Genomic DNA, 57,671 nt, shown 5'->3' with positions numbered 1-57,671 from the left:
AAGGTGCCCTGATAAGCGGTGCCTTCGAGTGGTACCGCAACAGCCGGTTTCCAGGCAGCATCGTTGTAGGCGGATGTCGTCCAGTTTTTTACCGGTGCTTCTTTGGTGGCGTCATATACTTCGCCCTGAAAAAAGGAGCCATAGCGAACGGGGCCATCGGTGAACACTTTCCACTCGCCGGGTGTCGACGCGATAACCTGTTCTGTTCCATCGGCATACGTGATCACCAGCTTACTCAGCAACGACTGGCGATCACCGAAATAATTCCAGCTTTCGCCGCTGTAGGTGATGTTGCCGCTCCACCACCCTTCGCTTAGCCAGGCGCCGATCGCATTGGTTTGCCCCGGTTTCACCGCGCCCGTCAGGTCGTACGTCTGGTACATATGGTGTTTGTTGTACTGGGTCAATCCTGGATTGAAGTAGTCATTGCTAACCCGATTACCGTTCAGATACAGTTCATAAATGCCCCGCGCCGTGACGTACAACCGGGCGCTGGCGATGGGCTTGGCCTGCGTCATGAATGTCCGCCGAAGCATGGGGGCCGCGTTTTTGCTCGGATTGGCAATGACCAGCCCTCCGCCTTTCACCACATACTGCCCATTGCTGACGGTTAGCTTTTCTGATCGGAAGATCCCGCTGTAAGGCTGGCTAGTCAGCTCCTCAGCGAATAAGGCGTTGGACGGAAAACGAAAGTTTCGAATGTTTACTGCCGAAAAGTAAGCCAGTTGGTTCGCAGGTACGTTGAATCCGATATCGGCCACCATCGGAAAACTGATGAAGTTATTGCCACTTCCCACGGGGTTCAGGTTGATACCCCGCGCCGCAAATGGGCCAGGCGCCGGGGCTGTTTTATCGATAAGCTTATTCGGCTCGTCCCCTCCGTCGATGAATAAGTCGAACAGGCCAAAATTGCACTCGGCCAGCACCGTATGTTTCTCGTACTTGTTGGCGGCGTTGATCAGCGTTTTCGGGATATCCAGGCGTTTAAACGGCACGTCTGCCCGGTCGGTTTTGGCGTAGCCGACCCGGTAAATGTTCAGCGTTGCCAGCCCATCCGGCGCATCGGTGACCGACGATATATCCAGCTCGAAAGCGATATAACTTTCGTCCTGTTTATTCGCCACACCCGTCAGGTTGAGGTTTCGGTTCATGAGCCGCCGGTCATTGGCACCTATCACAAACGCCGCCCTGGTCGACTGGCTGGCCTTGTCGAGTTGCAGGCCAAACTGAAACTTGAACACAGACAGGTAATGGGAATAGAACACCAGGTCATCGTTGCCACCGCCAATCCAGGTAGCCCCCGACCAGCCGGCCAGGGTTGGATTCATCAGGCCGGTTTCAAACCACGACATAGTGGTCACTGACTGACCGGTATGGTCCCAAACCGTTAATTTCCAGGTATAGCGGGTCGTTGGCTGAAGCGCTTTCCCTGCGTAGTCGATGCCATGCGATAAACCCGAAGCTACTTTCTTCGAATCCCAGACCACCAGGTTACGCGCGTCTGTTACAACCAACTGATAGGCCGTCTGGGCGTAGCCGCGTTTGGCATCCAGCGCCTTCATCTGCCACGCAAAATGAGGTGTAGGCTGGTCAATTCCCAACGGTGTTTTCTGATAGTCGACGGTGAGGTTGTCAACAGCGAACTTGGCAAAAGCCGTACTGAAAAGCGTGATCAGGAAAAGAAAGGTTACGGCCAGGTGTTTCATGTTCATAGGTTTAGGGCCATGGGACTGCGGATGTAGTACTGATGCCGGTGTTGCGCGGGCGTCAGCATTACATCCGCAGTTCCGTGGCCGATCTCGTCTTAGCTTAGTGCGTTCCGGCAAAAGGCAACGCATTTTTTTACTTCGGCCACGGCATTCGAGCCAGCTGGTATCTGGTATTCCAACTCAACGGTGGCCGGGAACGTGTATTTCTGGTCACGCATCAGTTTCAGCACCGGCAATAATGGCGTGTCGCCCTGCCCCCAAACCAGATTCCCTTTACCATGCTCGGCTGTTTGGCGGTCTTTGATGTGCATGCTGGCAATTCGGTCATGCTTCTGTTTGATCAGGGCCAGCGGATCGGGATTACCAGCAGCGACGTAATGCCCCAGATCGAAGTTCATGGCGTTGGCTGGCGATTGCGCCAGTGCCGTATCCCAGAAGGTTGGCGTCTGCTGTTCATGCCCGTGATACCCAACCCGAATCCCATGCTTCTGGGCCATGGTCCCCAGTTTCAGCGTGTGCGCCTCATTGCCGGGGTGCTCGAGCGTAACCTGATTCGCGCCCAGCAGTTTGGCGGCTTTCAGACCGTATTCGATCTCGGCGTCTGCGCTTTGCATACCGAAGGCATCCGGCTTAAATCCGTAGATTTTCACGCCCGCCTGGTTGTACATCTTCCGAAGCTGTTCGAACCTGGCCATCGGTGCCGAGAGCCGCCATTGGGTCATTTCGGTCCGGTAGGCTTTCGTCTGCGCATCGGCTTCAGCCAGCAGCTTGGTTTCCTCGTCGGTGAGCGGCTGCTTGTCGCGTCGCTTGCGCATCAGCGGGAAAATAGCCTGCATATTGACTACGTTTTTCGGCGCACCAGCAAAGGTTTCGGCCGGGCCGCCCATCAGTTCGATGGCACTGATGCCGCTGTCTAACACATACTGCAAGGTTGCCTCGGCGCTTTGATCGGGCATATCCCTGAATGAATAGGTGATGACCCCAATCTGTACACCGTCGATCAGGGAGTTGGGCTTGTCGCCCAGGCTACGGATAAGCGCCGGAGCGCCAAAAAGTTTGTGACTGCTTAACACCGCGCCCGAAACAAGCGCTGCCGTAGTTCCCAGAAACTGCCGGCGGGTTGACTGGTTTTTCATGATTGACTGATTTAGGAATGTGACGTATGAGCTGGAAGGCAAGCTAGGCTGACGGCTCAATGTATATCGCTGGTAGAACAAGTCCATAATCTATTTTCAGCGGCGCTCTACTCTATTCCTTGCCGCCGTTTATAGCTCGCTCAATCGTATAATTGCTCAGGTACGTTTCCTTCCTATTCAGGCAAGCCCGTTGATTGGCCTTCGTTAATTTGCCGGGAGATAGAGAGAATGGCTCCTATCGGGTCTTTTACAGGTAAATCGTGCTTAACAATTTATGAAACGTAGAGAAGCCATTCAACGAGCGGCCCTGATGATGGGGGGCGTGCTATCGGCGCCCACTCTGGCAGGTGCTATGGGGCGGATACTAAATGCCGGACCGAGCGTACCGGTCTCGCCTGAACAGGAAGCCTTGCTGGCCGAAGTTGCCGATGTGATCATTCCCACTACCACCACGCCGGGCGCGAAAGCCGCTGGTGTCGAAAAATTCATTGTCCGCGTTATGCGTGACTGCTACCCACAGGCCGATCAGGAGCAATTCTACGCGGGGCTGGCCAAACTGGATGGGGAGAGCAAAACCAGGTTTAGCAAAGGGTTCGCCGCCCTGGAGGCAACCCAGAAAATAGAGATGGTCAGGCAAACGATGACGACCGACAAGCCTTTTTTCCTGCGCATGAAAGAGCTGACCACCACCGGTTATTTCACGTCGGAAATCGGCGCGACCAAAGCGCTCGAATACCTACCCATTCCCGGTCAGTTCAACGGTTGCCTGCCGATGAAACCCGGTCAGAAAACGTGGGCAATCTAAAAAACAGTTCACAGTCTTCTGTTTACAGTCTTCTGTTGCGTTGCGAAGGCACGTGTTGTTGAATTAGCAGCGCAACAGAAGACTGTAAACAGAAGACTGAAAACAAACTCTCTTCAGACATGTATTTATCTATTGATGCGATAAAAGACCAGACCTACGATGCCATTGTGATCGGGTCGGGCATATCGGGCGGCTGGGCGTCTAAGGAATTGACCGAGAAAGGGTTACGTGTGTTGATGCTCGAAAAAGGGCACCAGCTCGAACACGTCACCGACTACGAATACGCCATGAAAGATCCCTGGCAGACCCAATACAATGGTCGTCTGACGATGGATCAGAAGGAGTCGCACCCGAAACTGGCGCGCGATTATCCGTACAACGAGATGACCCAGAATTACTGGATGAAAGATACCGACTCGCTCTACAAAGAAGAAAAGCGGTTCGACTGGTATCGGCCCAATATCGTTGGGGGGAAGTCCATCATGTGGGGTCGGCAGAGCTACCGGCTGAGCGACATCGACTTTGAGGCTAACCTTAAAGACGGCATCGCTGTCGACTGGCCGATCCGGTACAAAGATGTGGCGCCCTGGTATTCGTATGTCGAGAAGTTCGTGGGCATTTCGGGCGAGAAACTGAACCTACCGCAACTTCCCGACAGCGAGTTTTTGCCACCGATGGAGATGTACTGCGTGGAGAAAGAAGTACGGAAACGGATCGAGAAAAACTTTCCCGGCCGCACCATGACCATCGGCCGCGTGGCGAACCTCTCGAAGGCAGGTCAGGCGCAGCTGGGTGTTGGCCGGGCGCAATGCCAGTACCGCAACAAATGCTCACTGGGTTGTCCGTTCGGTGCGTACTTCAGCACGCAATCCTGCACGCTCCCGCCAGCGGCCAAAACCGGCCTGCTCACCCTTCGTCCCGACTCGGTGGTGACCGAAATCATGTACGACGAGAACAAGAAAAAAGCAACGGGGGTGCGGGTAACCGATGCCGTGACGTTGCAGAGCAAAGAGTATTACGCCAGCATCGTGTTTGTTTGCGGTAGTACACTGGGCTCAACGGCGGTGTTGCTGAACTCCAAATCGAACCGGTTCCCGACGGGTATGGGCAATGACTCGGGCGAACTAGGCCATAACCTGATGGATCACCACTTCCGTATCGGTGCATCGGGCGATTGGGAAGGCGATCTCGACAAATATTACATTGGTCGCCGGGCCAACGGTATTTACGTACCCCGCTACCGGAACATCGGCTCCGACAAGCGCGACTACCTGCGTGGTTTCGGCTATCAGGGTGGCGGCAGTCGGCAGGGCTGGCAGCGCAACGTGGCCGAAATGAGCTTCGGCGCCGATTATAAGGAAGAACTGACCAAGCCCGGCCCGTGGACAATGGGACTGGGCGGTTTTGGCGAGACCCTGCCGTACCACGAAAACCACATGTACCTCGACAAGACCGAGAAAGACAAGTGGGGCATGCCGCTCGTGGTGTTCAACGCCGAGCTGAAAGAGAACGAGCGTAAGATGCGGATCGACATGATGAACGACGCCAAGGAAATGCTGGAAGCGTCGGGGGTGAAAAACGTGAAAGCGTATGACCGTGGTTCTTACCTGGGCATGGCGATTCACGAAATGGGCACCGCCCGGATGGGACGCGACCCAAAAACATCGGTCGTAAACGCCAACAACCAGCTCCATGCGGTAAAGAACGTCTTCGTGACCGACGGCGCCTGCATGACCTCGGCGTCCTGCGTGAACCCGTCGCTGACCTACATGGCCCTCACCGCCCGCGCGGCTGATTTTGCCGTGAAAGAGATGAAAAAGAAAAGCATCTAAGTTTCGCCCAGTCTTTCAATGTAAAAAAGGACGTACCTGCGCAGGTACGTCCTTTTTTACATTGACCTGGTGTTGTATGTAGTTACTTGTACAAAACGAGTAAAGCATAATACGAGGCTTCTTTTTTTGGCTTAACTCAAGCGAGAACGATGATGAAGCCAGTACTCCTTTTTTGCCTGCTACTCGCCGAAGCAGTAGCCTACGCCCAGACAGCAGCCACACCCGCACTGAGTGAAGATCCCGTTTTTCGTATCATGCTCCCCCGGCGGATCGTGTATCCTGCCGCAGCAGAACACGCCGGGGTTTACGCCAAAGTGTATGCTGGTTTCCGTATCGACAGCAAAGGGCATGTTCAGGATATTAGCATATTGAACCCCACTAAAATAGGGTATGGCTTTGAGCATGAAGTTATAAAGAAGCTGAAAAAGCTTCCGCCATTAAAACCAGACTACGAAGGCACCTACGCCCTTCCGGTAACATTTGCCTTATCCGATTATGGCAATGGCGCTAAGGTGACGAGCACAACGAATAGCTTATCGAACATGTATCTCGGGAATCGGATTCTATTGACCGAACTAAAGATTGTCGGCAATGTGATGCCAATTGAAAAGGGTCATGAACTTGCTCCTTACACCTTGGGCACCGTTCCGCTAACTGATCGGTAATTCGCTTCTGTTTCATTCGCAGAAAATCAGATCAGGCCAACAACTGCGAATTGTAATCCGAATGCTGTATAATGGGACAAAAAATGCTTTCTGCTCCTGATGAGTTGATAGCTTGCATTCATTAGTCGTTCCCATGCCCCTTACTCCTCTGCTTGTTGGCGTCGATGTTGGCACCACGAATTTAAAAGTACTTGCCATTGACCCCGATACGATGGAGCTCGTGGCCCACGCCGCCCGGCCTGTTGATACCGACGTACCCAAACCAGGCTACGCCGAGCAGAATGCCGAGGCCATCTGGCAGCTACTGCTGACCTGCCTGGGCGAGTTGACGACCGAGGTAGCGGCGGCTGGTCGAACTATTGGCGCGCTCTGCTTCAGCACCGCCATGCACAGCATACTGGCTGTCGATGAGGCAGGTATTCCGCTCACGGCGGCGCTGATCTGGTCAGACAATCGGGCCAGCCAGGAGGCAGCAGGAATGCGAAAAGAAGACGGTGACCTGTACAAAACCATTGGCGTACCCATTCACCCCATGCTGCCGCTGTGCAAACTGGTGTGGTTTGGCCGTCACCAGCCCCGTTTGCTGAAACGGGCCGCCCGCTGGCTGTCGCTGAAAGAGTACCTGTGGTGGAAACTGACCGGCCGCTACGAGATCGATTACGCCATGGCCACCGCAACGGGGCTGTTTGATAGTCGCAAAGCAGCCTGGCACCGCCCAGCGCTGAAACTGGCGGGGATCAATGACCAGCAACTAAGCACGCCGGTCAACACAACGCATCTAGTCCCTTATGCCGCCCTGCCGGGAAACGTTGTGCCGGGTTTACCGCCCGGTACATGGCTGGTCATTGGCGCGTCGGACGGTTGCTTGGCCAATCTGGGCGCGGGTGCCGTAGCGCCGGGCATTACCACGATCACCATCGGCACCAGCGGCGCCGTTCGCCGAACGAGTGTGCGGCCTATTCGCGACGCACAAAGCCGCCTGTTTTCATACCCATTGTATAAACACGAAACAGGGTCGACCACGGCTCATCCTGAGGCACCCGACGCCGATTTATCAGACTGGTATGTGGTGGGCGGGCCAACCAACAACGGGGCTAATGTATTGGAATGGGTGTCGGAGAAACTGGCAAAACAGGACGTACCCAGCGTGTTGGCCAGCGCCGCCACGGTAGCTCCCGGTTCCGATGGGTTGCTGTTTCTGCCATACCTGCAAGGTGAACGCGCCCCACTCTGGAACGCCACCGTACGTGGCAGCTACCGCAACCTCGACTGGCAACACACGCAGTCGCACCTGATCAGGGCTGCGCTCGAAGGCGTTATGTTTAACCTGCGGCAGATCGAATTATTGCTGGCCCGGCATGCGGGCCCCACGCGCGTCATTCATGCCAACGGGGGTTTTGCGCAATCTGACTTTTGGGTGCAGATGATGGCCGATATTTTTGGTGTACCCGTTCGGCTCAATGCCAGCAACGAAAGCGGTGCTATCGGGGCGGTCCTTCTTGCCCGACTGGCACTGTCATTGCGTAACCGCGAACCTGTATCTTTGAGCGACTTGACTCGTCAGATCGCTTTCGGGCAGACGTTTCAGCCGGACTCCGAACGGCATACCGTTTACACACAATCATTCAAGGTATTTCAGGCGTTGCTTGATGCTGTGTAGCACCGAAGCTCCAGCTTCGGTAGTGAAACTGGTCTTCAACTACCGAAGCTGGAGCTTCGGTGCTACCCCTCCCTACCGAGCTATGGACTTTCTAAACACCTTACTCTTGCTCACCGTCGGCCTGGCGGGGGGCGCTGGCCTGGCCACCTGGCTGCGTGGCAAAAACGCCGCGCCTGTCACTGATGTCCGCCACGAATCGACGCTGCTGCTGGAACGAATCGAGAAGGTATTCAAGGTAGTGATGGCAGAAGGCTATTTCTCGGAAATCTACAATTACCAGGATCAAAAGAAGATTCTGTATATGTTCAACGACCCCAAAAAGGCCATGATCATCGCCAAATCGAAGGTGCTGGTGGGGTTCAATTTTCAGAAAGTACGGTTTCGGATTCCCGAAGCGGCGGAGGGTCGCCCCGGCAATAAAACCCTGATCGTTGAGGCGTTCCCCGAACCAGAAATCCTGTCGGTCGACACTGATTATAAATTCTACGATATTCAGGCGGGCATTCTGAACCACTTCGACAGTGAAACGTATACGAGCATTCTGGAAGACGCCAAGCAAGCCATGCAGAGTCGCGCCATGCAGAGCGATTTACCCCGCATTGCCAATAACCAGATACAGTACATGATGTATCAACTGGCCAGGTCGATGGGCTGGACCCTGCAACTTCCTGAAGGCGACCAACGCCGGATCGAAGCGCTCGAGCAAGACAACCCGCTGGCCTTGGACCCACCCACCTTGCCTTGACATACCAGGCGGTGCATATGTAGGGGCGGCCGGAATGCCGGACCACCCTCGTGGCCGCCCCTACTTGTTGCGCCGATAAATGGGCACACACCTGTTATCAGCCAGCATAGCATGATAACAACGTATATCAATATGCCTGAACCTTCATGAAGCGAATCGCCGCCTGGGCGGCCCTGTCGGTCCGAAAGCGGGCGGCCACGAAGGTGGTCCGGCATTCCGGCCGCCCCTACATATGCACCGTCTGGTTGCTTATCCTGCTTGCTGGTTGCCAAACAGAAACCCGGCATTCGGCAGAGCAGGTGCCTGCTTTTTATCACTGGAAAGCCACCTACGCGCCCACCGTTTCTGAGCAGGCAACGATAAACAAGCTAGGCGTACAAACACTCTACGTTCGTTTTTTCGATGTGGACTGGGACGCCTCGGCCCATACCACCGTTCCGAAAGCAACAATCACGTTTCGGCAACGAATGCCATCAGGCAGGCGTATTGTGCCAGTAGTATACATCACCAACAGAACCGTGGCGAATCTGTCTGCCAGCAACGTACCTGAACTGGCCCGAAACCTGGTGAAAAAAGTTAGCCTGTTGGCCGCCAAATCAGGTATTCGGTTCAACGAGATACAGCTCGACTGCGACTGGACACAGTCTACACGCAATGCTTATTTCACTCTTTTAAAAGCCATTTCGCGCGAAACCAGCGTGCCCCTGTCGGCGACCATCAGGTTGCATCAGGTAAAGTTTGCCGCACAGACCGGCGTTCCCCCGGTGGCGCGGGGTATGCTCATGGCTTATAACACCGGCGACTGGAAACGCCCCGATACGCAGAACTCCATTCTTGACCTGAACGACCTGAAGGCCTACACCGATTACCTGCCCGGTTACCCGCTTCCCCTCGACGTGGCCCTGCCCCTTTTCCGCTGGACGGTAGTGTATCGAAAGGGCCGGTTTCTAACCCTGCTCAATAACGTTGGGCAGGCGCAGGTACGTGTCATTCCAGGGCTACAGCAACAAGCCGATTCATCCAGATACGTGGCTGCCCGCGACACAACGGTATTGGGCGTCAGGCTACGACGGGGCGATCTGTTACGCACTGAATTCTGCTCGATAACTAAATTAAAGGCGGCGACAAACTTGCTTCTGGCACAATTGCCCGATCAGAAACGTACATTTACCCTCTACCATCTCGACTCGCTCGTTTTGCACCCATATACCCATGATGATCTCAAAACGCTTCTCTCCCGTCCGTAGAGTGTTGCTGTTACTGGCTATTCTGGTTGGATTTGCCTGTGGGCCCGGTGCCGAAGAAATGGGTGAATTTTTTAGTCTGTTTCAACCAGAAGCGGCTACCTATTCACCAGTCGACGGGCGCTATATGTTTACGCCCCAACTGTATCATGCGGGCTTCTTTGGCGTGGATGAAGCTCCCGATTCCGCCTCGGCCCAACTAAACACCGATGCCTGGGTGCGGTATTTGGGCGCTGGCTTCGCGCCCAAACTGGTCGGCGACGCGCTGGCCGACACGTCGGCCAACAATGCGCTCGTGAATCGGTTGGCGACTGCCAAACCAGCCGCCGCAACGTACCTGCGGTTTGCCTATGCGGCCCAACAAGCCTCGGGCGATGGCTCACCCTGGGGTGAATCGCTACCCGATACCGTTCAGCTCACCCAACTGAGTGCCCAGGCGCAGACATCGGCCTTATCAACCAACGATCCGTTTTTAAAAGAACGTTATGCTTTTCAGGCTGTAAAGCTGGCCGACGAAGCCGGCCTTTTTACGCAGTGTCGTGATTATTACGCGCAGTTGGTGGCCCCGCTCACCAAGCCGTCGTTTATCAGCGGCTGGGCGCAGTGCCGACTGGCGGGGGCGCTCTTGGCGGCAGGTCAGACCGACCGGGCCATTTTTGAGTTTGCCCAGGTCTTTGCCAACTGCCCTACCCGCCGCCTTGCCGCTGAACGCAGCCTGCGCCATCGCGGCCTACGCTTCACCGAAGCGGCCCTGGCCTTTGCCAAAACCGATGCCGAACGGGTAGCAGTTTATGCCGTCTGTGCCATTCAGCCCAAACAGGATGCGCTGCCGTTGCTGGAAAAAATGGTTGATCTCGATCCGAAAAACCCACTCAATGAGCTGGTGCTGGCGCGGGAAATAAACCGTAACGAATATTATTTCGCCGCTAAACAGTTTCCCGGCTATGTGGAAAACGACGAAACCCGCGCCGATTCTGTTGCTTTCGAAGCCCGCCGAACGAACGTACCTGACTACGCTGGTCAGCTGTTGGCCTTCACCGAAAAAGCAGCTAAAAACGCAGCATTGGGCAATTCGGCTTTTTACCTGACTGCCGCCGCCTATCTCCAATACCTCAACGGTGATTATAATTCAGCTAAAACCACTCTCGATAACGCTGCCCAGCAGCCCACTGCCAACCAAACGCTGAAACAGCAGATAGCCCTGCAACAAATGCTCGTGCTGGCCGCTCAGCCCGGCCTGCCCGACGCAACGACGGAAACCGCGCTGATTAGCTACCTGACGCAATTCAAACAGGCCAGTGTACCCGACACGACCCAACCCTATACGACTAATTTCCGCTTCACCAACGCCATTCAGACTGTTGGAAAGCAATTGGCAGCCCGCTATATGGCCACGGAAGACAACAGCCAGTCAACGGGCTGGCTGTCGGGGTGTACCAAAAAGAAGCCCGACGAAGGCGACCAATCAACATTTGTGGGACCGCGCCAGGCGAAAGCCTTTCTGATGCGCCTGATCACCACCGGCAACAGCAGCGCAGGGTATTCGCTCTATGATTTCGACGCGCAGATGGCTCTTGAGGATTCGACTTCGCTGCGTACCGCCCAAAATCTGGCCTACTATATCACTAACCCCATCAATGAATTCGATGAGCGGTTAGTAAAACTCGCAGGCGTTGATGCCGACTATGCCTACCAGCTGGTCGGTCGGCGGGCATTGGCCGAAGAGAATTATCAGGCAGCAGCTAATGCCTTTGGGAAAGTGAGGCCAGCAGTCTGGCAAAGCGAATCGGTGCGCAGCAATTTCGCGATTGACCCGTTCAGCGTCAACATGCCCGGAGAGGGTAAGCCTCGTAATCCATACAGCCCGGCCCAGTTTGCCAGCCGCCTGAGTGCGTTGTTGAAACAAGCCATTGCGCAACGTCATACGGAGCAGGCGGCTCAGGCCTGGTACGCATTGGGCTGCGGTGCCTACAACCTGACCTACTACGGTAATGCCTGGTTTATGCAGCATCGTTTCCGTAGCAGCGGCGAGCCCTATACGTATCGGTACGGGTCAGGCGATATCGCTCAACTCGATCACTTCTGGAACGATCCGTATTACTCGGCAAAAACGGCGCAGGTCTATTTTTCCAACGCTGCTCAAGAAGCAAAAAACCCGGAACTGGCGGCCAAGGCCACCTATATGGCCGCTCGTTGTGAAGCCCATGCGCTATCGGCACGTCGGGCTGTTGAAGCCGCTAAAACAGGTGGGTACGTTGCCGACGATGATGAGGCGTTCAACGCCAGGATGCGTCAGATCACGACGGCTGAATACGATACATTTTTTAAGGCGTTTCAGTCTCGTTACCGCCAAACGCAGTTTGCTCAACAAATGCAGACCCGCTGCGCCCTCTACCGCGACTTCATGGCAGGGGAATAGGCGCTGGGCAAGGTGCTGAGGGCAGGGCGTGTTGCTTTCGCAAGCCCATTTCTCTTGCCCACCTGCCCTACAGCAGGCGAAAGCTCAGGCGATGATGTGGCGTAGTGCCATACGCACGGATAGCAGCGCGGTGGCAGGCGGTTGGATACCCCACATTCTGGGCCCATCCGTAGGCTGGGTACGTCAGGCCAAGCTGTTCCATCAACTCATCACGATAGGTTTTAGCCAGTACAGAGGCCGCAGCAATGCTCAGATACAGTGAATCGCCTTTGATAATACAGGTGTGCGGCACCATTGGATAGGGCGTAAACCGATTGCCATCGACCAGCAGATGCTCGGGCCGAACCGCCAGCGCATCGGTAGCGCGGTGCATCGCCAGAAAGCTGGCTTTCAGGATGTTGAGCTGGTCGATATCCGCAGGCGATACCTCGGCAATAGCCCAGGCAATGGCATCGCGGCGTATGTCGGCCTGTAAGGTGTTTCGCTGGCGCTGACTCAGTTGCTTCGAGTCGGTCAGAACGGCGTGTCTATAATCTGATGGCAGAATTACGGCCGCCGCCACCACAGGCCCCGCCAGGCACCCCCGGCCTACTTCGTCGAGCCCCGCTTCAAGAATAGTAGGCGTATGACATGATTTAAGCATAAACTAGTTTCTGTCTTCTGCCTTCCGTTGCTTCGCTCCCAGACTAAGCCGTTGGGTAACGAGCAGTAGAAGCCAGTCGTCAATCTTCCAGGCTGTTTCCGAAAACGGTATTTTTCAGGAATAGGGCGGCCAGCAAAAACGAGATGCCCCAGTACAGATACGGCCGGTACTGGTCCTGAACGTCTTCATACGTCTGCACTCGCACGGGTGCACGCTCAAGCCGGTCGATGCGCAAAAATACCTCCCGGAGTTGTCCTGCATCAGTGGCGCGGAAAAAACCACCCCGCCCAACGCTGGCGATCGTTTTCAAGATGCCTTCATCAAATTGCGTGGCTATGCCCAGTGTATCAGTGGTCCGGGTACGTTTCCCAACGGCAATGGTATACAGTTTTACGTTAAAATTCTGTGCCAGGCGCGCTACGGTGAGTGGGTCCAGGTTACCGGCCGTGTTGTCGCCGTCGCTCAGCAGAATCAGTACTTTACTTTTGGCGGGCGAGCTACGCAGGCGGTTAATGCCTCTGGCCAACGCGTCGCCAATCGCGGTACCCGTAGTCCGAATCATAGTGGAATTCAACTCGCGGATATACTGGTTCAGCAGGGCATAATCGGTTGTTAATGGGCAAAGCGAAAAGGCCTCACCCGCGAAAGCCACCAGCCCAATACGGTCATTTTTGCGCCCATTCACAAAGTCGAGCGCTACCTGACGCGCCGCCGCCAGTCGGTTAGGACGAAGATCTGTTTCTGTCATGGATGACGAAATGTCGATAGCCAGCACAATATCGATTCCCTCCGACTGTTCTTCCCGAAGCTGCCGAACCACCTGCGGCCGAGACAGCGACAACAGTAAGAAGCTGATTCCCAGCCAAACACAGAGCGGCATCAGGTATCGTAGCGTGCCAACTAGCCGGGTCCACAGGTCGGGCTTCGGCCCCACCAGCCCCGACAGCGACACCCGTAATTGCTGGTGATATCGCCGCCCTATTATCCTACGCAACCCAAACAGGCCCAGCGACAAAGGTATGAGCCAGAGCGCCCAGCGGTTGTCGTAGTGAAACGACCGCAGGGTTTGAGGTAATAACCAATAAATCGCGTACCAGGGCATGGGATTTTGGATGAGGAATCACGAACGATGGATTGGAGGCCGCCGGAACACGCCTGTGTCAGTAACGAATCGCCAACTCAATTTTTCATAACGCCATTCGAGGCATTGGACTAACGTCCTGACCAACGAATTCATGTTGCTGGTATTTAAAATAAGCCGCCATGGCAATCATGGCGGCGTTATCAGTGCAATACTCAAACTTCGGAATGAACACCTGCCAGTTCTGTTCGGCACCCAGTTCGAGCAGACTATTGCGCAGGCCGCTGTTGGCCGATACGCCACCCGCAATGGCGATCTGACGGATACCGGTCTCGCGCACCGCTTTAGTGAGCTTCTTCAACAACATCTGTATCAGGGTATGCTGAATACTGGCGCAAATGTCGTTCAGGTTATCAGCCACAAACGCTGGGTGCTTGCGCGTCTGATCGCGGAGGAAGTACATGATCGCCGTTTTGATCCCGCTAAACGAAAAATCCAGATCGGGCATATCGGTCAGTGGAAAAGGATAGGCCAGCGGGTTACCCAGCTTCGCATATTTGTCGATCAGCGGCCCACCGGGATACGGCAACCCCAGCAGTTTGGCCGATTTATCGAACGCCTCCCCAACGGCATCGTCCTGCGTCTGGCCAATCACCTGCATAGCAAGCGGGGCGTCTACCCGAACCAGCTGCGTATGTCCACCACTCACCGTGAGGCAGAGAAACGGGAAATCAGGTACGTTCTGATCCGGGGAATCTTTAATGAAATGGGCCAGTACGTGCGCCTGCATGTGGTTTACTTCGATAAGCGGAACATTCAGCCCCAGCGCAAACGCCTTGGCGAACGATGCCCCCACCAGCAGTGACCCCAGCAGCCCTGGCCCACGCGTGAAGGCAATGGCTGACAGTTCCGTTTTTGCTACCTTTGCCTCTGCCAATGCCTGCTCGACCACCAGTACAATATGCTGTTGGTGTGCCCGTGAGGCCAGTTCGGGTACCACCCCGCCGTAGCGTTCGTGAATGAGTTGAGCAGCAATACTATTCGACAGGATGCGGCCATCTGTGAGTACAGAGGCCGAAGTTTCGTCGCAGGATGATTCGATGGCAAGCAGTGTCATTCCTGCAAAATTACAACCTTTTACCGCACTGCCACCGCAACACCCCATGCCACAAACCATTGCTCAGATTGCCCTGGTCGTTGAGGACTACGATGCGGCCATCCGTTTCTACGTAGATAAGCTGAATTTCACGCTCGTTGAAGATACCACGCTGAGCGACACCAAGCGCTGGGTACGGGTGGCGCCACCAGGGCAATCGCCCGAATCGCCGGGCTGCCAGTTATTGCTCGCCAGAGCGGCTGACGATGGGCAACGGAGCCGGATTGGCAACCAGACGGGTGGGCGCGTTTTCCTGTTTCTGAACACCGACGATTTCTGGCGCGACTTTCAGCGGTTAACCCAAAACGGGGTTCAGATCGTGCGTGAACCTGCCGTTCAACCCTACGGGACAGTAGCCGTCTTTGCGGACCTGTATGGTAACCTCTGGGACCTGATCGGGCCAACCATACCGCCTACAAATTGAGGCGCGAAAATGTGTAACGAAATCAACGCTTTTACCGTTTAACCTGTATTCCTTTAAACCGTGAGGCCCATTTCCGATCGAAACCTACGGTAGCCGGGACAGCCTCACCACTACACCCTGCATGCGGTCATTTGTTCACATACTCCTGAAAACGTTACTGCTGGTGATGCTGGCCTTTGTAACGCTTTGGGTGATGTTGCAGTTGCCACCTGTGCAGACTTACCTGGTACAACGCGCCGCCAAATGGGCTACCGGGAAACTTGGTATGCAGGTAGACATCGGGCAGGCGTCCATTAAATGGTTTGATACGCTGACGCTCGAAGATGTCAGGGTCCGGGATTTCCAGAACCGGCCCATGATCCATATCGGGCGGCTGGAAGTGGATTATAACCTGGGCAATTTCGTTGATTTTACGACCCTTCCTGACTGGCTGACGACACTGTTCCTGAAACCGGGCACTCAGCTCCGTAAACCAACCAGCGCCACTCACCTCGACGAGGTGGTACTCTATAAGCCGAACGTACAGCTGATCTACAGTCCTAAAACGGGCGACCTGAACCTCGACGATTTCATTGCGGCCATTGAACGCCTTACCTCCGATCCGGCTACCATCAACGTGCACAGCGATATGCATGCCCCCTTTACCATTGGCAAAGTAGCCGTGGTTGACGGATTCTTCTCGATGGACGACCCGCGTGAGGCGTATATGAAGAACCCGAAAGACTTCGATTACAACCATCTCCGGCTATCGGCTATCAACGGGGACGTCAAGGATTTTCTGGTGCTGGGCGACACCATTGCGCTTAGTGTGACCAAGCTGCGCACCATTGACCGGCAAACGGGCCTGACCGTGAAGCGGATGGACACGAAGTTCATGTATTCGTCGAAGAAAATGGAGTTTGCCAACCTGTACATGTCGGTGAACAACTCGGTCATTCGCGATTACGTCGCCTTTCTGTACAACACCCAGAGCGACATGGGTGACTTTAACACGAAAGTGGCCATACGGGCTAATTTTGGCAATACCATCATCCGTTCGGCCGATCTGGGCGCTTTCAGTGAGTATGTCCGACAGCTCAACGAAACCTGGTTTTTGAGTGGGACTATGCGGGGAAGGGTAGTTGACCTCAGTCTGGTCAATACAAACCTGCGCTTTGGTCCGCAGGGGCGCAGCCGATTGGTTGGTGATCTGGCTTTTAAAGGCCTGCCCGATATGGATCATCTGCTGGTGAACCTCCGCTTTCAGCCTTCGCTGGTGACCATGGCCGACATTCGGCAATATTATCCCGAGCCATCGTTTAACCAGACCATGGCCAAGCTGGGTACGTTGGCGTTCAATGCCACTTTCACCGGGGCATTTGATGACTTTACCACCAATGGGCAGTTTAGCTCAGCGCTGGGTCGGGTGGCTGGCAAGCTGAAACTTAAACTCGCCGATCAGCCCGATCAGACGACCTACGAAGCTGATCTCACCGCCGACAATTTTCAGGTGGGTGAGCTGATCAATCAGCCGGGTACGTTGCAGGCTATAGACGGGCATGGCTATTTGAAAGGTCGTGGCACAGACATCAGTCGTGCCCAGGCCGATATCGACGGCCAGTTTGCCCGGTTCGGCTTTGGTGGCTACGACTACAAAAACCTGGTGGTGCAAGGCAATCTGCAAAAAGCGTATTTCAATGGACACGTAGCCCTGCGCGACCCTAACGCCAAGCTCAACCTGGATGGCGAATTTGATCTGCGTGGCCCTCGCAACCAATTCGATGTGCGCGGTACGGTGCAGCAGGCCGATCTGCGTGCCCTCGGCTACACCCGCGATTCGCTCACGATCAGCACTTATGTCGATGCGATTCTGGAGGGCAATTCGGTAGATCAGCTGGCAGGGAATGCCTATTTCCGGGACGCCTTCCTGACCCTGAACGGGCGTAATCTGGCCGTCGATACGCTCTCGGTCGTGTCGACGATCGAGGGAGCGCAAAGCCGCTATCTGAATATCAACTCCGATTTTCTGTCGGCCCGCCTTCAGGGCAACTACCAGCCTAACCGAACGATAGCTGACCTGAATCGGCTGGTCAGTGAGTATCAGCTGTATTTCGCCGGTGATGCATCGGGCCGGAAAGCATATTATGCCGACAAGCTGATCCGCTCCCTGCGCGAAAAGCCAGCCGCTTACCACGTCGATTACCTGATGACGGTTCGGAACGTCCGCCCATTACTGACGTTCCTGAACCTGCCTGCCTATGTAGCTACCGGCACACGACTTGTTGGCCGCTATACGGCCGACAACACCCAGTTTATTACAGCCAACGTTACCACCGACTCGCTATGGCTGGCTGATTATGCGTTTGGCCCGACCGACCTGGATCTGACTACGTCCAAATTCACGAACTCGGAAGAGGTGCTGGCATCGGCTGTCCTATCGTCGGCCCGGCAGAAACTGGGCGGGCTGGCTCCTACGCAAAACCTGAACGTAGAGGCTTCGTGGGATCAGGACCATATTGATTTTACAAGCAGCGTCGGTCAGACAGGCACCTCTAATCAGGCCGACCTGAATGGTGAACTCCGGTTCAAAGGCGATGCCATCGATCTTACCTTCCGCCAGTCGAAGTTACGCCTGCTGGATACCGACTGGACGTTGAATCCTGAAAGCCTCGTCAGGATGGTTGGCAATGAATTTACGCTACAGAATGTCACAGTTTCCAATCAGAATCAATTCATTACGGCCACCGGCAAAGTATCAACCGATTCGTCGGCCCGGCTGGATCTGGCAGCGCGTAGTTTTCAGTTGAGTTCGCTCAATCCGGTGCTAAACACTAAGCTGGGAGGTCTTTTAAACGGCACTGTTCAGCTCCGTAATCTGTATAAGGCCGCGATTGTTGAAAGTCAGTTGAACGTGACCGGCCTGGCCTATGAAAACGCCGTGATTGGCGATGTGGTGGGTTCGGGAGCCTATGACCCGCTGGCCGAGCGGGTAAATGTCGATGCCCGCCTGATCCGTGACCGGGCCGATGTGTTTACGCTGACAGGTACGTATACGCCGGGCCTGAAAACCAATTCGCTGGCGCTACAGGCCCTCTTCAATAACACCGAACTTCGATTGGCCGAGCCGTTTACCAAGGGGCTTTTCTCGAACTTTGGCGGCACCCTGGTTGGGAAAGTCGATGTTAAGGGCACACCTAAAGCCCCCCTGCTGAGCGGTTCAGTTGATATCAAAAAAGGACGCACCACGTTCGATTACCTGAAAGCCGACCTCTTCTTTGACAATACCGTTTACTTCGGCGATAACGAAATTGTCACGCGTCGCATGATCCTGCGTGACCCCGAGGGGAATACAGCCGTGGTTCGTGGTGGCGTGTATCACGACAATTTCAAGTTCTTCCAGCTTGGGTTCGATGCTGATTTGCAGAAATTCCGCATCATGAACACCACCGCCAAAGACAATGACCTCTTCTATGGCCAGGCGGTTATCACCGGCAAAGCTGAACTCTTTGGCCCACTCGATAACCTGACGGTGAAAGCTGATATGCAGAGTAACAAGGGCACGCGCATGTATATCCCCCTCGATGGCGCCGCCTCGGTTAGCCAGCAGGATTATATTCAGTTTGCCAGCCGCCAGACGGCCACGAAAGATAGTGCCCATCAGGCCGTTGACCTGTCGGGGATCACCATGGATTTCAAGTTTGATATCACCCCCGATGCCTATTGCGAAGTGCAATTCGACCGGCAGTCAGGCGATATTATTCGCACGTACGGTGAAGGGCGCATTGCCATGAATGTCGATACGAAGGGTGATTTCACAATGACCGGTACGTATGGGATCACGCAGGGTGATTACACCTTCACGTTCCAGAATCTGTTGAACAAGAAATTCCAGATTCGGCCCAACAGCCGCATTACCTGGACAGGCGACCCCTACGGCGCCATGATCGACGTAACGGCAGCCTACACTCAGTTTACCTCGCTGGGTGCGTTGCTGCCCACGTCAGGTACGTCGTCGAACATAAACAACAATTCACCCGACCGCACCCGCCGCTATCCGGTTGATCTGCTCATTAAGCTAACCGGCCAGCTGACCACCCCCGACGTTGGATTCGACCTGAAAGTGAAGGAATACCCGGCGTCGTCGGAGTTCAGGCAGGCGGTTACGGCCTTTGAGAACCGGCTGCAAAGCAATGATCAGGAATTGACCAAACAGGTCAGTAGCCTGTTGATTTTCAATCAGTTGATACCCGAAGGCTCCAACCTGTTCAGTCAGGACGTGCAGGGCGGCGTGGGCAATGCACTGGGCGAAATTGTGTCGAACCGGTTGAGCCAGCTCTTTTCCAATGTGGATGAAAAGCTGAATGTTGGGGTGTCGCTAGGCAATGTACTGGGATCTGCCACCGGCACACAAGCGAGCGATAACCTGCTCAACAACCTGCAACTGCGCGTCTCCTACCGACTGCTCAATGACCGCCTGCGTGTCAGCCGCGACGGTGGCTTTACGTACGGACAAAGCCAGGCGAGCGCGGCCAGTCTGCTCGGCGAATGGACACTGGAATACTGGCTCACGCCCGACGGACGGCTACGCGCCAAGATGTATAACCGCAACCAGCAGAGTGCGCTGGGTACGTTGAGCCTTAGTTCGGCCACGCTGACAACCAGCGGCGGCATTAGCATGCTCTATACCCGGTCATTTAACCGCCTGCTATTTGGTGGATCTAAATCGGTGAAACCGGGCATTCCGACACCTGAACAACCCGCTCCGCCTACGACCGGTACACAACCGCTGGCTACCCCACCGCCTAATTCCTCCGCCGATTTATCCGGCAATCAGGATAAGTAGGTACGTTGCCGCCATTACCCATCTTTTATAGTTGTAGACTATTCTTGTTATATTTTTTTCATATACGAACATTAAAATATATACCAATATAAAAAGACAGGTAGATAAAATGGAATGATACTCTGGCAACGCCACCAGCGACCGCCGACATTTCGGGCAATCGGTAAAGGAGTTCACACTGGGTAGACTCACGCCTTTCCGAAGGCTCATTTTGCCTCTTTTCGGCAAACAAACAGGCATACCAGCCGTTCTACCGCTACCAAATGAAGTATCACTCAACGTCCTCTGACACGCAAACCATGGCCTCACACGCATTGGATCAACGACTGTTTGACCAGACAGCCGCCATTTTCGGCGAACACGCTTCTTCGACTACCTCCGCTACCGACGGCGCAAAGCTTGTCAGCGGCTGGCTTCAGGTGATTGAAGGAAATGCAACTACCGAACGGATCGAAAACAAACTGAAGGAGTTGAAGGGGCAGTTGCAGCTTGCGAACCCTGACCCAGACCGCATCCGCGAACTGCTCATGACCCTGGCCGACCATACTTCTCAATTGACGCAGAACTCGAACATTCAGGAGCAAACGGTCAACAGGCTCGAAAACGTGGCTACCTCCCTACGGCTTTTTGCCAGTCAGTTGTGACGTCCTTGTCAATAAAAATGCCCGGTTAGTGCCGGGCATTTTTATTGACAAGGACGTCACGTTACTAGCCTCGCCCTACCGTTACCCTGACAGTATCAATACGCGTACCCTGCACCGATTCGATGATGAACGTGTACGGTGCCATGTCGAAGGTATCGCCCACATTGGGTAAGTCTTCATTGATTGACAAGATCAGACCACCCAGCGTTTCATAGTCGCCCTCCGGCAGTTCCCAGTTGTACTTTTCGTTCAGGTCGTCGATTTCATGGCGGGCAGATAACAGGTACGTCCGGTCGTCGAGTTGTTGCTCAACCCAGTCTTCGTTGACGTCGTATTCATCCTGAATTTCGCCGAAGATCTGCTCCACGATGTCTTCCACGGTGATCATGCCCGCCGTACCGCCGAATTCATCGACAACCAGGGCAATGCTTTTCCGTTCAGAAAGAAACCGAAGCAACATATCCTGTGCGGGCATTGTTTCGGGTACGGTCAGCATCGGCAATAGAATATCTTCGATCTGCTGGGGCTTTCTAAACAGACCAGATGCATGGCAATAGCCAATTACGTCGTCGATACTATCCCGATAAACCAGGATCTTGGAATGGCCGCTCTGCTGAAAAATCAGTCTTAATTCATCAATCGTGTCATCGGTAGCGACGGCGGCGATTTCAGTGCGTGGCACCAGACAATCGCGCACCCGCACGTCGCGAAAACCGATGGCGTTATTGAAGATTTTGGCGTCGACCTGCCCATCCTCTTCGGCTTCAGCAGGGCTCTGGTTCAGGTGCTGGAGGTAGTTATTCAGGTCGGTAAGTCCGAAAACGGGGCGTAACTCTGCTACGTTTTGCCGCAGCACATATTTATTGAATAGCCGGGCCGCGCCCACCAGTACACGAACCAGTGGCGCAATGCCCTGGTAGATAACCCAGAGCGGAACGGCCAGTTTCTCCAGAAACGCATCGGGGTGAATCAGGGCCAGGCTCTTGGGCAAATAATCGGCAAAGGGCAAAAAGATCAGCGTCAGAATCAGCGTCTCAATCGCCAGCAGGGCTATCGGGCTGTCGAAATCGGCGGGCAAGAGCGCTTCCAGCAACGGATTCAATACCGTTACGCCCAGCACGGCATAGAGCACCAGAAAGAGCGTGTTCCCGGTGAGTGTGGTACCAACGAACAGGATCGGATTTTTCAGGAAACGCGACACCAGTTTCTCACCCAATGGGCCCTGTTTGCCGTGTAGATCGAAATACAGTCTGTTTACTGAGGTATAAGCCGTTTCGACCGCCGCAAAGAAACCAGTGGCAACCAGCGCAAACAGAACGGCAAAAAGCAGGGAGTAGGTCATTGACGGTCGGCTATTTCTTGCCTTTCTTTTGAGCGTCCTGCTTCCGTTTGTCGATCATTTGTTTGATCGTGGGCGACACGTCTTTGTTCTTCTGCTGGTCACGTACCCGGAAAAACTGAAAGGCGAACAGAAAAACAATGGCCAGCAGCAGCAGGTCGTAACTCCCCGAAAACCCAACCCGGCGAATCTCCAGTATCCAGAGGAGCAACGCACCAATGAACGCACAAAGTAACAGGGTATCGCGTAGTTTCATGATAGGTAGCACCGAAACGGTCCGCCGCTGCGGGGCCAGCCTCGGTAGTTGATGTTGAATTAATACTACCGAAGCTGGAGTTTCGGTGCTACTTTTTTCTCGGCCTTACTTTCCATTTTATCGTTCTCGCGGTAGCGGCGTACAATAGCCAGAACAAAGCCAATCACCATCACCAGCGTACCGATCCAGAGCAGGTTGATCAGAGGCTTCTCAGAGGCTTTCATCACGATATAATCGCGCTGCGTTCTGTTGACGGCAAACGTGAACTGTCCTGTTTTGGGGTCGATGGTTTTTAACTGAAGCCTTACTCCGAGTTCATCCGACATATCGGCCGGACTGGCAATGGCGCCATCACGGATAACGAAGGCTGGTTGCATCATCACCTCCCGGTCTTTGTAGAGCACACGTACCTGCGCTTTCACGGCAACGTCCGAGGGCTTCATCTCAATGCCCTTCACTTCGTTGCTCTTCACCACGTTATCCAGAATCGCAACGTAATCGTTCAGGAAGAATGTGTCGCGGATCGCGACCGAATAGGTTTCGGTTTTCTCCCAGGTTGTTTCAGCATTTGGGTCGGGAACAGACGATACGAAGGTATACAGATCACGACCTGCTTTGTGGCGAATATCCGGCGACGCCAACAGGCCCATCCGGTCATTTACCTGCGCCCGTGGATACAGTGAGAATACCTTGCCGCTCGGTTCACGGTATTCTACTTCGTAATAGACATTCTCGGGATACAGCGCCACGGTATCCCCTTTTTTATGGTACAGCTTACCATTCTGCTCAAGGTTCTCCTGCGCAATGCCCCGGAAATCACCTTCAATTACCTCAACGGCTTTGCGGGGTACGTACCCAGGCATATCACGAACCTCTACTTTCTGGCCGCGGTAAGTCATCTGGTAGCCTTCCATCTGCTCTGATTGGTTCAGCCACAGCAGGACGTTCTCCTTATTCTCTTTGTTGTCGTTTTTGGTAAACTCTTCTGACTTCGAGATCAGCAATCCACTGTTATTGATTGACGTCACTTTCGAGTAACCCGATGAGAAAAGGATTCCGATCAGCATCAGGGCCATGCCCATGTGCGCCACGGCTCCGCCCGACAGTCGATAGTTACCCTGTATGACGCCCAACAGGATAGACCCATTGGCCATCATAGCAAATACTGCCGTTGTCAGGAGCACCATATATACCGGGTTCTTTATCTGACCAAACCCTATGATAGCCGCGCTGACCAGTAGCGTCAGTACCAGCGGTGTCATCAACGTATTCAGGTTTCCCTTACCCGCTCTACGCCACCAGATATACTGACCAATACCCGTCAAGACGGCAATGCAGCTAAAGAACCAGATCTGAAACTTGTTGTAATGGGCAACCTGATTGGTCGGCATAGCCAGATTGGACGCCTTGCCAAACAGTTCGGCCACTTTATTGTATACAGGAATCGATGTAGTCGATATTACCTGAAAGCCAGCCAGACAAAGCACAATAGCACCTAAAAAGAGCCAGAGTTCTTTGTTATAAATCGACAATTCTTTCTCGTCGCTTGGGATAAGCTTCCATTTCACCGCCATCAGTGCCACCGCGATCACCACAAAGGCCATCATGTATAGCAGCAACTGCCCTGACAAACCAAGGTCGGTAAACGAGTGAACCGACGCGTTACCCAAAATACCGGAACGCGATAGGAACGTGGAGTACAGGATCAGCAGGAACTGGGCAACGGTCAAAATAATGGCCGTTTTCAACCCGGCCGAGCTACGTTTCGCCGTCAGCATGGTGTGCATGGCCGCAACCATAACGAGCCAGGGTACATACACCGCGTTCTCGACGGGGTCCCAGTTCCAGTAACCGCCGAAGTTCAGGGTTTCGTAAGCCCAGTAACCGCCCATCATGATCCCTACACCCAGGATAACGGCTCCAACCAGCATCCAGGGCTGTGCAGGGCGAATCCAGTTTAACGGCTGGTTCCGCCACAACCCCGCAATGCAGTAGGCAAAGGGCACCAGCGAAAGCGCAAAGCCAAGGAACAACGTGGGTGGGTGGATCACCATCCAGTAGTTCTGCAACAGCGGGTTCAGCCCTTTTCCGTCAGACGGGACAAAGTTGGGGTTCATGGTGAACACCGGGGCGTCGGGCATGGCATCTTTGAGCAGCAGAAACGGCGACGAGCCAACTTTCACCTCGCCAAAGACGACACCCAATATCATCGACGTCAGAAACGCCTGCACCAGGGCAAAAACCGTCAGCATGGGGCCTTCCCAGGCCGGGCTGGCGGTACGGGTCAGAATGATCCCCAATACGGCGTTCCAGAACATCCAGAGCAGGAAACTACCCTCCTGCCCTTCCCAGAAGCAGGAGATCATGTATTGGACGGGCAAGGCCAGCGATGAGTGGCTCCAGGCATACTGGTACTCGAACCGATGGTTATAGATGATGGAGAACAGGCAAACAACTACGCTTACTACGGCCAGGCCGTGTATGTAGAATGCCCCGCGAGCCAGTCGTTTCCAGTGATTTTCTTCAGCCGCTTCGCGGGCCAGCGTCGTTTTCAGGTACGCGAACGTGGCTACCAGTGCCGTTACAAACGACAGGATGACAAAGAGGTGACCCGCATTACCAACGGTGAAATCTTTCATAACTTGTTAACTAATAGGTTCGTCTTGGTTAGTGAACCTACTGATGCAGACGGGTACGATGAACTCCCGTCAATGGTTATTAGTATCCGTTGAGGCCTTTCAACTCGCGTTGTTACGCTCTACGGGCTGCTTCTTTACGTTTCTCCTGCTTGTCTTCGTCAAGCCAGGCATCTAACCGGCCCGACTCCATATCGATCACCAGCTGCGCATCCCAGCGAGCCTGGTATAGGGCCACGGCCTTGTCACGTACCTGCGCCAGTTCATCAATCGACAACGATTGCATGGCTAGTTCAATGTCCTGAACGCTCATAACTTCGCCGTCTGCGCTTCGTGCTCCGTTACTTCCAGTTTGCCGTCCTGATATTTCGATGGGCATTTGAGTAAAATCTTGTTTGTCTGGAAATGATCGCCCTGCATGGCACCGATCACTACGATCTGCTCCGACCGATCAAAATCCTGCGGTTTGGGACTATTATACACGCACTTCTGTACGTGATTCTCATTGTCGACGAGCGTAAACTCGAAGTGGTTGGGATCGAGCTGCGGCTGGTAAAAAACCCCCTCGGCTTTGCCCGATGCGTCTTTCTTTAGCTTACCAACCACATGGACCATGTCTTCGTCGCCGTCTTTTGCCATCGCCATTGCTTTGCCAAAGGTGACATACGAGCTTGAATCACCATACGAGGTCACCACGATGCCAATTGCCACCGCGATTACGATAATGCCAATAATGTGTGAAAGTTTCATAGGTCAGTAAATGGGTATCAGGTACGTTACCGGCTAAGATTCGTTGTTGTTTGCCCTGCTTTACGTTGGTTGCCTTTAACCTCCCGCTCCAGCTTTCCGATCTGCCCATCGAGGCGTACGAGATACAGGATGATGCCAAAAAAGACGACAGCAACAACGGTTACGACCACCCATATTTTGCCATCGGCCCGAAGTTGATCGGCCATTTCAACGGTCTGCTGGGCCATGCTGGTCTGGGCCATCAACAACAGCGAAAGCAACAGACTACAGCGGGATAAAAAAGAGCGAATCATGAAGTTGGGGAGAGGACATGCCTCTTAAAATATGAACAAAGATACGGCGTGATTTATTCCAATAGTCGCCAAACCTGATAGGAGAATCTCGGACTGAAACTATTCTTCCAGCGCCAGTTGCAGGCGGCGGAGACGTACCCGGAGCTGAGTAATCCAAACGCCCAAAAGCGTAAAGCCAATGATGGCCGGGTAGAACACCATCCGCATCTGGCTATTCATGTCATACTTCCCAAACGCCGGGTTTCCCCCGTTGCCCGGATGCAGCGAATCGGTCTGTCGGGGCAAAATGAAAATGAGCGGGATAAATACGGCAAAGGCAAGAATATTGTAGACCGCTGAGATACGGGCACGGCGCTGTTCATCGTCGAAGGCACCACGCAATACCAGATAAGCCATATAAAGCAGCATACTGACGGCTACCCCATTCAGCTTGGGGTCGTTTGGCCAAGGCTCTCCCCAGGTGTAGTTGGCCCAGATTGACCCCGTTGCGCAGCCAAGTATACCGAACAGAATCGCCGTATTGGCAAATTCGACCGATACCAGGTCATGCCCCAGATCACCCTTCCGCAAATAGCGAATAGCGTAAATCAGCGAGGTGAACATCAGGGTGATCATGCCGAACCAGAGTGGCACGTGGAAATACACGTTCCGAATGCTTTCGTTCAAGATCGGCTGACGAGGGGTCGGGCCCAAAAATCCCCAGAATACGGTATACGTTAAAATAATGACCGTCAAGGCCTTCCACCAATTTGCTTTCATATTTTTTATGTTTACTGTTTTCAGTTCGCTGTTTTCTGTTGCGCTGCTGGCTCGATGTTACGTACCTGAGCCGCGCAACAGAAGACAGCGAACTGAAAACAGTAAACTCATTTTTAACTCTTCCACAAAAACGGGAAGAGCAGGTAAGAAAGTGCCAGCACAATAGCGTCTATCGCCAGAATAGTTAGCAATTCATCGCTACTCGCCGACCGGTCCAGGCCGTCCATTGCATTTTTTGCGACCTTAAGTAGTAACAGTAGCAGGGGGAGCATGACCGGAAAGCTCAGAATAGCCATCAGCGTGGCCGAATTTTCGGCTTTGGCCGCAATGCCTGCTACCAGCGTCAGCGACGCCGCAAAACCAATAGCGCCAAGTAACAGGCTCCCTATATACAAGGGAACATCGTCAACGGGGCTGCCTAGCACAAACGCGTAAACCGTAAAGCCGAGGAAGGCCAGAACCAGCATTAAGCCCGTATTGTAGATGATCTTGGCAACGATGATCTGCTGCGGGCTGGCAATTGAATAGTAATAAAGCTGCCGACCGGCCCGCTCCTGCACAAACGTTTTGGCAATGGCATTGATCGCCGTAAATAGCTGAATCAGCCAGAAAAGAGCGTTCCAGACGAGTGGAGCCAGCTGTCCCCGACGGGCGTTGAAACTCAGGTAACAGACAAACACGGCCCCGACAATGTACAGTAGCATACCGTTGAGGGCATAGCGTTGCCGCCATTCCAGCCGAAACTCCTTGCCGACCAACGCCCCAATTTGTACTAATGATCCACGCATAGAACGGCAAAAATACGCTACGATGCCCAAACGACCCCTACTTTTGCGGCCATGATGCCCGACATGCCTACGCTGCTTATTCTTTGCTTTTTTTCTTTCCTAGCCGGTTTCATCGACTCTATTGTTGGTGGGGGGGGCCTGGTTCAGACGCCCGCCATTCTCTTCAGTTTGCCACAATTCCCTATTCCTGTCTTACTCGGCACCACCAAAATTCCCAGCGGCGTAGGTACGTTGCTCAGTGCCGTTCAGTATAGCCGCCGGGTCAGCCTTCAATGGGCACTGCTGATACCAATGGCTATTGCTGCTTTTGCTGCGGCGCTCACCGGCTCCTGGGTGCTGACCCAGGTTCCCAACACATTCATGCGTCCCCTGGCGTTGCTGATCCTGGTAGCCATTTTCGTCTATACGCTTTTAAAGCCCGATTTCGGCCAGCATACAGACCGCGTTCTAAGCCACCGCCAGCAGTTGATCAGAATGGTGGCCTTAGCGGTCATCATTGGTTTCTACGACGGTTTTTTCGGGCCAGGTACGGGTAGTTTTCTGGTACTTGGGTTGGTTAGCCTGCTTGGGTTCGACTTCTTACGGGCCAGTGCTCACGCCAAATGGGTCAACCTGGCTACAAATCTCGCCAGCCTCTCTTTTTTTGCGAGCAAAGGCATGGTGCTTTTCAGCGTTGCTATACCAATGGCTATCGCCAATCTGGCCGGGTCATTCATTGGCGTTCGGCTAGCGTTATTAAAAGGCAATAGCTTCATCCGGCTTTTCTTTCTCGGTGTCATTGCGGCCACCATTCTGCGCTTTGCCTACGATTTGCTCAACTACTAGTAGGTGGCTTATGGTACGCGTACCATAAGCCACGCCATGCCAAAATCCGTGTAACCCGCAAAATCCGTGTAACTATTCGCCAGTAGCCTGCTGCTTTTAATCAGTTAAGCTACTGATTCAATTTTTCTGGAATTCTCAACTTTTCGCCGTAATGTTGCGTTTGTTTAAATGAAGTCTAAATAAAGACACTATGAGCAATCGTACTGTTGCCGATCTGAAACCCGGCGAACGCGCCCGCATCAAGTCATTCAATGACCAGTGGGCCTCGATCAAGTTGCTCGAAATGGGTTGCTTACCCGGCGAAGAAGTGTGCTTACACTGCAAAGCGCCAATGGGTGACCCAATTTGCCTGAACGTATCGGGCTACTGCCTGTCTATGCGTCGGGCAGAAGCTGCCACCATTATTGTTGAGTAGAACGGCCCACGGGGTCGTATGTTACCTTGGAAACGTCGCCCGTATTGGCTTTAGTTGGCAACCCCAACGCCGGCAAATCATCCCTCTTTAATCAGTTAACAGGTCTACGTCAGAAAACCGGCAATTTCCCCGGTGTGACGATGGACAAAAAATCGGGCACCGCGGCACTGACGCCTCAACGTGAAGCCACCGTTGTTGACCTGCCGGGCGTTTATTCGATCTACCCCAAATCGCCCGACGAACAAATCGTTACCGACATCCTGGCCAACCCCCATCATCCGGATTACCCGGATGTGGCTGTTGTTGTGCTCGACGCGTCGAACCTCCGTCGAAACCTGCTGCTGTTTACTCAGATCATGGATTTGCGCGTACCAGTAGTACTGGTCTTAAACATGCTCGACGTGGCCCGGCAACAGCAACAGGAAGTGAACGCCGTGCGGTTGTCAATGCGCCTGGGTATTCCCGTAGTACGCGTTAACGCCCGTACGGGTGAGGGTGTGGATCTGCTGAAAAAAGCCATTTTACAGCAGTTGGAGGATCCGGTACTAGCCGAAACGCTCTTCTTCGATCCGCAGACAGATCCCGTGCTGGCAGAGTCAGTAACCGACGCACGGGCAGGTTTATTGGAAGACACAAAGCAGCGATACGGTCTAACGAACAACTACCTCGCCCTTCAGTACATCATTCAGCACGACGGGTTCACCTTCCTGAACAGAGCGCAGCGGGAAGGCCTCGACAAGATTATCTCGACTTATGCATTCAGCGAACCGGCTTTCCAGGTACGTGAAACCATTCGTCGTTACGAACTTATCTCTGGCGTAGTGGCCGACGCCGTTACCGATACCCGCCCGGTGGGCCAACCCACCTGGAGCCAACGCATCGACCGGGTGTTGCTCCATCCTGTTTGGGGGTACGTCCTGTTTACTCTGGTTTTGTTGCTGGTTTTCCAGGCCATCTTCGCCTGGGCTACTCCGTTCATGGATGCCATTGACGAAGGCGTAGCGTGGCTCAACGGCAATTTGAAAGATAGCCTGCCCGCTGGCCCGTTAACCGATCTGCTTACCGACGGCGTGCTGGCGGGCATTGGCGGCATTCTGGTCTTCATCCCACAGATCGCGCTGCTCTTTCTGCTTATCTCGTTGCTCGAAGAATCGGGTTATATGTCGCGGGTGATGGTGCTAATGGATCGTATCATGCGCAAATTCGGCCTGAATGGCCGGAGTGTGGTTCCACTGATTTCGGGCGTAGCCTGCGCTGTACCCGCTATTATGGCCACCCGAGCCATTGGCTCACGCCGCGACCGGCTCATTACCATTCTGGTTACCCCGCTGATGAGTTGCTCGGCCCGGCTGCCTATCTATACCATCCTGATTGCGCTGGTTGTTCCCGACCGACGCGTTGCCGGCCTTTTCAATATGCAGGGGCTGGCGCTGATGAGCCTTTATTTGTTGGGATTGGTGTCGGCATTAGCAGCGGCCTGGGTATTCAAGAAAGTGTTGAAAACCAAAGAGCGTAGCCTCTTTGTGATGGAACTACCCACGTTTAAGTGGCCCCGCTGGAACCACGTCAGCCTGACGGTTTGGGAAAGTGTCCGTTCCTTTGTCTGGGAAGCTGGCCGTGTGATTCTGGCCATCTCTATCATCCTGTGGGTGTTGGCTAGCTACGGCCCTGGCAATGGGATGGACGAAGCAGAAGCGCGTGTCCGGCAGGAACAGAAAGGTCGTTCGGCAGATGAGCTTGCCAACGCCGTTGCTGCGCAACGTCTCGAAGCTTCGTACGCAGGCCACTTTGGCCACTTCATTGAGCCAGCTATCAGGCCATTGGGCTATGACTGGAAAATCGGCGTGGCCTTACTGGCGTCGTTTGCCGCCCGCGAAGTGTTTGTCGGCACCATGTCGACCATCTATAGCCTTGGCGCGGGAGACACCGATGATGATACAACCATTCGACAACGCCTCAAAGATGAACGTAACCCCGACACGGGTGGCCCTATGTACACGCCTGCCGTAGCCTGGTCACTGCTGGTCTTTTACGTGTTTGCCATGATGTGCATGAGCACGATTGCCACGACCTACCGCGAAACCAAAGGCTGGAAATGGCCAATGGTGCAGTTGGGCTACATGAGTGTGCTGGCCTACGCCTCCGCCCTGGTAACGTACCTGGCGCTGCGGTAAGTTACCCTAGCTGCCAGTCGTCGAAGACAATTTTCTGGATCGTCCAGGAATCATTCACCAGGCCCAGATAGGCTGTTCCTGGTTTATCGATAAGATCGGGATCATCGTCAAGGCCCAGACAGACCAGTAGTTCCGCCTGCGCTATTTCGCCTTGTCCGTGAAACTGAATGTCAGCCACTGATCCGCCATGTGGTGAGCGCGGCCACCAGCTATCAACCAGTTTATCCAGGCTCGTAGCTACTTCGGGTAACACAATCGGGTTGCCTGTGGCAGGGTCTGGCATAAGAAAGCGACTGTCTAAACTGGCAATTAACGCAGTGACTTGTTGTTGGGCCAACGCCTGAATGAATGCATCGCACCGCTCGGTGATGAGGCCACGATCTGACAGGTTTTTATGCATCGCCTCGAACGCAAAGAGGCTATCCAGAAACTCACCTACGTCGGCGGGCGGAGTAGCCTCATCGAATTCATTGAATCGCACATCATGCTCTAGCTCCAGCTTGAGCAGTTTGATCTGATTGTCAGCTCGTAGCGATTCATCGGGAGTCAGTTCATCAAGTGGATAGGACATTGGCAAGTGGGCTGTTTGTAGGTACGCAATATGTTATTTTATCGCAACATTTTTCGTTTTCTGCCCGAATAACTTGCTCAAACGCATGAGTATCAACACGTTTATACAACAGAAGGCCGAACCTGCAAGAGTTTCGGCCTTCTGTTGTATGTATATTCCTTTCGCGTTAGAACAGCAGTCCTTTGGCGATAAGTGGGTAAATAAAATGATAGATAATGTAGGCGAATAAAGCTACAGTGCCACCTCCCAGAGCCGCGGTCTGACCCAAATCGGCCGATGACTTAGAATTTGACTGGCCCATTCGCCATTCACGCTGCGTGTAGTTACCCATCTTGACGGTTCGTTTAGAATTTGTTACTTATCCTGGGGCAAAATTGATGCCCGGATAACAAACGTTTTGACGCGAACCTGCTCGGAACCAGTGTACGTACCTATTACGTGCCTACACAACTGATTCAACGGCATCTATACCGGAACTCCCTTCAATCTCAATTATCAAATGGTTAGGCAATACAAGGTAACAGCTTCCCGAAAGCCTGTTAACTGTAGAATTTATTCCACAAACAGGCCGCCAGGCTGTGCATAATTTACCACGCCCAGTTTAAGGTCTCTACAACGTCAGTGGCAATCAGGCCGATCTGCCCTCGGGCCTGAGCAGCCCTGTCGCCTGCCTGTCCATGGGCAAATACGCCTAAGACGGCGGCCTCGACCGGGTCGTAGCCCTGAGCCAGTAGCGCTGTTAACAGCCCCGTTAGCACATCGCCTGTGCCCCCTGTGCTCATGCCAGGGTTTCCGGTCGAGTTAAAATGCACTTCACCATTCGGCAGGCCTACCGCCGTGTAGGCCCCTTTTAACACCACGACTACCTGCTGGCGCTGGGCAAATTCACGTAACAGCTCAAGCTTATCATAGTCATTTTGCCACCGCTGCGTCAGCCGCTCAAACTCTTTGGGATGTGGCGTGAGGATACTGTTTTCGGGTAACAGCCCGATCAGGTCTTTATTAGCGGCCAGTAAATTCAGCGCGTCGGCATCAACCACTACCGGTTTATTGAAATTGGTCAGGATTTCGCGCAGAAAACGGGCGGTTTCTGGCGCCTTTCCAATACCTGGCCCGATACCAATAGCCGCATAGTCGGTGAGCGAAGGCCCGTCGACATCACTTGGGCCAGTCAGTATACGTTCATCAACATCGGGGCGGCACATCGCTTCGGGCACCGCTGTTTGCATAGGAACGTACCCACAGCCAGGCGTCTGCACAGTCAACAGGCCAACACCTGACCGTAAACAAGCCTTAGCGGCCAGCACACCAGCTCCGATTTTGCCGTAACTGCCCACCAGCAACAGCGCGTGCCCAAACGACCCTTTGTTGGAAAACCGCTCACGGCGGCGAAGCAGCAAGCGGGCTTCTGCTTCGGTTGTATAATAATAGGGTGTAGGGGCCTGATCAATAAAGCGGCGATTCAGCCCAATATCGACCAGGTGCCACTCGCCCACCGAGCGGGCATTACCCGGCAACAACAGGGCTAGCTTAGGCAGGTCGAACGTAACGGTATGGTCGGGCCAGATCGTTACATCGTCGGGTTGGTTGGGTTGGTTGCTTTGAAGGCCACTGGCAATATCGACCGAGATTACCTGCGCCGGTGCCCGGTTGATGCGCTCGATGACCATCTTCACCAGCCCTTCGGCCGGACGGGATATTCCCGATCCCAGAATGGCGTCAATCACTACATCCCGCTGGCGAAGCGTGGGCATATCGCCCGGATTTTCAATGTAGTGCGGATTTATAAGTAATTTTAACCGCCGATGGTTGTGCGCAAAATCGTCTGATTCGCGGGGGGCATACCGGACAACAAATACCTCAACGATGTAATTAGCCTGAACCAGTAGGCGGGCAATTGCCAGTCCATCACCGCCGTTGTTCCCAAGGCCACAGAACACTTTCACGGGCGTAAACGCGTCGTAACGGCTCATAAACCAATCAACGAAGGCTTGTGAGGCGCGTTCCATCAATTGGATGGGCGCTATGGGTTCATAGGTGATAGTAGCTTGATCAAGTTGACGAATCTGGTCAACGTTAAGGATTTTCATACTGATTAAGGGAGCTGTCTTGAGCAAAACTATTTTCTTACAACGAATTAAGTACTATCTTTGCGGCTCGATTTTGAAAAAATATCCTGACGATATACAATACGGTCATGAGTGAGCTGATTAAATTAGTGGAAGCCGACAACGCCCAACGGCGTTCCGACATCCCCGTGTTTCGCGCCGGCGACACGGTAAACGTACACGTTAAGATTCGCGAAGGAAGCAAAGAGCGTATCCAGCTTTTCACTGGTACGGTTATTCAGCGTCGCAACCCAAACACCAACGGCGAGACCTTTACGGTTCGTAAAATCTCGAATGGTGTCGGTGTTGAACGTATCTTCCCGGTGCTGTCGCCAAACGTCGATAAGATTGAAGTAGTACGTCTTGGCAAGGTACGCCGCGCCCGGTTGTTCTACCTCCGTGGCCGTCAGGGTAAAGCTGCCCGTGTAAAAGAGCGGATCATCCGGAAACCAGCCCCGGTAGCTGCCGCATAGATTTTTAGTTTAGGCTAAACAAAGAAAGGTTGCTCATGAGCAACCTTTCTTTGTTTAGCCTAAACTAAAAATAGTTTACTGTTTACAGTTTGCCGTTTTACTGTTGCGCTGCCAAGGCACGTGATGATAAGCCAGCAGCGCAACAGTAAACGGCAAACTGTAAACAGTAAACTATTTTTCCATGCTTTTCGCCAAATACCAGGGAACCGGCAACGATTTTATTCTGATCGATGACCGGAACAATACGTTTCCCACCCATAATCAATCATTGGTGGCCCAACTTTGCCACCGTCGCTTTGGCATTGGTGCCGATGGGCTTATTCTGCTCCAGAACCACTCAGACTACGATTTCCGGATGGTCTACTTCAATGCCGACGGGGCCGAAGGGAGTATGTGTGGAAACGGTGGGCGGTGTATTGTTCGCTTTGCGCACGACCTGGGCGTCTTCAAAACACACACCCGGTTTCTGGCCGTTGATGGTGAACACCTGGCTGAGGTCGATGGCGAAGAAGTTCGCCTGAAAATGGGCGACGTACCCGGCGTGGATTCCCAACCCGGCTATACCTTCTTGAACACCGGCTCGCCCCATGTGGTCAAATTCCTCGATGGCCTGTCTGCCTACGACGTGGTGAATGAAGGCCGCCAGCTACGAAACGATCCGGCTTTTGCGCCGGGTGGCACCAACGTGAACTTCACGGAGCGGGTAAAAGGAAATGGCCTGTTTGTACGTACCTACGAGCGGGGGGTTGAAGATGAGACCTATTCCTGCGGTACCGGTGTCACGGCAGCGGCATTAGTCGCTTATCAGCAGCAAAATCTTGCCAGTCCCGTATCCATTCGTACGATCGGAGGCAATCTGCGCGTGGCCTTTACCCCTCAGTCCGACGGTTCGTTTACGGACATCTACCTGATCGGGCCCGCCCAGCGTGTCTTTAGTGGTAACATAACTCTTTAATCAGTTGGCTGTTTACAGTTTACCGTCTTCTGTTGCTTCGCTACATCAACGTGACAGGCCTTGGCAGCGCAACAGAAGACGGTAAACTGTAAACAGCCAACTGATTAAATGATTACCTACAGTAAAAATGACTGGTTTTCGGCCATCTGGCATTTCCACGCCAGCCCCACCGCCTTTTCGCTTTTCAGACGTTTGTTCTGGGTGGCCCTCTATGTAACGGGGGTTACCTTCCTGGAACTTTGGGTCGTTGATCTGCGCCTGAAAGATACACCCACCGAATTTCTGTCGACGATGGGCATTCTGCTCAGTCTGTTACTGCTGTTCAGGACCAACACTGCCTATGACCGCTTCTACGAAGGGCGCCGGGCCTGGGGAACACTCGTCAACAACAGCCGTAATCTGGCCGCGTACCTGAACGCCGTGATCCCTACGGAACGCACGGAAGACCGGCTTTTCTACACGAAAATGATCGCTAATTTCGCCTTTTCGTTAGAGAACCACCTCCGTAACGACATCAAATCAGATGGGCTGGAACCGGCCGGTATCGGAGAACTAAGCGAACTAACGCATTACGACCACGTACCCAACGGCGTTGTGGCCCAACTGCAGGTCCGCACGGAGCGTTTGTACCGTGAAGGCCTGTTCACCGATGCGCACCTGATCAATTTAAGTACCATGCTGCTGGTCTTCCTGGACGTGGCGGGTATCTGCGAACGGATCAAAAGCACGCCGATTCCCTTCTCGTACAGCTTTTTCATCAAAGTATTTATCCTGATGTACATCTTCGTGATGCCCTTTATCATCATCGACGAATACGGTTACCTGACCATTCCAGCCGTGGTAGCCATGTCCTATATACTGGTTGGGCTGGAACTGATCGGCGAAGAGATCCAGAACCCCTTCGGAATTGAGCGGAACAACCTGCCGTTGAACCAGATCTCAAAAAACATCCGCCTCAATGTGCACGAACTCATGCAGTTCTACATACCGCATGAAGAGAAACAGGAAGCAAAAGCCAAGTTTGTGATTGTAACGTAGACGGAGTTTGCTGTTTACCGTTTGCTGTTTACTGTTGCGCTGCCAGGGCACGTGATGATAAGCCAGCAGCGCAACAGTAAACAGCAAACTGTAAACGGTAAACTCCTTTTTATTCCCCCTCCGCAATACCCCCATGCAGGTGGTAAATCGTTTTTTCGCTGAATTCGGGGTGGCGGCGCAGGTCTTTGGCGGCCACCCGGCTACGCACGCCGTTGGTGCAGAGCACAATGACCGGATCGTACGGTACCAGTTCGGCGCGACGGGCGCGGATATCGGCCAGCGGGATGTTTACCCCGCCCAGGTTGAACTCATCAAATTCCCAATCATCGCGAACGTCTACAACCAGTGCGTTGGCTTGCTGGCGCAACGTCTCGAGTTCTGCGAGTGAAATATCGGTGTAGGCCGGGTGCGTCATCTGGCTTTATAACGCGCCTAATCAGGCCACCGTTCAGCCGCTTGCTCACACCTGTTCACCGGCACATTAGCGAATCGTTAACGAGTTTTTACTAGCCGACCTGTAACGACACAGTTTGGTAACAACCTGAAAATACTCACGCAATACCTCCTCGATAGTTTTGTGGTGAATCAACCATATCCCTATCGTCATGAATGTATGTATACTTAATTTGCCGGTCAGGCACCTGCTGAGTTGCTGTTTGCTTCTCTTCTTATCAGGGTCACTGATGGCACAAACTACGGTTACCGGCAAGGTGATTTCTGCTGACGACCAGCAGGCTATGCCGGGCGTTTCTATCCTCATCAAAGGCTCAACCCTTGGTACCACCACCCGCGCCGATGGCAGCTACACCCTGAACGTACCTGGCCAGAACCGGACGCTGACCTTCTCGTTTATCGGTTTCGACACGCAGGAGATCGCTATTGGCAATGGCAGCGGCCAACCGCGCTCAACCGTGGATGTGTCGTTGAAGGCAGCGGCCTCCACGCTTAACGAAGTGGTAATAACCGCTCTGGGCATCAAGAAAGACGTCAGGAACATCGGCGTGTCCATTCAATCGGTCGACGGCGCACAACTGGTCAAGGCCCGCGAGCCCAACGCCGTCAACTCACTGGTGGGCAAGGTGGCGGGGTTGACCATCGGTGCTTCAGCCGAACTGCTTCGTCGGCCCAACATCGTTCTGCGGGGTAATACCGACGTGCTCTTCGTGGTCGATGGCGTACCGATCAACTCCGATACCTGGAACATCAGCGCCGACGATATCGAGACCTACTCGGTGCTGAAAGGGGCGTCGGCCTCCGCGCTGTATGGCTTCCGGGGAAAGAACGGAGCCATTCTGATCACGACCAAGCGCGGCACCAAAGACAAGCGTGGCTTTGCCGTTGAGGTGAACACCAGCCAGATGGTCGACAATGGCTTTCTGGCTATCCCGAAAGTGCAGGACGAATACGGCCCCGGCGACCATGGCGTCTATGAGTTCGTTGACGGCAAAGGTGGCGGAAAAAACGACGGTGACTACGACATCTGGGGGCCGCGTTTTGAAGGGCAGCTGATTCCGCAGTACGACAGCCCGGTTGATCCGGCTACCGGCAAACGCATTGGCACGCCCTGGGTAGCCCGCGGTAAAGACAACCTGACCCGTTTTTTACAGGCTGGTATGCTGTCGACCAACAACGTGGCGGTATCGGCTTCGGGCGAAAAATACGACCTGCGTTTTTCCGTGTCGCATAATTACCAGCGCGGTCTGGTACCCAATACGCAGCTGAACAGCACGACATTCAAGATCAACACAGGCTATAATTTCACGAACCGCCTGCGGTTTGAAGGCGACATTCAGGTGAACCGCCAGTACACGCCGAACATCCCCGACGTAGACTACGGCCCCAACTCGATGATCTACAACATGGTGATCTGGGGGGGTGCCGACTGGGATGTGGACCAGCTAAAAAATTACTGGCAACCCGGCAAGGAAGGTACGCAGCAGATCTACGCCGAATACCAGCGCTACAACAACCCCTGGTTTACGGCCAAGGAATGGCTGCGGGGGCATTACAAAACCGACATCATTGGCCAAACGTCGCTGAAATACACCATCGCCGACGGCCTCGACCTGCAACTACGTACCCAGGTATCGACCTGGAACCTGCTCAGGACCGAGAAACTCCCCTACTCGGCCACTACCTACGGCCGGGAAGAGGGGAAAGGCGATTACCGCGAAGACCGCCGGAACCTGATCGACAGCAACACGGACCTGCTGCTGAAATACAACAAACGGATTAATCCGGTGCTGAACGTGAATGCCGTTGCCGGGGGGAATATGCGGGTATACAATTACAACTCGAACTACACCTCGACCAACTACCTGAACGTACCTGGCGTGTACAACTTCGCCAACTCGCTCAACCCGGTCATTGCCTCGAACTTTACCGCCGACATGCGCGTGTTATCGGCCTACTACTCTGCTGATTTCACGTTTAAAGATATGGTAACGCTGTCGACAACCGGCCGGATGGATAAACTGTCGACTCTGCCCGCTGGCAACAACACGTTCTTCTACCCGTCTGCGGCCGTGAGCACGGTTGTATCTGACTATGTGAAACTGCCACAGGCTATCTCGTTCCTGAAAGTACGGGCCTCCTATGCCAACGTGAAAGACGGCCTCACCGCCCCAACCATTGGCGTTCCGAACTGGTCGCTGGGCTATGGTCAGCAATATGCGTCATCGTATGATGGCCCAACCTATCAGAATTCAGCCGTGTATGGCACGCCTTTAACGGTGAACAACACCTCAACGGCCTACTACACCAACGCGCTGAACAACCCGAACATCAAGCCCAATAGCACGTCGCAACTGGAAGCCGGTCTGGACGCCCGCTTCCTGAACAACCGCCTGGCCTTCGATGCCGCGTATTTTATCAGCGACGACGGCCCCCGGATTTTCAACCTGCCGATCTCGGAAACAACGGGTTATTCGTCGCTCCTGGTGAACGGGATCAAGACCCGGAAAACAGGGGTTGAACTGTCGCTGACCGGCAAAGTGCTGACCAACCCAAACGGGCTGAACTGGAGCGTGCTGGCCAACTGGTCGACCTACAAGGAGGTGTTTAAGGAGTTTTATCCGGGCGTAACGGCGCTGAACACCTTCTTCAAGATTGGCGACCGCACCGATAAATATTACACGTCTACGTTCGTACGCACGCCCGATGGGCAGATCATCAACGATGCCGGTGGCCGTCCATTGCGTACTCCTGTGGCGCAGTATGTCGGCAACATTAACCCTGACTGGGTATGGGGCCTGAACAACCGTTTCAGCTACAAAGACTTCACGTTCAGCTTCCAGTTCGACGGTCGTGTGGGTGGCGTTATCTCCGACTACGTACAGCAGAAAGCGTATGCCGGTGGCCGGATCATCAACACCGTTCAGGGCGAGATGGGTATTGCCCGGTTGAACGACACGAAAGGCATCAAATCGTATCTGGGCGAAGGCGTTCAGGTCAGCAACGGGGCCAGCATCAACTACAATGCCGACGGGTACGTGACCAACTACGCTGAATTGCAGTTTACGCCCAACACCACCAAGGCGTTCCTGCAAGATTACATCGCCCGGCGGTATGGTTTCGATGGCGGCAACATCATCAGCCGGTCATTTGCCAAACTGCGTGAGGTGGTAATCGGCTATTCCATTCCTCAGAAGGCTGTAAACCGCCTGGGCATCAAGCAGGCGTCGATCTCGTTCGTGGGCCGTAACCTGCTCTACTTCGCCGAACGGACCGACATCGACCTCGATCAGTTCACCAGCGGCGGCCGGTCTGATTTACAAACACCAACCACGGGCCGCTACGGTGTCAATATTAATCTGACGTTTTAAGAGTACCCCACCCCTAGCCCCTCCCCTGCATTTCAGGGGAGGGGGATAATGCTCTGCTGATTGGCGAAGCTATTCCAGCGCACAACTCCCCTCCCCTTCTTTGAGGGGCCGGGGGTGGGGCCAAACCTCCCAACACAATGAAACCATATCATTTTCTTCTGCTCATTTTCGCCATTGCGCTGCTGGTGTCGGCCTGCGAGAAGCCGTTCAATGAACTCGAAAAAGACCCGAACCGGGCTGTTAACGCCCCGGCTTCGCTGGTCTTGAAGGGCATTCTCAACGATATGTACGACAGCCAGAACAGCCCGTCGGGTTTCGCTGGGGTTACGTACTCACCCTGGGGTAGCGAGCAGCGGTATAACCAGTTTTACTGCTCGAACTACAACTACTACGCAACGAACGAATACACCTGGACGACCACCAGCCTGAACTTCTTTACGCTGAAAGACGTGGTGAAGATGGAAGCCGAAGCCAAACGGGCGGGCGCTGCCGACGTAAACCCCTACTCGGCGCTGGGCAAGTTCTTCCGGGCCTATTTCTACGAAAACATGACCCGCCGCGTGGGCGACATACCCCTGACCGACGCGCTGAAAGACCAGGCCAACCTGACGCCGAAGTATGATTCGCAGAAGTCGGTGTATATCCAGATTCTGAAGTGGCTCGATGAGGCCAACAGCGACATGGCCACGATCATTGCCAGGGGCGACAACACGCTGGCGGGCGACTTTTACCTGGGCAACAACCTGCGCCAGTGGCAGAAAGTGATCAACGCGTATCGCATTCGGGTGCTGATCAGCCTGAGCAGGAAAGAAGCCGATACCGACCTGACCATCAGGCAGAAGTTCGCCGAGATGATTGGCAACCCAACGAAGTACCCCCTGCTGACCGGTATGGCCGACAACCTGCAATACATCCATAACAGCACGCAGAACAAATACCCACGCAATCAGGACAATTTCGGGCAGAACGCCACGCGCGAAAACATGGCCAAAACGTACATCGATCTGCTGGTCGAGCGGAAAGACCCGCGCGTGTTTGTGGTAGCCGAACCAGCGTCGGCCAAACTGGCGACCGGGCTCAAGCCAACTGATTTTGCGGCGTTTGTGGGGGCTTCGTCGGGCGAAGATTTACAGGATATGTCGACGAAAGTGCTGAAAGGCGAGTATTCCTTCCAGAACCGGAAACATTATTACACAACGTACCTGGGCGAACCCGTCTTCATCATCGGCTATCCTGAGTTGATGTTCAACATGGCCGAGGGGATTAACCGGGGGTGGGCGTCGGGCAATGCCGATACGTATTACCAGCAGGGTATCGCCGCATCGATGGGTTTTTACGGGCTGAAAGACGGCGACAACACCGTTACGTTCTCGCGCGATGGCGGCATTGTCAACTTCGATAACTACACCGTAAAGGTCAGCATGAGCGATTACCTGGCGCAGTCGTCGGTGAAATACGCGGGCAACAATGCCACGGGGCTGAATCAGATTCTGACGCAGAAATACCTCGCGTTTTTCCAGAATTCGGGGCTGGAAGCCTACTACAACCAGCGCCGGACGGGTGTTCCTACCTTCCTGACGGGCGTAGGCACCGGCAACAGCGCCCGGATTCCGAAACGCTGGCTGTACCCCTCGAACGAACGGACCACCAACGGCGATAACCTGAAGGCGGCCCTGACCAGCCAGTATGGTGGCAATGATGACATCAACGCCACAATGTGGTTATTGCAATAGTAGGTTAACTAGTACGCGGATTTTACGGATTGTACAGATTTACACGGATTTTTAGAGTCAAGACGGATTTGCTCCGCTTAAGGCCAAAATCTGCGTCAAGCTGCATAATCCGTACAATCCGCGTATTAATCTGTTATTCCTTTCGTATGATCGAGCAACTCTTTGCCCAGCGCGGGCAAGACGCCTATTACGGTGAACCCGTCTCGCAACTGGAGCACGCGTTGCAGTGCGCTCAACTGGCCGAAACAGCCAACGCCGATAAGGAGGTTATTCTGGCCGCCTTGCTGCATGATATTGGTCACCTGTTACCATCCGACGATGCGGCCGACCACATGGATGACTATGGCCGGGTGGATCATGAACAGCTGGGCGCCGATTTTCTGCGGGAGCTGGGCTTTTCGGAGAAAATGGCGCAGTTGATCGAGAATCATGTCAATGCCAAACGGTTCCTGGTCGCCACCAACAAGGCGTATGCGGCCAAGTTGTCGGAAGCCAGCGTGCAGACGTTGCTGATGCAGGGTGGCCCCATGACGGCCCAGGAGTCCAGCCGTTTTCTGTTGCATCCTTATTTTAAGGAGATCATCCAGGTACGGCTCTGGGATGAACAGGCCAAGATTCCCGGCCTGCCCACCCCCGACCTGGCGTACTTTCTATCGCGCTACAGCACGCCTGATTCGCTTTAATGCACTAGTTTGTTTTTCTCCGTTCAGCCTATCAACCGAATGACTCGCTACCTGACCCTCGCTTTCTTATCGCTGGCGTTGAATGCGTTTGCGCAAAAAGCCCCGCGCTACCTACTCACAGCACCGGCCGGAAACGCCTATACGCAGATCGACAAGGCAAAGAAAACAGTCATTCCGAACGGCCGGTTCATTACACCGCGTGGCCGGCAGATCGAAACGGCACCGCACCCGTACGGACTGGCCCTGAGCCCGGACGGACAAACGGTGATTACGGCGAACTCCGGCATCAACCCCTTTTCGATCTCGATTATCCGCAACGCGCTGAGCGATTCGCCGGCCGTTCGGCAGGTGCCCGAAGGGGTGAAGACCGACAACGGCATCCTGGAAGCCTGCTTCATGGGCCTGGCCGTTTCGCCCGACAACAAAATCGTGTACGTGGCGGGTGGCGAAACCAACAAGATCTTCCTGTTCGACCTGGCCACCGGCAAACCGGCAGGAACCATCAGTTGCAGTCAGAAAGCGTACCGTCATGGCTACATCGGCGATATGGCCCTGACCCGCGATGGCAAGACGCTCTACGCCGTGGATCAGATCGGCTTCCGGCTTATCGTCCTCGACCTACCCAGCAGAACCATTCGGCACAACGTACCCACGGGCCGCTACCCGTTTGGCGTGACCCTCTCGCCCGATGAAACCACGGCGTATGTGGCCAACGTGGGCGTTTTCGAGTATAAACCTTTCACCGACCTTGACAGGAACGACCTGAAACGCACGGCGCACGACTACCCCTCGTCGAAATACGGCTCGAAAGAAATGCGTGAAGGCGACGAAAAACGGGGCGTTCCGGCGCTGGGCGACCCGAACGCCCCCGAAGCTTTTTCGGTCTGGAGCGTTCGCCCTGGCAACCCCGCCCTTGGCCGAAACGGGGCGGGGCAGGCTCTCCCCACGGTGACGGCGAAGGTAAAAACGGGTTTTCTGGTGGGTCAGATGGTCGAAGATTTTCCGGCGGTGGGCGGGTCGAGCCCCAACTCCGTGGTGGCAACGGAGCAGTATGTATTCGTCAGCAACGGCAACAACGACTGCGTATCGGTCATCGAGGTGAAGACCAGTAAGGTCATCAAAAACATTGCCCTCACGCCCGACGCCCGCCTGGGTAAGCTCCGTGGCGTGATCCCGTTCGGGCTGGCGCTGTCGCCCGACCAGAAGCGGCTGTTTGTGGCCGAAGCCGGTATCAACGCCGTAGCCGTGGTCGACGTACCTACGCTGACCGTAACGGGCCATATTCCCACCGGCTGGTTTCCGTCGAAAATAAAGGTGAGCCTCGACGGCAAAAAGCTGATCGTCGCCAACGCGAAAGGCTTCGGCAGTGGCCCTAACGGCGGGAAAACCTTCCGGCTTGGTGAACGGGGGAGCTACATCGGCAACCTGATGAACGGCACCGTATCGGTCATGGACATACCGACCGATGCCGCGCTGAAAACCGAAACGGAGCAGGTCATTCAGAATAACTTCACCTTTACCCCCATTGGCAACGTACCCGCGACCAGCAATCCGGTGCCCGCCTATGCGGGCCAGAAACGCCCCGAAGGTGCTTCGCCCATCAAACACATTGTGTTCATTGCCAAAGAAAATCGCACCTACGACGAAGTGCTGGGGCAGCATACCGGCGGCAATGGAGACTCAACGCTGACGCGCTACGGCGTGGGGGTGACCGCCCGAAACCGACGCACCAACCAGACCGTTGAGAAAGCAGCCGTGATGCCCAATCACCTCGCCCTGGCCCGTCGGTTTGCCATGTCCGATAATTTTTACTGCGACTCCGACGTGTCGGCCGACGGGCACCGCTGGATGGTGAACACGTACCCGAACGAGTGGGTAGAAACGGGCACCGCAGCGGCCTACGGAGGCAAACGGAACCTCCGCGACTCCTCCGATGCGCCCGGCAACCTGGCATTCTATGGCTCGGCGGGCTCTATTTATCCCGAAGATTATAATGAAGGCGGTTCCATGTGGGATCACCTCGAACGGTGGAAGAAGACCTTTTTCAATTTCGGTTTTGGCGTCGAAATGGCCGGGGCCTACAGCGACAGCACGATGAAATACATCGGCGAACGCTACACGATCAACTACCCCCTGCCCGCCCCCCTCTTCGACCGCACCTCGCGCACGTTCCCGACCTATAACATGGCCATTCCCGACCAGTTTCGGGCCGATCTGTTCATGAAGGAATTTACCGAAAAATGGTCGGCGGCTGGTAAAAAACCCTTGCCCGATATGCTGACGCTGATGTTGCCGAATGATCACGGCACGAACCCACGGCCTAAAGCTGGCTTTCCCTTTACCGAAAGCTATATGGCCGATAATGACCTGGCGTTGGGTCGGGTTGTTGAGTTTCTGTCGAAAACGCCGGAATGGAAAAACATGCTGGTTGTGGTGCTGGAAGATGATCCGCAGGGGGGCGTCGACCATATCGATGCACACCGGAGCCCGCTACTGGTCATTTCGCCCTGGGTGAAGCGCAACTACGTGGGCCATGTTCATTACAGTTTCGGCAGCGTGTTCAAAACGTTCTGGAATATCCTCGGCATGCCCTGCCTGAACCAGTACGATGCGGGTGCCACCGACCTGTCTGACCTCTTCACCGACAAGCCTGACTTCACGCCTTACCGCGCCGTTCCCTCCGATCTCCGCCTGTTCGACCCACAGAAAGCCCTCGACCCCTTCGACGAGAAATTCGACTGGAAAGCCTTTTCGGAATCGGAAGAGCTGGACCGCACCGAAACCATGCAGCAACGCCGCGCCGAAGACGACGACGAAGCCCGGCAGAAGAAGCCGGTGAAGCCAAAGCGGAAGTAAGTTATTACGATTTGTCAGGCTCAAACAGGATCACCGTAGCCATATTACCCAACCGTTCGAAGCCCTGATCATGAGTAAGTATAGGCATGTCGAGTACAATGGCTGTAGCAGCAATTATGGAGTCGATCAATTTCATGCCGGTTGCCAATCTTACCTGGATCGCTTTTGCTTTTACCTGAGCGCTGAGATTAACTATTACGCAATCATCGATTAACTCTTGAGTGAGTAGACGCTGTGCCTTGCTCTGGTGTGGGCGGCAGAGCAGTTCCATTTCAGTCAACTCAGAGATAAACAATTGGCTGTTGGTCAGCAAAGCTATCACAGTAGGAGCCCCATTTTGCAGGTAGCCAACAGCGTTTGTATCAACTACGTACTGTTGCATGCTACTGATCGCTACGACTTTCGCGTTGGTAGACTAATGGGTCCTGCTCCCATTTTACCTTACCCGCATGTTTGCTGACGTCAAACGCTTTAGGCTCTTTTACCTTGCTAATTTGCTGTGTCACGTCAACGGGTGCGCTGCCTTTCTTTATTTTGATCGTCATTGGGCTGCGTGTTTAAAATCAGTTATATAACCTGTAACAAAGGTGGTGAATTCCCTAATGATATAAATACGCCTTCTCACCTCAACTGCTTTCCTAGAACCCAAGGAGCTATACCGCACCGAAACCATGCAGCAACGCCGCGCCGAAGACGACGAAGCCCGACAGAAGAAGCCGGTGAAGCCAAAGCGGAAGCCGTAAGCGGCGGCGCTCGTCCGTGATCAGGTACGTCCCTGCTTAGTCGACGGTGGCGTTCAGTTTATCCCGCACTGTCATCAGGGCAAAGCCTAACAGGTTCGTTCCCTGCCAGCGTGTTGGGTCGAGCGCAGCGGGGTCATCCTGTGCCAGGCCAATTCCCCAGATTGGATCAACGGGGCTGGCCTCAACAAGCACGCGATTGCCAGTACCAAGCAGGTACATTTTCAACTCATCATGCTGGCTAAACTTATGGAAATTACCGGTCACAACGAGGTCGAAGCAGGCCGCTTGCCATATATCGGCATCGAAACCACGTACACGGCGACCCAGTTTCTTGGCTTCGCCCGGTGTTTTGGCCGTCAGAATTTGACCGCGAATAGCTTCATCATTAAACAGCCGTGCTTTTTCGGCCATCATCCAGTGCTCGGCGGTGGCGTAATCAATTCCGTCGACTGTAAACGCCGACGGCCACCACTGGCTGAAGCAGCTTTTACCAATAAAACCCTCTCGTTCGGGACGATGCCCCCAGAAGAACAGGTATTTTACCGGCTTGCCCGTTCTGTGTTCGGCCAGTAGCCAGTCGAGGTTATAGGTCATTGTGTTGGTGCAGTTGCTGTCTGATTTCGGCCAGCGTTTGTTTACGTACCAGCTTTCCGTCCAGGAAAACAGTTTGTAGCAGGCCGGTTTGTTCGTCGGCCCAGGTACGTTGGTCATGCATCACCAGGCGGCCCTTCTCTTCCGTGACACACAGCAATCCTTTGGCCGATTTTTTGGTCCCGCTATCTGTTTTAGGGTCTTTAAAGATGTCGCGTCCTTCCCCGTTGACCTGCCCGTAGGTAGCCTTGACGGCAAACCCGAACGTGTCGCGGGTGACGTACTCGTAGGTGAACGAGCCAATGCCCAGCACCACGTTGACGGAGGCAAATCCTTTTTGCTTCAGTTGTTCCAGAATGAGTAGTTGTCGCTCAATGGTGATACTATCGCCGTAGATCAGCCCGATGTGGCTGTCGAGCAGTTTATAGCCTTTCCCGGTGATGGTGCCACCAAACGTTTCCCACAGACAGTCGATGGCCCCTCTGAACGCCGGACTGCCCGGCTCAGCTTCCGGGTCGCCGCAAATGATCTTGACCGGGTCACCCGAATCGGGCCGAATAACGACCTTTCCATCCCGGGCCAGGATATCGGCTTTCAGCCGGGGCAAGAACTCGGTAATGACCCGCCAGAAATCCCAGGTATCCGACACGATGGATACTACCCCGGCTGGATAGACCGCGGTGATCAGTCGCCGGAACGTAGCTATCTCACTATCTTTCAGGCCCATACACATGACCGAATGCTCCGTGGCCGGTACAGAACCACCCACCAGCTCCCGCTCGGCATCCGCGTCATAATAGGCTTCGAGAAAATCAATGGCGGGCACCGAATCCGTTCCGGTGAAGCTCAGCAGATGCCCTGCTCCACTCATGATCGCATCTTCGACGCCCGACATACCCCGCATGGAAAAGTCGTGCCCCTGCCAGCCTACGACGTCGCGGTTACCTACTGTCTCGTCAGCGTACCGGTCAAACACGCGGCGGTAGGTGAGCGCCGTGGTGGCCGAGGTGCAGGGCTTCCAGAGCACACAGGAAATCAGCGTTTCGAGGTAGTTGGTGAGCCAGAAGAAGTCCGGCTTTGTGTTCTTCATCGTCAGCATCGCCACTTTCAGCGGAACGCGCGTCCCTTCGGCTACCGCCTTTATTTCCAGCGGCAGGTAGCCCAGATCGTGTAAGGCCCCGATGTGCGCCACATCGATGGCGCCGGGGCCAAGGGCCGTATCCATCCGGCGCTGATACTGCGCCAGCACCTCTGCTTTCGGCCGACGGAAAAACCCGTCGTTCCACTGGTCGATCAGGTATTCCTGGACGAAGTATTGCAGGCCAAAAAATACGACCTCATCAGTGCCTGCCACGCGACTACTGCGGGGCGTCAGATTACTGTAGACCAGCTCGGTGCCATCAGGGTATTGCCGGCGGTGGTCTGCTTTATAAAAATCGATCAGCGTTAATGGATTCGTTCGCATGGCTGTGGCTGGTTAAAGCGTGATCAGGTTTTTCAGAGTAAGTTGAGTAAATGCGTTGGCGGGTGGCAGCGTAGAAAAGCTATCCGTGGTATACACCTGGTCGAGCACACTGGTGAGTGGCGCCAGGCCCTTACTGAAAATGCCGTGTGAAACAGCCAGCGAAACGCTCGCCGGATTCAGTTTACGGAGTTCGGCGGCGAGGCCCACAAACGTGCCGCCCCCATCGCAGATATCATCCACGATCAGGCAGTGTCGGCCAGTCAGGTCGTCGGCAAAGACGCGAAAACCGGTCAGGGCACCTGTCCGTACATCCCGCTCTTTATCGCAAACAACCACCGGCACACCGCCCAGCGCCGTAGAAAGCTTGTGTATCTTTTTCAATGCACCCGCATCCGGCGAAACAAGGCAAACCGATCCGGGATCAACCTGCGTCAGCACCTGCGCCACAAACGCCTGATTGGTCAGCACCTGTACCTTGTTCAACAGCGCGGGCGTTACGTCTGAATGCGGATCAAAGACATAGACCCGCTCGTATTGCTGCGCATTGATCAGGTCAGCATATACCCGGACGCTCAGGGGCTCCCCAGGCACCATCAGGCGATCCTGACGAGCCGCCGGGAAATAAGGCAGCAGAGCAGACAGGCGCTCGAAACCCGCCCGCCGAAGCGCATCCGTTGCCAGCAGCAACTGCATAAAATCAGCCGAACTGGCAATACGCTGCGTGATGAGCACGGGTGCAGGTACGTTACCGGGGGCGGGTAGATCCAGCTTGATATGCGGTTCTCCGCCACTAAAAGCAAAGGCGGAAAAGGCGATGGGTTCAGCGTCGGTCGGCGAAAAACCAGGTGACAGGTGTAACGCGAGCATATTTATTTTGTGTAAATTTTACGCAAACGTAATAAACCCTTACTGATCGCCAAAATATTTTGCGTAATTCTTACACAAAATAAATATAAAGGAGCATTACCTGATATCGAACAGGAACCCTTCCTGCCTGAAAGCATGGTAGCGCACTTGATCGAATGTGTAGAGAGAGGCCGGTCTGCCTTTGTCGGGCGACACCTTGTCGGGCAGTTCGATCAGGATACCGAAGCTGAGGAATTTCTTGCGGAAATTTCGCCGGTCGAAGGGTTTATTGAGGATGGTGGCGTAGAGGCGTTCGAGGTCACTGAACGGAAACTTTTCATCCAGCAAATTCAGGCCAATGGGCTCATAGGTCAGTTTACCCCGCAGTCGGGCTAAACCAGCCTGTACAATAGCGGCGTGATCGAAGGCCAGTTCGGGCAGGTCATTCACCGAAAACCAGGCTACATCCTGTGCGTCGGTGCTGGCCTGTATCTGAAAATCGGCTGGACGAACCAGCCCCATGTAGGCCACGCTGACAATGCGTTGGCGGGGGTCGCGCTCAACGGCACCGAAGGTATAGAGTTGTTCCAGGAAGTGGGTCTGAACGCCGGTCTCCTCACGTAGTTCCCGTTGAACGGCCGTTTCAAGCGCTTCATCAGGTAACACAAAACCGCCCGGCAAGGCCCATTGATCCCGGTAAGGATCATATTTGCGTCTGATAAGCAGGATAACTAGTTGGCCATCCCGGTAGCCAAAAACCACCGCATCGACGGTTAGTTTGATTGTGTTGTCAGGTACGTTCACGCAGGTAATGCCAGCTGGAAAGGTGTAAAGTACAACCTGGTCTGCATTGAATGACTACAGATGTGACTTCTAGTGAAAGTAGGTACGTTGAACCGGCTACTTTTTGCTAAACTGACTATTCGGAATTAGCTCCATATTCTTTGTAAATTAGATCGCTGCTTTACTTCATCCTGACAAATGGCACTTTACAACCTGCAAATCAACGGCCGATCGTATCGCGCCGACGTTGAACCTGATACGCCACTCCTGTGGGTGCTGCGCGATCACCTGGGCCTTGTTGGCACCAAATACGGCTGCGGCATTGCCCAGTGTGGGGCCTGTACCGTTCACCTCAACGGCGAAGCAACGCGCTCGTGTGTGTTGCCCGTTTCGGCCGTTGGCAAAGGGAAAGTCATTACCATCGAAGGCCTGTCGGCTACCGCTGGCGCAGGCACTATGCACCCGGTTCAGAAAGCGTGGGATACCGTCGACGTACCCCAGTGTGGCTATTGCCAGGCGGGACAGATTATGACCGCCGCGGCTTTTTTGAAGAAAACGCCCAAGCCAACGCCGGCCCAGATCGATGACGCCATGAGCGGCAACATTTGTCGGTGCGGCACCTACCACCGCATCCGGGAAGCGGTGCAACTGGCTGCCAATACCCCAGCTTCTACTCCGACCAGCTCAACTAAAAAGAAATAACCATGCAGACGATATCGAACGCAAGCCGCCGGAGCTTTCTGAAAGTGGTGGCCGCAGCCGGAGGCGGCTTATTTCTTGGATTCAACTGGACAGATGCCGATGCCGCCGTGGAGGCAGCCGCCACAGACGCTACGGCTGTGCCGGGCGTGGGCTTCAACAGCTACCTGTCTATCAACCCGCAGGGAATCATCACCATCATGTCGCCTAACCCCGAAGTGGGGCAGGGCATCAAAACGGCCTTTCCCATTGTAGTAGCCGAAGAGCTGGACGCCGACTGGAAAAACGTGATCGTAGAACAGGCCCCGCTCGACAATAAGCGGTTTGAACGGCAGGTGGCGGGGGGTAGTGGCTCAATCCCCCACTCGTGGACACGCCTCCGCAAGGCGGGCGCTACGGCCCGACAGATGCTCGTGGAAGCCGCCGCCAAACGCTGGAACGTACCTGTAGCCGAGTGTTCAACGGCGACTGGGTACGTCCTGCACACAGCCAGTAACCGCAGGCTCAGCTACGGTGAGCTGGCGACGGAGGCATCGCAGCTCCCCGTTCCAACCGATGTGAAGCTGAAAGACCACAAAGATTTCAAGCTGATCGGGCAAACGATCAAAAACGTCGACAATCCCGGTATCATCACTGGCAAACCCCTGTTTGGCCTCGATTTTTACCGCGAAGGCATGCTCGTTGCCATGTTGCAACGGCCCGCTTTCGGCTACACACTGAAGTCGTTCAACGAAGCGGCGATCAAGGCTATGCCCGGTATTACCGAGGTGTTCACCTTCGATAATAACGTGGCCATTGTTGGTAAGTCGACCTGGCAGGTGCGGAAGGCGAAGAACGCCCTGAACATTGACTGGACGAAAACCGATGCGGCGGAAAGCACCTCAGACCATAATCGGATTTTCACGGACTTGCTAACTTCCGCCAAAGCAACCGTCCGGCGGAAAGACGGCGACGTTGACGCGGCATTTAAAAGCGCAGCAAAGGTCGTGTCGGCGGAGTATCAGTGTCCGTTCCTGCCCCACAGCCCCATGGAGCCGATGAACTTCTTTGCGCACGTCAGGCCCGACGGTGTTGAACTGGTTGGCCCCACGCAGACGCCCGATCTGGCGCGTAACGAAACGGCCAAACTACTCGGCATCTCGCCCGATAAAGTGACTGTGCAGCTTACGCGCATGGGGGGTGGCTTCGGGCGTCGGCTTAAAGCAGACTACGCTATCGAGGCTGTTCAGGTATCGAAACGGGTCAATGCCCCCGTGAAGCTGATCTGGACCCGCGAAGATGATATGACGGGAGGCAGCTACCGACCAGCGGTGCGCTACCGGTTCGAGGCGGCGCTGGATGCCCAGGGCAACCTGATTGGCTATAAGCTGCGCGGAGCCAGTATCAACGAGGGCAACGCCACACGCGAAGACAATTTCCCCGCCGGTGCCGTAGATAACCTGCTGATCGAAAGCGCCGTCCATAAATCAGCTATTACGATAGGCCCCTGGCGGGCACCCATCACCAACTTCCTGGCCTTCGCCGAACAGTCGTTTCTCGATGAAGTAGCGCAGGCCGCCGGAAAAGACCCCGTACAGTTCCGCCTCGACCTGCTCGACAAGGCGAAGACGAAACCAGCCGGTCCGGTCAAGTACGACATCGACCGGATGAAAGCGGTGATCCAGCTCGCCGTGGAGAAATCGGGCTGGGGCACGAAAAAGAGCATCGACGGCAAGCCGGTAGCGCAGGGATTCAGCGTCTATTTTTCGCACCGGTCCTACGTGGCGCAGGTGGGTGAAGTGGTGATGCAGAAAGACAAACCCGTGTTGCAGAAAGTGTACGCCGCCGCCGACTGTGGCATTGTCATTAACCAGAGCGGGGCGCGGCAGCAGGTAACGGGGTGTATCGTGGATGGCATTGGCCACGCGATGTTTGGCAACATGACCTTTAAAGAAGGCGTACCTGACCAGAGCAATTTCAGCAATTACCGCCTGATTCGACTGAACGAGATTCCCGACGTGGAAGTCCACTTCGTTGACAACGGTATTGACCCCACGGGCCTTGGTGAGCCATCCTTACCCCCCGCCGGAGCCGCCGTTGCCAATGCCATCTTCAAAGCCAGTGGCAAGCGGGTGCGCAACCAGCCGTTTATCGAAGACGCCGTGTTTAAGAGCGTATTATAAAAAATAGTTTACCGTTTGCTGTTTACCGTTTTCTGTTGCGCTGCCAGATCCAAAAATTGGCTTATAGGCAGCGCAACAGAAAACGGTAAACTATTTTTATGCCATGAAATCACCCGCTTTTCTTCGGCATCCGCTGGCTTTTCTGCTGTTTGGCTCCGTAGCGGCCTTTTGCACCTACACCTGCATGTATGCCTTTCGAAAAGGGATCACAGCCGTTTCGTTCGAGGGCATGGCCTACGCCGGTATCAGCTACAAAAGCTGGCTGGTGATTGCGCAGGTATTCGGCTACGCCATGTCGAAACGCATCGGTATCAAAGTCGTTTCGGAGATGACCCCGGCGCGGCGAGTGCTGAGCATCCTGGCCTTTGTTTCGTTTGCCCTGGTTGCGTTACTCGGTTTTGCGCTCGTGCCTGCCCCCTGGAACATCGTTTTTCTCTTCCTGAATGGCCTGCCGCTGGGTATGGTCTACGGCACGGTACTGGGTTTTCTGGAAGGCCGTCGGCAAACCGATGCCCTGGTGGCGGGGCTTACCGCTTCGTTTATCTTCGCTTCCGGTTTCGTTAAAACTGTAGCCCTCACCATCCGTCGCGACTGGGGTATTTCGGAATACTGGCTACCGTTCGTGACAGGCCTGTTGTTTGTGCTGCCCATGTTGCTGGCCTTATACGCGCTCTCGCTCCTGCCCCCGCCTACCAGCGAAGACCGCACTCTGCGCACCACCCGGCAACCGATGGATGCCAGCGAACGACGTATTTTTATACGCACCTTCGCCACTGGCCTCGTTCCCTTTATTGCTTCCTACGTGCTCCTGACAGCCTTCCGTGATTTCCGCGACAACTTCGGGCCGGAGATCATCAAGTCGCTGGGCATTACCGATCTGGCGGTGTTTGCCCAGACCGAAACCATCGTGGCGCTGGGCATTCTACTGTTGATGGGTAGTATTCAGCTCGTGCGCGACAACAACAAGGCGTTTCAGCTGATCAATGTGGTGATGATTGGCTCGGTGGTCATGATCGGGCTGAGCACGTGGCTATTTCAGCAGGGTATGCTCTCGCCGGGCGTCTGGTATACGCTCATGGGCCTGGGGCTTTACGGTGCCTACGTACCCTGCAATGGCCTCTTTTTCGAGCGATTTGTGGCCTCGTTCCGGTACGTCAGCACGGTGGGCTTCATTGTCACCCTCGCCGATTTCTACGGTTACCTGGGCAGCGTGGGTGTGTTGCTCTACAAGAATTTCGGCCAAAGCAACGTCAGCTACCTCGACTTCTTCATCTACGGCGCCTATGCGCTTTCCATCGCTTACTCCCTGTTAATGGCAATCTCCTACCGGGCCTTCTGGCGCATGGGAAAGGAAAGGCAGGTCGCGATAAGTGTGTGAGGGGTGCTGTTGTGTGTTGCTTCGCGCTGTAGGCCCTTCAACCGCGGCGCGAAGCAACACACAACAGCACCCCCGCTACACCCCAAATCGCTTCACGGATTCTTCGGCGTAACCGGCGCTGGAAGACATGCCTTTGCCGCCAATGCCAGTGATGATGTGGATATAGTCGTTGACGGAATGCTCGAAAATCTCGCTAGGCGTCTGGGCGTAGAACCCAGCCCACCGGCGACTGATCTGATCGACGGGGAAGGTGACAATGCGGCGGGCTTCGGCCAGAATCAGGTCATCGATGGCGTCGTGCGTATCGAAACCGAGATCATCGACCTGCGTCGCTGGCGCGTATTCGTGTGAGTCGCCGATGATGATCGAGCCATCTGTAGCCTGCTTGAACAGGACGTGAATGCCCCACTTTTTCAGTTCCAACAGTTCGTTGGGCGTCGATATACTGGCGAAGGATGAACACTCGGCGAAAGCTTCGTAGCGGCGGATGGTCAGGCCCGTCAGGATGTTGCCCGGCATAGCTACCTGCGGCATGGGAGCGGTCTGCAACATCTGCAACTTGCTCACTACCAGCCCACTTTCGGCAAAGATATCAGGGTAGAGCATTCGGAATTCACTGCCGCTGCAAATCAGTACCTGCTGTGCCTGAAACCGCGTTTTGTCGGCCAGCGTAATAATCGCCCCGTTATAATTCGCCTGACAGTCGACCACGGCGGCATTGGCCAGGTACGTTACACCGTATTTTTTCTGAACGTACCCAATCAGCTGATGAATCATCCGGTCGGGCTCAACACTGACTTCGTCGGGAAAGAACAGCGCACCACGGACGTAGTTGGGCCGGAGCATGGGGTAACGGGCCAGCACCTGCGCTTTCGACAGCAGTTCGCAAGGGTACTGATCGGCCCGGCGGCGGTCGAAAAGCTCATGGGCCAGTAGCCACTCGTCCTCATCGGAAGCCACGTAGATAGAGCCATTCTGCCGAACGGTTATATCGTGTTCAGCCTGAATCGTGCGGTACAGTTCCAGGCTCCGTCGCCCGTAGTCGAACCACCGCCCCGACAAGCCGGACGGCACTACCTGCCCGAAATTACGGACGGTCGCGCTTTGGGGTCGATTGTCTTTTTCGAGCAGCAAAACACGTTTGCCCGCCCGCGCCGCATGATACGCATGGAACGTACCCAGCGCACCCGAGCCAATAATGATGAGGTCGTAGAAAGCCATGTACTTGTAGCACCGGAGCTCCAGCTTCGGTGGTTAAAACCGGTCAATCACGACCGAAGCTGGAGCTTCGGCACTACAGGGCTACAACTACATCAGGTCCCGCAGTTCAGCCAGCGAGCCGATCAGCCGGTCGTGTGGGTACGTGATCAGTTGCTCGCGGGAATGGGTGCCGTTGGTAACGCCGAGGTTCAGGCCAACGCCTGCTGCCCGGCCACTCAGCAAATCAGACGGGGTGTCGCCAACGTTGACAACGGCTTCAGGGTTGGTGACACCAAGCAGGTGCATGGCCTTCTGAATCATCAACGGCTCAGGACGACCATGCGGCACTTCATCAGACGCAATCGACGCCTGAATGATCGTTTGCGGCGTACCAACGTACCCAGCGTCGAGGCCAGTCAGCCAGCCAAGTTTCTTCAGAATGATGTCAGTCACTTTTCGGTAGAAACCGGTGGTCAGCGCAATGGCGATACCCTGTTCATGCAGGAAGGCGAACGTATCCAGACAGCCCGCCGTGGGCGTGATGTCGTGGGTCAGGTAGTGGTTTTCCAGCACCTCGGTGAATCGCTGGTACGACGTGTCGACATGAGGGGTCAACTCGGCACTGTCAGCACCAAGCAACTCCCCCCAAAGCGTTTCGAACACGTGCCGTTTCGATAAGCCCTGCATGGCCAGAATACGCTCGGCACTGACCGTCAGCCCAGTTTGGGCCGCGGCTTCGGCGAAGCATTGTTCCACTTCGTGCTGGTCGGTCACGGTAGTGCCGGCCATGTCGAAAACGACGAGTCGATAAGCGTTCATGGTAGGAAACAGGTGGCTTTTCTGCGCGAAGCCACGCAGGGCCAAACCTACGGAAACGGCGCTTCAGGTACGTTACGAAGGTGTTAAATTCGAGTAGATGGCATCACGTTCCGGTAACGCCCGCAAAAAAGCAGCAATGGCGGCATTCACGGCAGCGGGCTCTTCCACACTCGACGAATGCCCCGCCCGGGGAATGTGAACAAGTGTTGACCCACCGATTTTTTCGTGGATCCGGCGGGCTTTTTCGGGCACAGTGGCCACATCTTCGTCGCCCACCAGAATCAGCGTGGGTACGTTGATCTGGCCCAGTTCAGCCCGGACGCCCTGTCTGTCGATAACCCCGTTGACTGCTCTGGTGATCGACCGTCGGTTCTTCGTCAGTTCACCTTCCCACGTTTTTCGGTCAGCGGTGCGAGCAGGATTCGTCAGGAACGATTGGCTGAACATGATCTTCATCACCGGCTTCACCACGGCCCAGACGCCCACCCAGCGCACCACAGTACACAGGAGTCGGTACTTGCCTTTGTTTTCTTCCGGTTCAGGATCAGCGGTGGTTTCCATCAAGATCAGTGACCGGATCAGGTCGGGGCGTCGGGCCGCCAGCCGCATGCCTACAAACCCGCCCATCGACAGGCCGGCAAAGTGGCATGGGCCCAGGCGAAGCCCTTCCAGCAACGACACCGCATCATCGTATACGGTATCCATGTCATAATCAGCGTCGGGCACAGCGCTCTGTCCCTGACCCCGGTGGTCATACGTCACTACGCGATAGCGCTGCCGGAAAGCCACTACCTGATCGGCAAACATGCGGCCACTCCACAGCAATCCGTGCGAAAAAACGATGGTCTCCGGCATCAGATCGTCGGAGAGCGGCTCGTGCATATCGTAGTAAAGGTCTACGCCAGATTGGGTCCTGAAGAGCGGCATAGGGGCGAGATGGGTAGAAATTAGGCATTTCGCCTCGCGTTGACACGCTGTGGTGCTCCGTACTGTAGGCCCCGCAGCCGAAATCAATACACACCAGCAAAAGGCATCTCAATCAGCGCGGCGAGCACCTACATAAACGAACTCATCGAAGACTCGTTGGCGAGTTCTTCGGCATGCTCTTTTCCGAGGTACTTATCGATCACGTTATGCGCCAGGTACAGCAGCGGTGTGAGCAGAATAGCCGTCGTGGCTTTGTAGAGGTAATTGATGATGCCAACGGCAATCACCTGCGCGATGGACCAATTACCGAACACGTAGAAGGCGATGCCCAGCACCACAAACGAGTCGATCAGCTGCGACACCAGCGTTGAGCCGGTGGCCCGCAGCCAGATCTTTTTGCTGCCCGTAATGCCGCGCAGGTACTGAAACACCGACGCATCGAGAATCTGCCCGATCAGAAAGGCCGTAAGCGACCCGATGATGATGCCCAGCCCCTGCCGGAAAATCATCTGGAAGGCATTGTCGATATTGATCGGGTTGCCCGCACCGTCTTTCGCGTTTACGTCGAGCCAGAACTGGGCTGGGGGCAGCGTGGTG

At 54.6% G+C, this 57,671-nt stretch carries 49 protein-coding genes (2 of these 49 cut by a window edge); 23 read left to right on the top strand and 26 right to left on the bottom strand.

Annotated features, from left to right (window positions below):
- Both ACAW75_RS20205 and ACAW75_RS20200 read right to left on the bottom strand, forming a co-directional pair.
- Window positions 1–1,712: the 5' portion of a family 78 glycoside hydrolase catalytic domain gene (locus tag ACAW75_RS20205; RefSeq protein ID WP_370730557.1), read on the bottom strand. The gene continues 1,909 nt to the left of window position 1, outside the view; the window shows 1,712 of its 3,621 coding nt (coding positions 1–1,712); its start codon is at window positions 1,710–1,712; its stop codon lies off the left edge, out of view.
- 92 nt (window positions 1,713–1,804) lie between these two features.
- Entirely contained in the window at window positions 1,805–2,845 is a 1,041-nt protein-coding gene (locus tag ACAW75_RS20200; RefSeq protein ID WP_370730556.1) for a sugar phosphate isomerase/epimerase family protein, read from the bottom strand.
- A 274-nt stretch (window positions 2,846–3,119) separates the two neighbouring features.
- Here ACAW75_RS20200 and ACAW75_RS20195 point away from each other — a divergent pair, with 274 nt between their 5' ends.
- The 7 genes from ACAW75_RS20195 to ACAW75_RS20165 all read left to right on the top strand — a co-directional run bounded on the left by ACAW75_RS20195 (window position 3,120) and on the right by ACAW75_RS20165 (window position 12,215).
- Window positions 3,120–3,650, top strand: coding sequence for a gluconate 2-dehydrogenase subunit 3 family protein (locus ACAW75_RS20195; RefSeq protein WP_370730555.1), 531 nt, complete (start codon window positions 3,120–3,122; stop codon window positions 3,648–3,650).
- A gap of 119 nt (window positions 3,651–3,769) precedes the next feature.
- A complete protein-coding gene (locus ACAW75_RS20190) occupies window positions 3,770–5,482 on the top strand; it encodes a GMC oxidoreductase (RefSeq protein WP_370730554.1) in 1,713 nt (570 codons plus the stop codon).
- Between the two features lie 149 nt (window positions 5,483–5,631).
- Window positions 5,632–6,147 carry an energy transducer TonB gene (locus tag ACAW75_RS20185; RefSeq protein WP_370730553.1) on the top strand — a complete coding sequence of 172 codons (516 nt, stop codon included), beginning with the start codon at window positions 5,632–5,634 and terminating at the stop codon, window positions 6,145–6,147.
- Window positions 6,148–6,280: 133 nt separating this feature from the next.
- The gene (locus ACAW75_RS20180) at window positions 6,281–7,807 is read left to right on the top strand and encodes a gluconokinase (protein ID WP_370730552.1); all 1,527 of its coding nucleotides are present in this window, start codon (window positions 6,281–6,283) and stop codon (window positions 7,805–7,807) included.
- 82 nt (window positions 7,808–7,889) lie between these two features.
- Complete coding sequence (locus ACAW75_RS20175) at window positions 7,890–8,552, top strand: DUF4230 domain-containing protein (RefSeq protein ID WP_370730602.1); 663 nt, start codon at window positions 7,890–7,892, stop codon at window positions 8,550–8,552.
- A gap of 146 nt (window positions 8,553–8,698) precedes the next feature.
- On the top strand, window positions 8,699–9,799 hold the full coding sequence (locus tag ACAW75_RS20170; RefSeq protein WP_370730551.1) for a hypothetical protein: 1,101 nt from the start codon (window positions 8,699–8,701) through the stop codon (window positions 9,797–9,799).
- Window positions 9,765–12,215 carry a hypothetical protein gene (locus ACAW75_RS20165; RefSeq protein WP_370730550.1) on the top strand — a complete coding sequence of 817 codons (2,451 nt, stop codon included), beginning with the start codon at window positions 9,765–9,767 and terminating at the stop codon, window positions 12,213–12,215. The genes ACAW75_RS20170 and ACAW75_RS20165 overlap by 35 nt, the downstream gene beginning before the upstream one ends.
- 67 nt (window positions 12,216–12,282) lie before the next feature.
- Here ACAW75_RS20165 and rnhB read toward each other — a convergent pair whose 3' ends face one another.
- The 3 genes from rnhB to tsaD form a co-directional block, all read right to left on the bottom strand.
- Entirely contained in the window at window positions 12,283–12,858 is a 576-nt protein-coding gene (gene rnhB / locus ACAW75_RS20160; protein WP_370730549.1) for a ribonuclease HII, read from the bottom strand.
- 79 nt (window positions 12,859–12,937) lie between these two features.
- A complete protein-coding gene (locus tag ACAW75_RS20155; RefSeq protein WP_370730548.1) occupies window positions 12,938–13,960 on the bottom strand; it encodes a vWA domain-containing protein in 1,023 nt (340 codons plus the stop codon).
- Between the two features lie 85 nt (window positions 13,961–14,045).
- Complete coding sequence (gene tsaD, locus ACAW75_RS20150; RefSeq protein WP_370730547.1) at window positions 14,046–15,056, bottom strand: tRNA (adenosine(37)-N6)-threonylcarbamoyltransferase complex transferase subunit TsaD; 1,011 nt, start codon at window positions 15,054–15,056, stop codon at window positions 14,046–14,048.
- A gap of 46 nt (window positions 15,057–15,102) precedes the next feature.
- Here tsaD and ACAW75_RS20145 point away from each other — a divergent pair, with 46 nt between their 5' ends.
- The 3 genes from ACAW75_RS20145 (at window position 15,103) to ACAW75_RS20135 (ending at window position 20,985) form a co-directional block, all read left to right on the top strand.
- Window positions 15,103–15,519: a VOC family protein gene (locus ACAW75_RS20145; RefSeq protein WP_370730546.1), complete on the top strand. Its 417-nt coding sequence runs from the start codon at window positions 15,103–15,105 to the stop codon at window positions 15,517–15,519.
- A gap of 121 nt (window positions 15,520–15,640) precedes the next feature.
- Window positions 15,641–20,341, top strand: coding sequence for a translocation/assembly module TamB domain-containing protein (locus tag ACAW75_RS20140; protein ID WP_370730545.1), 4,701 nt, complete (start codon window positions 15,641–15,643; stop codon window positions 20,339–20,341).
- A 299-nt stretch (window positions 20,342–20,640) separates the two neighbouring features.
- The gene (locus tag ACAW75_RS20135) at window positions 20,641–20,985 is read left to right on the top strand and encodes a hypothetical protein (RefSeq protein WP_370730544.1); all 345 of its coding nucleotides are present in this window, start codon (window positions 20,641–20,643) and stop codon (window positions 20,983–20,985) included.
- 64 nt (window positions 20,986–21,049) lie between these two features.
- Here ACAW75_RS20135 and ACAW75_RS20130 read toward each other — a convergent pair whose 3' ends face one another.
- The 8 genes from ACAW75_RS20130 to ACAW75_RS20095 all read right to left on the bottom strand — a co-directional run bounded on the left by ACAW75_RS20130 (window position 21,050) and on the right by ACAW75_RS20095 (window position 27,806).
- Window positions 21,050–22,327: a hemolysin family protein gene (locus ACAW75_RS20130; RefSeq protein ID WP_370730543.1), complete on the bottom strand. Its 1,278-nt coding sequence runs from the start codon at window positions 22,325–22,327 to the stop codon at window positions 21,050–21,052.
- Window positions 22,328–22,337: 10 nt separating this feature from the next.
- Entirely contained in the window at window positions 22,338–22,580 is a 243-nt protein-coding gene (locus ACAW75_RS20125) for a hypothetical protein (RefSeq protein ID WP_370730542.1), read from the bottom strand.
- 65 nt (window positions 22,581–22,645) lie between these two features.
- Window positions 22,646–25,219: a cytochrome c biogenesis protein CcsA gene (gene ccsA, locus ACAW75_RS20120; protein ID WP_370730541.1), complete on the bottom strand. Its 2,574-nt coding sequence runs from the start codon at window positions 25,217–25,219 to the stop codon at window positions 22,646–22,648.
- Between the two features lie 112 nt (window positions 25,220–25,331).
- The gene (locus ACAW75_RS20115; RefSeq protein ID WP_370730540.1) at window positions 25,332–25,529 is read right to left on the bottom strand and encodes a hypothetical protein; all 198 of its coding nucleotides are present in this window, start codon (window positions 25,527–25,529) and stop codon (window positions 25,332–25,334) included.
- Window positions 25,526–25,966, bottom strand: a complete 441-nt coding sequence (locus ACAW75_RS20110; RefSeq protein WP_370730539.1) for a cytochrome c maturation protein CcmE domain-containing protein — start codon at window positions 25,964–25,966, stop codon at window positions 25,526–25,528. Before ACAW75_RS20110 ends, ACAW75_RS20115 begins: the two co-directional genes overlap by 4 nt.
- Before the next feature lie 26 nt (window positions 25,967–25,992).
- Window positions 25,993–26,259 carry a CcmD family protein gene (locus ACAW75_RS20105; RefSeq protein ID WP_370730538.1) on the bottom strand — a complete coding sequence of 89 codons (267 nt, stop codon included), beginning with the start codon at window positions 26,257–26,259 and terminating at the stop codon, window positions 25,993–25,995.
- Between the two features lie 99 nt (window positions 26,260–26,358).
- Window positions 26,359–27,018: a cytochrome c biogenesis protein CcsA gene (ccsA, locus tag ACAW75_RS20100; RefSeq protein ID WP_370730537.1), complete on the bottom strand. Its 660-nt coding sequence runs from the start codon at window positions 27,016–27,018 to the stop codon at window positions 26,359–26,361.
- A gap of 113 nt (window positions 27,019–27,131) precedes the next feature.
- Window positions 27,132–27,806: a heme exporter protein CcmB gene (locus ACAW75_RS20095; protein WP_370730536.1), complete on the bottom strand. Its 675-nt coding sequence runs from the start codon at window positions 27,804–27,806 to the stop codon at window positions 27,132–27,134.
- Between the two features lie 51 nt (window positions 27,807–27,857).
- Between ACAW75_RS20095 and ACAW75_RS20090 the strand changes: the two genes are divergently transcribed.
- The 3 genes from ACAW75_RS20090 (at window position 27,858) to feoB (ending at window position 31,220) form a co-directional block, all read left to right on the top strand.
- Window positions 27,858–28,631 (top strand): sulfite exporter TauE/SafE family protein, encoded by a 774-nt coding sequence (locus ACAW75_RS20090; RefSeq protein WP_370730535.1) that lies wholly within the window; start codon window positions 27,858–27,860, stop codon window positions 28,629–28,631.
- A gap of 190 nt (window positions 28,632–28,821) precedes the next feature.
- Window positions 28,822–29,046, top strand: a complete 225-nt coding sequence (locus ACAW75_RS20085) for a FeoA family protein (RefSeq protein ID WP_085410544.1) — start codon at window positions 28,822–28,824, stop codon at window positions 29,044–29,046.
- Between the two features lie 26 nt (window positions 29,047–29,072).
- Window positions 29,073–31,220, top strand: a complete 2,148-nt coding sequence (gene feoB, locus ACAW75_RS20080; RefSeq protein ID WP_370730534.1) for a ferrous iron transport protein B — start codon at window positions 29,073–29,075, stop codon at window positions 31,218–31,220.
- Between the two features lies 1 nt (window position 31,221).
- Here the strand turns inward: feoB and ACAW75_RS20075 are convergent, their stop codons facing one another.
- Together ACAW75_RS20075 and ACAW75_RS20070 are read right to left on the bottom strand one after the other, a co-directional pair.
- On the bottom strand, window positions 31,222–31,791 hold the full coding sequence (locus ACAW75_RS20075; protein ID WP_370730533.1) for a hypothetical protein: 570 nt from the start codon (window positions 31,789–31,791) through the stop codon (window positions 31,222–31,224).
- A 587-nt stretch (window positions 31,792–32,378) separates the two neighbouring features.
- Window positions 32,379–33,881 carry an NAD(P)H-hydrate dehydratase gene (locus ACAW75_RS20070; protein ID WP_370730532.1) on the bottom strand — a complete coding sequence of 501 codons (1,503 nt, stop codon included), beginning with the start codon at window positions 33,879–33,881 and terminating at the stop codon, window positions 32,379–32,381.
- Window positions 33,882–33,988: 107 nt separating this feature from the next.
- Here ACAW75_RS20070 and rplS point away from each other — a divergent pair, with 107 nt between their 5' ends.
- From rplS to ACAW75_RS20055, 3 genes are all read left to right on the top strand, one after another.
- Window positions 33,989–34,372, top strand: a complete 384-nt coding sequence (rplS, locus tag ACAW75_RS20065; protein WP_370730531.1) for a 50S ribosomal protein L19 — start codon at window positions 33,989–33,991, stop codon at window positions 34,370–34,372.
- Between the two features lie 181 nt (window positions 34,373–34,553).
- Entirely contained in the window at window positions 34,554–35,327 is a 774-nt protein-coding gene (dapF, locus tag ACAW75_RS20060; RefSeq protein ID WP_370730530.1) for a diaminopimelate epimerase, read from the top strand.
- Window positions 35,328–35,435: 108 nt separating this feature from the next.
- On the top strand, window positions 35,436–36,365 hold the full coding sequence (locus tag ACAW75_RS20055; RefSeq protein ID WP_370730529.1) for a bestrophin family protein: 930 nt from the start codon (window positions 35,436–35,438) through the stop codon (window positions 36,363–36,365).
- Between the two features lie 109 nt (window positions 36,366–36,474).
- Here ACAW75_RS20055 and ACAW75_RS20050 read toward each other — a convergent pair whose 3' ends face one another.
- Window positions 36,475–36,780: a rhodanese-like domain-containing protein gene (locus ACAW75_RS20050; RefSeq protein WP_370730528.1), complete on the bottom strand. Its 306-nt coding sequence runs from the start codon at window positions 36,778–36,780 to the stop codon at window positions 36,475–36,477.
- Window positions 36,781–37,048: 268 nt separating this feature from the next.
- Here ACAW75_RS20050 and ACAW75_RS20045 point away from each other — a divergent pair, with 268 nt between their 5' ends.
- The 4 genes from ACAW75_RS20045 to ACAW75_RS20030 all read left to right on the top strand — a co-directional run bounded on the left by ACAW75_RS20045 (window position 37,049) and on the right by ACAW75_RS20030 (window position 45,461).
- The gene (locus tag ACAW75_RS20045) at window positions 37,049–40,189 is read left to right on the top strand and encodes a SusC/RagA family TonB-linked outer membrane protein (protein WP_370730527.1); all 3,141 of its coding nucleotides are present in this window, start codon (window positions 37,049–37,051) and stop codon (window positions 40,187–40,189) included.
- Window positions 40,190–40,326: 137 nt separating this feature from the next.
- Window positions 40,327–41,922: a SusD/RagB family nutrient-binding outer membrane lipoprotein gene (locus ACAW75_RS20040; protein WP_370730526.1), complete on the top strand. Its 1,596-nt coding sequence runs from the start codon at window positions 40,327–40,329 to the stop codon at window positions 41,920–41,922.
- Between the two features lie 146 nt (window positions 41,923–42,068).
- The gene (locus tag ACAW75_RS20035; protein WP_370730525.1) at window positions 42,069–42,605 is read left to right on the top strand and encodes an HD domain-containing protein; all 537 of its coding nucleotides are present in this window, start codon (window positions 42,069–42,071) and stop codon (window positions 42,603–42,605) included.
- 39 nt (window positions 42,606–42,644) lie between these two features.
- Complete coding sequence (locus ACAW75_RS20030; protein WP_370730524.1) at window positions 42,645–45,461, top strand: hypothetical protein; 2,817 nt, start codon at window positions 42,645–42,647, stop codon at window positions 45,459–45,461.
- Between the two features lie 4 nt (window positions 45,462–45,465).
- On the opposite strand, the gene ACAW75_RS20025 is transcribed toward ACAW75_RS20030, so the two are convergent.
- The 6 genes from ACAW75_RS20025 to ACAW75_RS20000 all read right to left on the bottom strand — a co-directional run bounded on the left by ACAW75_RS20025 (window position 45,466) and on the right by ACAW75_RS20000 (window position 49,910).
- The gene (locus ACAW75_RS20025; protein WP_370730523.1) at window positions 45,466–45,843 is read right to left on the bottom strand and encodes a PIN domain-containing protein; all 378 of its coding nucleotides are present in this window, start codon (window positions 45,841–45,843) and stop codon (window positions 45,466–45,468) included.
- Window position 45,844: 1 nt separating this feature from the next.
- Window positions 45,845–46,006: a hypothetical protein gene (locus ACAW75_RS20020; RefSeq protein ID WP_370730521.1), complete on the bottom strand. Its 162-nt coding sequence runs from the start codon at window positions 46,004–46,006 to the stop codon at window positions 45,845–45,847.
- Between the two features lie 234 nt (window positions 46,007–46,240).
- Complete coding sequence (gene ybiA / locus ACAW75_RS20015) at window positions 46,241–46,798, bottom strand: riboflavin biosynthesis intermediates N-glycosidase (protein ID WP_370730520.1); 558 nt, start codon at window positions 46,796–46,798, stop codon at window positions 46,241–46,243.
- Window positions 46,788–48,260 (bottom strand): nicotinate phosphoribosyltransferase, encoded by a 1,473-nt coding sequence (locus tag ACAW75_RS20010; RefSeq protein ID WP_370730519.1) that lies wholly within the window; start codon window positions 48,258–48,260, stop codon window positions 46,788–46,790. Before ACAW75_RS20010 ends, ybiA begins: the two co-directional genes overlap by 11 nt.
- Window positions 48,261–48,272: 12 nt before the next feature.
- Window positions 48,273–49,127 carry a ribose-phosphate diphosphokinase gene (prs, locus tag ACAW75_RS20005; RefSeq protein ID WP_370730518.1) on the bottom strand — a complete coding sequence of 285 codons (855 nt, stop codon included), beginning with the start codon at window positions 49,125–49,127 and terminating at the stop codon, window positions 48,273–48,275.
- 96 nt (window positions 49,128–49,223) lie between these two features.
- Window positions 49,224–49,910, bottom strand: a complete 687-nt coding sequence (locus ACAW75_RS20000; RefSeq protein WP_370730517.1) for an NUDIX hydrolase — start codon at window positions 49,908–49,910, stop codon at window positions 49,224–49,226.
- Between the two features lie 177 nt (window positions 49,911–50,087).
- On the opposite strand from ACAW75_RS20000, the gene ACAW75_RS19995 reads away from it, so the two are divergent.
- The 3 genes from ACAW75_RS19995 (at window position 50,088) to ACAW75_RS19985 (ending at window position 54,128) form a co-directional block, all read left to right on the top strand.
- Window positions 50,088–50,591, top strand: a complete 504-nt coding sequence (locus ACAW75_RS19995; RefSeq protein ID WP_370730516.1) for a (2Fe-2S)-binding protein — start codon at window positions 50,088–50,090, stop codon at window positions 50,589–50,591.
- A 2-nt stretch (window positions 50,592–50,593) separates the two neighbouring features.
- Window positions 50,594–52,750, top strand: a complete 2,157-nt coding sequence (locus ACAW75_RS19990; RefSeq protein WP_370730515.1) for a xanthine dehydrogenase family protein molybdopterin-binding subunit — start codon at window positions 50,594–50,596, stop codon at window positions 52,748–52,750.
- 103 nt (window positions 52,751–52,853) lie between these two features.
- The gene (locus ACAW75_RS19985) at window positions 52,854–54,128 is read left to right on the top strand and encodes a DUF5690 family protein (RefSeq protein ID WP_370730514.1); all 1,275 of its coding nucleotides are present in this window, start codon (window positions 52,854–52,856) and stop codon (window positions 54,126–54,128) included.
- A 75-nt stretch (window positions 54,129–54,203) separates the two neighbouring features.
- Here the strand turns inward: ACAW75_RS19985 and ACAW75_RS19980 are convergent, their stop codons facing one another.
- The 4 genes from ACAW75_RS19980 to ACAW75_RS19965 all read right to left on the bottom strand — a co-directional run.
- Window positions 54,204–55,349: a TIGR03364 family FAD-dependent oxidoreductase gene (locus tag ACAW75_RS19980; RefSeq protein ID WP_370730513.1), complete on the bottom strand. Its 1,146-nt coding sequence runs from the start codon at window positions 55,347–55,349 to the stop codon at window positions 54,204–54,206.
- Between the two features lie 87 nt (window positions 55,350–55,436).
- Entirely contained in the window at window positions 55,437–56,147 is a 711-nt protein-coding gene (locus ACAW75_RS19975) for an HAD family hydrolase (RefSeq protein ID WP_370730512.1), read from the bottom strand.
- A gap of 72 nt (window positions 56,148–56,219) precedes the next feature.
- Window positions 56,220–57,074, bottom strand: coding sequence for an alpha/beta fold hydrolase (locus ACAW75_RS19970; protein WP_370730511.1), 855 nt, complete (start codon window positions 57,072–57,074; stop codon window positions 56,220–56,222).
- 128 nt (window positions 57,075–57,202) lie between these two features.
- A protein-coding gene (locus tag ACAW75_RS19965; RefSeq protein WP_370730510.1) for a queuosine precursor transporter crosses the window boundary here: on the bottom strand, window positions 57,203–57,671 show its 3' portion. 353 nt of this gene lie beyond the right edge of the window; the window shows 469 of its 822 coding nt (coding positions 354–822); its start codon lies off the right edge, out of view — the gene reads right to left on this strand; the stop codon is at window positions 57,203–57,205.

The organism is Fibrella arboris, assembly GCF_041321095.1.
Taxonomy (GTDB): Bacteria; Bacteroidota; Bacteroidia; order Cytophagales; family Spirosomataceae; genus Fibrella; species Fibrella arboris.
The sequence above is the reverse complement of the archived record's forward strand: the minus strand, read 5'-3'. Positions and strand labels throughout refer to the sequence as shown.

What these genes read in the sequence shown, in the direction of transcription:
- ACAW75_RS20130 (WP_370730543.1), bottom strand. Translation starts at nt 22,327, where the DNA reads ATGACCTACTCCCTGCTTTTTGCCGTTCTGTTTGCGCTGGTTGCCACT.
- ACAW75_RS20115 (WP_370730540.1), bottom strand. Translation starts at nt 25,529, where the DNA reads ATGAGCGTTCAGGACATTGAACTAGCCATGCAATCGTTGTCGATTGAT.
- ACAW75_RS20035 (WP_370730525.1), top strand. Translation starts at nt 42,069, where the DNA reads ATGATCGAGCAACTCTTTGCCCAGCGCGGGCAAGACGCCTATTACGGT.
- ACAW75_RS20045 (WP_370730527.1), top strand. Translation starts at nt 37,049, where the DNA reads ATGGCACAAACTACGGTTACCGGCAAGGTGATTTCTGCTGACGACCAG.
- tsaD (WP_370730547.1), bottom strand. Translation starts at nt 15,056, where the DNA reads ATGACACTGCTTGCCATCGAATCATCCTGCGACGAAACTTCGGCCTCT.
- ACAW75_RS20055 (WP_370730529.1), top strand. Translation starts at nt 35,436, where the DNA reads ATGATTACCTACAGTAAAAATGACTGGTTTTCGGCCATCTGGCATTTC.
- ACAW75_RS20190 (WP_370730554.1), top strand. Translation starts at nt 3,770, where the DNA reads ATGTATTTATCTATTGATGCGATAAAAGACCAGACCTACGATGCCATT.
- ACAW75_RS20050 (WP_370730528.1), bottom strand. Translation starts at nt 36,780, where the DNA reads ATGACGCACCCGGCCTACACCGATATTTCACTCGCAGAACTCGAGACG.
- ACAW75_RS20180 (WP_370730552.1), top strand. Translation starts at nt 6,281, where the DNA reads ATGCCCCTTACTCCTCTGCTTGTTGGCGTCGATGTTGGCACCACGAAT.
- ACAW75_RS20155 (WP_370730548.1), bottom strand. Translation starts at nt 13,960, where the DNA reads ATGCCCTGGTACGCGATTTATTGGTTATTACCTCAAACCCTGCGGTCG.
- ACAW75_RS19985 (WP_370730514.1), top strand. Translation starts at nt 52,854, where the DNA reads ATGAAATCACCCGCTTTTCTTCGGCATCCGCTGGCTTTTCTGCTGTTT.
- ACAW75_RS20135 (WP_370730544.1), top strand. Translation starts at nt 20,641, where the DNA reads ATGGCCTCACACGCATTGGATCAACGACTGTTTGACCAGACAGCCGCC.
- ACAW75_RS20030 (WP_370730524.1), top strand. Translation starts at nt 42,645, where the DNA reads ATGACTCGCTACCTGACCCTCGCTTTCTTATCGCTGGCGTTGAATGCG.
- ACAW75_RS20145 (WP_370730546.1), top strand. Translation starts at nt 15,103, where the DNA reads ATGCCACAAACCATTGCTCAGATTGCCCTGGTCGTTGAGGACTACGAT.
- ACAW75_RS19995 (WP_370730516.1), top strand. Translation starts at nt 50,088, where the DNA reads ATGGCACTTTACAACCTGCAAATCAACGGCCGATCGTATCGCGCCGAC.
- ACAW75_RS20110 (WP_370730539.1), bottom strand. Translation starts at nt 25,966, where the DNA reads ATGAAACTTTCACACATTATTGGCATTATCGTAATCGCGGTGGCAATT.
- ACAW75_RS20105 (WP_370730538.1), bottom strand. Translation starts at nt 26,259, where the DNA reads ATGATTCGCTCTTTTTTATCCCGCTGTAGTCTGTTGCTTTCGCTGTTG.
- ACAW75_RS20040 (WP_370730526.1), top strand. Translation starts at nt 40,327, where the DNA reads ATGAAACCATATCATTTTCTTCTGCTCATTTTCGCCATTGCGCTGCTG.
- ACAW75_RS20200 (WP_370730556.1), bottom strand. Translation starts at nt 2,845, where the DNA reads ATGAAAAACCAGTCAACCCGCCGGCAGTTTCTGGGAACTACGGCAGCG.
- ACAW75_RS20010 (WP_370730519.1), bottom strand. Translation starts at nt 48,260, where the DNA reads ATGCGAACGAATCCATTAACGCTGATCGATTTTTATAAAGCAGACCAC.
- ACAW75_RS20085 (WP_085410544.1), top strand. Translation starts at nt 28,822, where the DNA reads ATGAGCAATCGTACTGTTGCCGATCTGAAACCCGGCGAACGCGCCCGC.
- rnhB (WP_370730549.1), bottom strand. Translation starts at nt 12,858, where the DNA reads ATGCTTAAATCATGTCATACGCCTACTATTCTTGAAGCGGGGCTCGAC.
- ACAW75_RS20025 (WP_370730523.1), bottom strand. Translation starts at nt 45,843, where the DNA reads ATGCAACAGTACGTAGTTGATACAAACGCTGTTGGCTACCTGCAAAAT.
- ACAW75_RS20125 (WP_370730542.1), bottom strand. Translation starts at nt 22,580, where the DNA reads ATGAAACTACGCGATACCCTGTTACTTTGTGCGTTCATTGGTGCGTTG.
- ACAW75_RS20020 (WP_370730521.1), bottom strand. Translation starts at nt 46,006, where the DNA reads ATGACGATCAAAATAAAGAAAGGCAGCGCACCCGTTGACGTGACACAG.
- dapF (WP_370730530.1), top strand. Translation starts at nt 34,554, where the DNA reads ATGCTTTTCGCCAAATACCAGGGAACCGGCAACGATTTTATTCTGATC.
- ACAW75_RS20185 (WP_370730553.1), top strand. Translation starts at nt 5,632, where the DNA reads ATGATGAAGCCAGTACTCCTTTTTTGCCTGCTACTCGCCGAAGCAGTA.
- ACAW75_RS19980 (WP_370730513.1), bottom strand. Translation starts at nt 55,349, where the DNA reads ATGGCTTTCTACGACCTCATCATTATTGGCTCGGGTGCGCTGGGTACG.
- ACAW75_RS20195 (WP_370730555.1), top strand. Translation starts at nt 3,120, where the DNA reads ATGAAACGTAGAGAAGCCATTCAACGAGCGGCCCTGATGATGGGGGGC.
- ccsA (WP_370730541.1), bottom strand. Translation starts at nt 25,219, where the DNA reads ATGAAAGATTTCACCGTTGGTAATGCGGGTCACCTCTTTGTCATCCTG.
- ccsA (WP_370730537.1), bottom strand. Translation starts at nt 27,018, where the DNA reads ATGAAAGCAAATTGGTGGAAGGCCTTGACGGTCATTATTTTAACGTAT.
- ACAW75_RS20175 (WP_370730602.1), top strand. Translation starts at nt 7,890, where the DNA reads ATGGACTTTCTAAACACCTTACTCTTGCTCACCGTCGGCCTGGCGGGG.
- ACAW75_RS19970 (WP_370730511.1), bottom strand. Translation starts at nt 57,074, where the DNA reads ATGCCGCTCTTCAGGACCCAATCTGGCGTAGACCTTTACTACGATATG.
- ACAW75_RS19990 (WP_370730515.1), top strand. Translation starts at nt 50,594, where the DNA reads ATGCAGACGATATCGAACGCAAGCCGCCGGAGCTTTCTGAAAGTGGTG.
- ACAW75_RS20075 (WP_370730533.1), bottom strand. Translation starts at nt 31,791, where the DNA reads ATGTCCTATCCACTTGATGAACTGACTCCCGATGAATCGCTACGAGCT.
- ACAW75_RS20140 (WP_370730545.1), top strand. Translation starts at nt 15,641, where the DNA reads ATGCGGTCATTTGTTCACATACTCCTGAAAACGTTACTGCTGGTGATG.
- ybiA (WP_370730520.1), bottom strand. Translation starts at nt 46,798, where the DNA reads ATGACCTATAACCTCGACTGGCTACTGGCCGAACACAGAACGGGCAAG.
- ACAW75_RS20170 (WP_370730551.1), top strand. Translation starts at nt 8,699, where the DNA reads ATGAAGCGAATCGCCGCCTGGGCGGCCCTGTCGGTCCGAAAGCGGGCG.
- ACAW75_RS19975 (WP_370730512.1), bottom strand. Translation starts at nt 56,147, where the DNA reads ATGAACGCTTATCGACTCGTCGTTTTCGACATGGCCGGCACTACCGTG.
- ACAW75_RS20070 (WP_370730532.1), bottom strand. Translation starts at nt 33,881, where the DNA reads ATGAAAATCCTTAACGTTGACCAGATTCGTCAACTTGATCAAGCTACT.
- ACAW75_RS20095 (WP_370730536.1), bottom strand. Translation starts at nt 27,806, where the DNA reads ATGCGTGGATCATTAGTACAAATTGGGGCGTTGGTCGGCAAGGAGTTT.
- prs (WP_370730518.1), bottom strand. Translation starts at nt 49,127, where the DNA reads ATGCTCGCGTTACACCTGTCACCTGGTTTTTCGCCGACCGACGCTGAA.
- ACAW75_RS20090 (WP_370730535.1), top strand. Translation starts at nt 27,858, where the DNA reads ATGATGCCCGACATGCCTACGCTGCTTATTCTTTGCTTTTTTTCTTTC.
- rplS (WP_370730531.1), top strand. Translation starts at nt 33,989, where the DNA reads ATGAGTGAGCTGATTAAATTAGTGGAAGCCGACAACGCCCAACGGCGT.
- ACAW75_RS20165 (WP_370730550.1), top strand. Translation starts at nt 9,765, where the DNA reads ATGATGATCTCAAAACGCTTCTCTCCCGTCCGTAGAGTGTTGCTGTTA.